Raw genomic sequence first — 57,671 nt, 5'->3', positions numbered from 1 at the left:
TGGAGCCGGTGCCGTCCAGCTCGCGCACGTGCAGGTGCAGCACGGTGGCGCCAGCATCAAAGCAGTCGACCGCCTTCTGGACTTGCTCCTCCATGGTCACCGGGATGTCTTCCGGGAAGTCGCCAGGGGCCCACTCAGGGCCATAGGGGGCCACCGTGATGACCACCTTTTCCATGTTTTCCGGGTGCAGGGAATCGTCAAAAAATTGCATCTGTTCATTCCTTAAATTGGCTGGCCTTCCATGAAGCGCCTGGGGTGGTGACATCCTCCGGGCCCGGGGCCCGGGGCTTGATCAGAAGGGGGTATCCCCCATGATCCCGGCCCGCTCCATCTTGCGATGGCTGGGGGGGTAGTCCATGGCGGCGTAGTGCTGGGTGCTGCGGTTGTCCCAGATGGCGATGCTGCCCGGCTGCCAGCGCCAGCGCACCTGATACTCGGGGATATAGGCCTGGCTGATGAGGTAGCGCAGCAGATCGCTGCCCCCCATGCTGTAGTCCTGGCCGACGCGCACATGGGCCTGGGTGTGGTAGTTGGTGAAGTGGGTCGCAAAGGCGTTGACGAACAGGATCTTCTCGTCCGTCTCCGGGTGGGTGCGCACCACGGGGTGCTCGGCGTCCGGGAACTGGGCCTTGAGGGCGAGCCGCTTCTCTATTGGCATGGCCGCCCCGAAGCTCGCCTCTATGCTGTGACGGGCGCGCAGGCCGGCGATCTTCCCCTTGATCTCCTCCGGCAGCTGCTCGTAGGCCACCACCATGTTGGCCCAGAGGGTGTCCCCCCCCACGGGCGGACACTCCACGCAGCGCAGCACGCACCCCATGGGCGGTTGGGCGCGCCAGGTGGCGTCGGTGTGCCAGGCGTTCTCGTAGCGATCATTGGGTAGCTCCGGGGACTTGTAGATGCGCACCAGACCGGGGTTGTCCGGATCGCTGCCCGCCACCGGGTGATCCTCCAGCTCGCCGAAGCGGCGGGCGAAGGCCACGTGATCGGCGCGGCTTATCTCCTGCCGGCGCAAGAACAGCACCCTGTGCCTGAGCAGGAGGGCACGGATCTCGGCGAACAGCCCCTCATCGTGAACGGCGTCCGCCAGGTTGACGCCGCTCAGTTCGGCGCCGATGTGGCAGGTCAGTTGTTCTACACGCATGTCTCTCTCCCTGAATGACAAGTCAGTGCTGCAGGCACCGCCCTTGAGTGCGGGCTGGCCTGGGATCCTTGGCCTAGATGATGAAGACGGAGGAGCCCGTGGTCTGGCGCGCCTCCAGATCCCGGTGGGCCGCCGCCGCATCCTGCAGCTCGTAACGCTGGTTGATCTCTATCTTGATCCGGCCGCTGGCCACGTGATCGAACAGCTCCCCGGCCAGGGCCTCCTTCTCGGCGGGATCGGCGATGTAGTCGGCGAGCGCCGGCCGGGTCAGATAGAGGGAGCCCTTCATGGCCAGCAGCTGGGGGTTGAAACCGTCGATGGGGCCGGAGGCGGTGCCGACGCAGACCATGAGGCCGCGGCGTTTAAGAGAATCGAGCGAGCCCATGAAGGTGCTCTTGCCGACGCTGTCAAACACCACGTCGACCCCGGCGCCCCCGGTCAGGGCGCGCACCCGGGTGGCCACGTCTTCACGGCTGTAGTCGATGGTGAAGTCGCAGCCGTGGGCACGGGCCAGCTCGGCCTTGGCGCCGCTGGAGACGGTGCCTATCACCGTCAGCCCCAGCAGCTTGGCCCACTGGGCGACGATGAGGCCGACGCCCCCCGCGGCCGCGTGCAGCAAGATGCTGTCACCTGGCTTGAAGTCGTGGATGCGGCGCATCAGGTAGGCGGAGGTCAGGCCCCGCATTGTCATGGCGGCGGCGGTCTCGCAGCTGATGCTGTCCGGCAGCCTGATGAGGGGGGCGGCCGGGATCAGCCGCATCGTCGAGTAAGCGCCGAGGGTGTTGATAAAGCCGGTGTAGGTGACGCGATCGCCGACGTCGACATTGGTCACCCCCTCGCCCACCGCCTCCACCACCCCGGCCGCCTCGACACCCAGGCCATTGGGCATGGGGATGGGGTAGGTACCGTTGCGAAAATAGGTGTCGGCATAGTTGAGGCCGACCGCTTCATGGCGCAGGCGCACCTGGCCAGGCCCGGGCTCGCCCACCGCCACGTGTTCGTAGCGCAGGACCTCGGGGCCCCCGGTTTCATAAAAGCGAATGGCGTTGGCCATGGCTGTTCTCCAGATTCATTCATGGGTGAAAACATCGTCCAGAGTGAATCTAGGGATTTACATGAACGCCCGCTTTGCATCGGGCGACAGCCACTTTTCATCTCATGACACCCCCCTTCGAATCCGTTGCCCCCCCTCGTGGAAGACGACAGAATCGGCCCTGATCCACCACGGCGGCGCCATGGCACTGGCCAGGCGCACCTGGGAAAGGAAGCGCTATCTGATTGAATAAAAAGTGGTTATCAGAAGAGAAGCCGCTGGTGCCCGCCCATCGACGGGCCTTGGACCTTAGCATAATTGACGTTGACGTAAACGTAGTGTGAGATGAGGGTATTCACAGCCAGCATCCACAGCAGACAAGCACCCCATGAAAGGAGTCACTATGTCCAACCTATCCTCGGCCGGGACGCGTTTTCGCACTGCCCTGGCCAACGAGAAGCCCCTGCAGATCGTCGGCACCATCAACGCCTACATGGCGCTGATGGCCGAACGCAGCGGCTTCAAGGCCCTCTACCTCTCCGGCGCCGGGGTGGCGAACGCCTCCTTCGGCCTGCCGGATCTCGGCATGACCTCCATGAATGACGTGCTGATCGACGCAGAGCGCATCACCGCCGCGACTCAGGTGCCGCTCCTGGTGGACATCGACACCGGCTGGGGCGGCGCCTTCAACATCGCCCGCACCATTCGCGCCTTCGAGCGCGGCGGGGTGGCCGCCGTCCATATGGAAGATCAGGTGGCCCAGAAACGCTGCGGCCACAGGCCGAACAAGGCCGTGGTCTCCATCGCCGAGATGGTGGACAGGATCAAGGCGGCGGTGGATGCCCGCCAGGACGAGAGCTTCGTCATCATGGCCCGCACCGACGCCCTGGCGGTGGAGGGGCTGGGCTCGGCCCTGGAGCGCGCCGCCGCCTATGTGGAGGCAGGCGCCGACATGATCTTCGCCGAGGCGGTCACCGAGCTGGAACAATACGATCGCTTCAAGCAGGCGGCCGGGGTGCCGATCCTCGCCAACATGACCGAATTCGGCAAGACCGAGCTGTTTGACAAGGAGGCCCTCGCTGCCCACGGCGTCGACATGGTGCTCTACCCCCTGAGCGCCGCCCGCGCCGCCAACCAGGCCGCCCTCAACGTCTATCAGCAGCTTCGCCGCGATGGCCACCAGCGCGCCGTGGTCGACACCATGCAGACCCGGGAGTCCCTCTACGACTTCCTCGGCTACCACCACTACGAGCAGACCCTGGACAGGCTGTTCACCAAGGACCTGTCTACCAAGGAATAACACGCCGACCGGCCGTCTCATGCTGGCGGCCGGCGCTTCAACGGACTGAATGAGGAAACATGTGATGAGCGCCCTGCCCGAAACCACCGGCTTCAAGCCGAAGAAATCCGTCGCCCTCTCCGGCACCGCCGCCGGCAACACCGCCCTGTGCACCGTGGGCCTCTCCGGCAACGATCTGCACTACCGTGGCTACGACATCCTGGACGTGGCCACCAGCTGCGAGTTTGAAGAGATTGCCCACCTGCTGGTGCACGGCCATCTGCCCAATGTGGCCGAGCTCGCCGCCTACAAGGCCAAGCTCAAGGCCCTGCGCGGCCTGCCCACCGGGGTCAGGACCGCCCTGGAGCAGCTGCCCCCCTCCGCCCACCCCATGGACGTGATGCGCACCGCAGTCTCGGTGCTGGGGTGTCTGTCGCCTGAGAAGGACGATCACAATCACCCGGGTGCCCGGGACATCGCCGACAAGCTGATGGCCTGCTTAGGCTCAGTGCTGCTCTACTGGTACCACTTCAGCCACAACGGCAAGCGCATCCATGTGGAGACCGATGACGACTCCATCGGCGGCCACTTCCTGCACCTGCTGCACGGGGAGAAGCCCCGTGACTCCTGGGTGCGCGCCATGCACACCTCCCTCATCCTCTATGCCGAGCACGAGTTCAACGCCTCCACCTTCACCGGCCGCGTCATCGCCGGCACCGGCTCCGACATGTTCTCCTGCATCACAGGCGCCATCGGTGCCCTGCGCGGGCCCAAGCACGGCGGTGCCAACGAGGTGGCCTTCGAGATCCAGAAGCGTTACGACAATCCGGACGAGGCGGAGGCCGACATCCGTGCCCGCATCGAGAAGAAAGAGGTGGTCATCGGCTTCGGTCACCCTGTCTACACCGTCTCGGACCCCCGCAACAAGGTGATTAAAGAGGTGGCACGTTCACTCAGCGAAGAGCAGCACAACACCAAGATGTTCGACATCGCCGAGCGGCTGGAGTCCACCATGTGGGAGGCCAAGAAGATGTTCCCGAACCTCGACTGGTTCAGCGCCGTCAGCTACCACATGATGGGGGTGCCCACCGCCATGTTCACCCCGCTGTTCGTCATCGCCCGCACCTCAGGCTGGTCGGCCCATGTCATCGAGCAGCGCATCGACGGCAAGATCATCCGCCCGAGCGCCAACTACGTCGGCCCGGAGGATCTGACCTTCGTGCCGCTCAAGGAGCGCAAGTGATGGTCAACACTCAATATCGCAAGCCCCTGCCCGGCACACAGCTTGACTACTTCGACGCCCGGGAGGCGGTGAACGCCATCGCCCCCGGCGCCTGGGACAGGCTCTCCTACACCGCCCGCGTGCATGCCGAGAACCTGGTGCGCAGGTGCGATCCGACCATCCTCGGCGAGTGCCTCGGCCAGATCGTCCACAACAAGCGCGATCGCGACTTCCCCTGGTTCCCGGCCCGGGTGGTGTGCCACGACATCCTGGGCCAGACCGCCCTGGTGGATCTCGCCGGCCTGCGCGATGCCATCGCCGATCAGGGGGGGGATCCCGCCCAGGTGAACCCCGTGGTGCCGGTGCAGCTTATCGTCGACCACTCCCTGGCCGTCGAATGCGGCGGCTTCGACCCGGACGCCTTTGCCAAGAACCGCGCCATCGAGGATCGCCGCAACGAGGATCGCTTCCACTTCATCAACTGGACCAGGCAGGCGTTCAAGAACATAGAGGTGATCCCGCCGGGCAACGGCATCATGCACCAGATCAACCTGGAGAAGATGTCCCCCGTCATCCACGCCGATCGCGGCCTGGCCTACCCGGATACCTGCGTGGGCACCGACAGCCACACCCCCCACGTGGATGCCCTCGGCGTCATAGCCGTCGGGGTGGGCGGGTTGGAAGCGGAGAACGTGATGCTGGGGCGCGCCTCCTGGATGCGGCTGCCTTCGATCGTCGGCGTCGAGCTCTCCGGCAAGCCCCAACCCGGCATCACCGCCACGGATCTGGTGCTGTCGCTCACCGAGTTCCTGCGCCAGCAGAAGGTGGTCGGCGCCTACCTGGAGTTTCGTGGCGAGGGGGCCGCCGCCCTCACCCTCGGCGATCGGGCCACCATCTCCAACATGGCGCCGGAGTATGGCGCCACCGCGGCCATGTTCTTCATCGACCAGCAGACCCTCGACTACCTGCGGCTCACCGGCCGTGATGACGACCAGGTCAGGCTGGTGGAGACCTACGCCAAGGAGGCGGGTCTCTGGGCCGACGCCCTGGCAGGCGCCCAGTACGAGCGCGTGCTGCACTTCGACTTGTCGACCGTGGTGCGCACCCTGGCGGGCCCCTCCAACCCCCATCGCCGCCTGCCGGTGGCCGAGCTCGCCACGCGGGGCATAGCCGTGGACCTGGACAAGGCCCGCACCCAGGAGGCGGACGGCCTGCTGCCGGATGGCGCCGTGATCATCGCCGCCATCACCAGTTGCACCAACACCAGCAACCCGCGCAACGTGATTGCGGCAGGCCTCTTGGCCCGCAACGCCAACAAGCTCGGGCTTGTCCGCAAGCCCTGGGTGAAATCGTCGCTGGCGCCCGGCTCCAAGACTGTCGCCTTGTATCTCAAAGAGGCGGGTCTCGATAAAGAGCTGGAGCAGCTTGGCTTTGGCGTGGTGGCCTTCGCCTGCACCACCTGCAACGGCATGTCCGGCGCCCTGGATCCCGCCATCCAGCAGGAGATCATCGACCGGGATCTCTACGCCACTGCGGTGCTCTCGGGCAACCGCAACTTCGACGGCCGCATCCACCCCTATGCCAAGCAGGCCTTCCTCGCCTCCCCGCCCCTGGTGGTGGCCTACGCCATCGCCGGCACCATCCGCTTCGACATCGAGAAAGACGTGCTGGGGGTGGTGAACGGCCGCGACATTCGCCTCAAGGATATCTGGCCGAGCGACGAGGAGATCGATGCCGTGGTCAAGGCCTCGGTGAAACCGTCCCAGTTCCGCCAGGTCTACATTCCCATGTTCACCATTGAAGAGGATCGTGGCCCCAAGGTTGCGCCTCTGTACGACTGGCGTCCGCAGAGCACCTATATCCGTCGTCCCCCTTACTGGGAGGGGGCCCTGGCGGGCGAGCGCACCCTCAAGGGGATGCGGCCGCTGGCACTGTTGCCGGACAACATCACCACAGACCACCTCTCCCCCTCCAACGCCATACTGCGCAGCAGCGCGGCCGGGGAATACCTGGCGAAGATGGGCCTGCCGGAGGAGGACTTCAACTCCTACGCCACCCATCGCGGCGATCACCTGACCGCCCAGCGCGCCACCTTCGCCAACCCCCAGCTGGTCAACGAGATGGCGGTGGTGAACGGCGCGGTGAAGAAGGGATCCCTCGCCCGGGTCGAGCCGGAGGGCCGGGTGATGCGGATGTGGGAAGCCATCGAGACCTACATGGCGCGCAAGCAGCCCCTCATCATAGTGGCGGGTGCCGACTACGGTCAGGGCTCGTCCCGTGACTGGGCGGCCAAGGGGGTGCGGCTCGCCGGGGTGGAGGTGATAGCGGCGGAAGGCTTCGAGCGCATTCACCGCACCAACCTCATCGGCATGGGGGTGCTGCCGCTGGAGTTCAAGCCGGGCACCAGCCGCCTCACCCTGGGGCTGGACGGCACCGAGACCTACGATGTGGTGGGGGAGCGCCAGCCGCGCGCCGATCTCACCCTCGTTGTCCGCCGCCAGAGCGGCGAGGTGGTCGAGGTGCCCATGACCTGCCGTCTCGACACCGCCGAGGAGGTCTCGGTCTTTGAGGCGGGCGGCGTGCTGCAACGCTTCGCCCAGGACTTCCTGGCGTCGACGGCGCAACAGGCGGCAAGCTAAGTCCCTGCCCCTCCCCTTTGACAAGGGAGGGGCTGATACGCCTCCCCCTTTTTCAAGGGGGAGGCCGGGAGGGGGTCTCGCGCCCACTCCCGCAAGCCATCAATCCAAATCAGGACGATTTCTATGGCCTACGAACCTCAAGTGAAAATCCCGGCCACCTATATGCGCGGCGGCACCAGCAAGGGGGTCTTCTTTCGCTTATCTGATCTGCCCGAACGCTGCCAGCAACCCGGCCCGGCCCGGGATGCACTCTTCCTGCGCGTCATCGGCAGCCCCGACCCCTACTCGGCCCACATGGACGGCATGGGGGGCGCCACCTCCTCCACCGCCAAGTGCGTGATCCTCGCCAAGAGCCAGCAGCCCGATCACGACGTGGACTACCTCTATGGCCAGGTCGCCATCGACAAGGCGCTCATAGACTGGAGCGGCAACTGCGGCAACCTCTCCACCGCCGCCGGTGCCTTCGCCATTCACGCCAGACTGGTGGACCCGTCCCGCATCCCGGACAACGGCACCTGCGTGGTGCGGATCTGGCAGGCCAATATCCGCAAGACCATCATGGCCCATGTGCCGGTGACAAACGGCCAGGTGCAGGAGACCGGCGCGTTCGAACTGGACGGGATCACCTTCCCCGCCGCCGAGATCGTGCTGGAATTTCTCAACCCCTCCGAGGATGGCGAGGAGGGCGGCGCCCTCTTCCCCACCGGCAACCGGGTGGACGAGCTGGAGGTGCCGGGCATCGGCACCTTGAAAGCCACCCTGATCAGCGCCGGTATCCCGACGGTGTTCGTCAACGCCGAAGAGATTGGCTATGAAGGCACTGAGCTACGCGAGCAGATCAACGGCGACCCCGAGGCCCTGGCCCGCTTCGAGGCGATCCGGGTTGCCGGGGCCCTGCGCATGGGGCTCATCAAGACGCCCGCCGAGGCGGCGACCCGCCAGCACACCCCCAAGGTCGCCTTCGTGGCGCCGGCGAAGGAGTACAGCACCGCCAGCGGCAAACGGGTGAAGGCCGATGAGGTCGATCTGCTGGTGCGGGCCCTCTCCATGGGCAAGCTGCATCACGCCATGATGGGCACCTGCGCCGTGGCCATCGGCACGGCGGCGGCCATTCCCGGCACGCTCGTCAACCTGGCCGCCGGTGGCGGCGAGCGCGAGGCGGTGCGCTTCGGCCACCCCTCCGGCACCCTGCGGGTAGGGGCAGAGGCGCGACAGGTGGATGGCGAGTGGACGGTGACCAAGGCGGTGATGTCCCGCTCAGCCCGCATCCTGATGGAAGGCTGGGTGCGGGTGCCGGGGGATGCCTTCTAGCCCCTTCGCCACCGGCATGAAAAAGGCCCAAGCGATTGCTTGGGCCTCTTTGTGATGATGTTCACCTCAAGGAGTGATCTCCACCTGGCCGCTGGCGGGGCTGCTCCACCACTGATCCGCCTGTTGTTGCGGGCGCGCCACGCACTCCACAAGGCGCGGTATGTTCTTCTTCCCATCGCCACCGATCAGCCGCTTCACCTGATCAGCCGGGCATTGGCCGTCGTCCACATAGGCAACCTTCCCATAAGGGAGCTTGCCCGGCGCGGGATCCTGGCTCAGATAGGTGATGGGAGCCGGCGCGAAATGGGCGCACCCCGACACCAGGCCCAGCAACCCCCCTGACAACAGCACGCTCTTCCATCTGACAGCCATAGGTCATTCCCTCTGTGTGCTCCTGCTACTGCGCGAATCCGCGCAAATGCCCTCCGTCCTTTCGACCCAGCCAGTGTAGTCACCGATCACCACCGACCAATAGGCTCCCCGGGCGGCGCACCGACGGATCCAGACACAACAAAAAAGCCCAAGTGACAGAGTCACTCGGGCCTTTTACTTCATTGCGCCATTTGGGACGACAAGCATCAGTTCATTGGCAACATGCACGCCCATGCTTGCCTTCTTGCCCTCAGGCTGCCGCCTGATGATCTGGCATCAAGGCTGCAGCCTTATACAGGCACCGTAGCTTTGTACCGTCGTGGACCAGCCCGATTCTGCGCCAGTGGCCAGGTTCTTGGTCGTCGCCCCCCCACCATTGCCCCAATACTGGTAGCTGATAGGCCAGCCGTGAGCCGTCATATCACCCAAAGTGCCGTAGAGCTCCCTCAACTCATCCATTGTGGCCAACGTCAAGTTCCACCCCGTCTGGACGTTACAGAACGAACCTGCTTCCACATACCAGTAGGTGATATGGCTCAGACCGGTAGAAGCATCTATGGAGCCACTGCGATACCACATACCTAGCGAGCTTCCTTCGGTTGTGCTCAGTGGCGGGACGAAAATCTTGTTACCTATGGTGATCAGGTCCCCGCGCACCGTCAACGAGGCAGTGGCACTGAAGGATTGCCCATACCGATTCAGGGTGGCCTCCATTGTGGTCTGCCCGTTTGATACTCCCATGGCGATACTTGGAGCTACATCCGGTGACGAGGTCACCAGGCCGGGGCCGGGTGACCAGATGAGTTGCGGATCCTGGCTCACATCCTGCTTGCTGCCATCCGACATCAGGGCATTGGCGCGAAAACGCATCTCGGCACCAGCCGGCATGCTGAAGGTGGTGCCGCTACGCGGATTGCCATCGGGCTTCGCGGGCAACACTTCCAGCCCCACGACAGTCACGCTATTCGGAGCCAGCTTAACACAGGCCACATACTGGGCGTTGGCGTCACTGTAGGCCCCCTCATCCGCACCATTAATCAGATTGATGGCATGGTGAGTGCCCGCGTACTGCCCCATGGTGGCCGACCAGTAACGGGTCTCGGTCGGCCAGCCCGCGTAAGTTTCCAGGTCACCGAACTCGCTGTGCAGCCCCTGCAATTCATCCCGGCTCGGCAGGTAATAGCCACCGCCCAGACTGGCGCAATAGGCATCGGCCTGCGGCCAATCCAGCAGGGCATAGGTAATGCCGTTTTCGGTGCGTGTGGCGGTATAAGGGATGCTATCGGCATCGGCCTTGGACTGGGTCAGTGGACAGGTCCAGGTCTTGCCCGCCCCATCAATCAAACCATCCGTGGTGCAACCGGCCCCCGTCACCGTCAGCTCGGCCGTGTCGCCAAGTCCGGAGCCATCTTGCGTCATCGCCGTGATGGTGCTGCTGCCCACCGCCACCCCGGTCGCCAGGCCGGTGTTGCTGCCGATGGAGGCGATGGCAAGGTCACCGCTGCTCCAGCTGACCGAGGTGGTCATGTCCTGAGTGCTGCCATCGGACAGGGTCGCCGTGGCGTCGAACTGCTGGTCTTGCCCCACCGAGACAGTCGCTGTCTTGGGAGTCACGGCCAGCTCTGTCATGACGGCGTTGGTCACCGTCAGGGCCGCGCTGCCGGACTGACCGCTGACCATGTCGGTGGCCGTGATACTGGCGTCCCCCACGCTCACCCCGGTCGCCAGCCCGCCGATGACGGTGGCCACCCCGGTGGCATCGCTGCCCCAGCTGGCAGTATCTGTGATGTCCTGGGTGCTGTTGTCGGACAGCTGGGCTGTCGCGGTGAACTGCACACTCAGCCCGGCCGGCACAGTGGCCGGATCCGGCGTGACCACCACTCCCGTCACGGCGGCATCGCCCACCGCCAGTGAGGCGCTGTCGCTCAGGAAGCGGCCGTTGACACTGCCTGCGGCGCTGATATAGGCCGAGCCCAGCGCCACCCCGGTGGCCAATCCGCTGGTGCCGTCGACGGTGGCCACGCCGCTGTCGCTGCTGCTCCAGCTGATATTGTCGTTGCCTGTCATCTCCTGACTGCTGCCATCCGACAGCCAGGCGCGTACCGTGAACGGCTTGCTCAGGCCCATAGATACCGCCTCTATGCCTGGGCTCACTTCCAGGCTGGTCACCTCGGCACCGCTCACCGTCAGGGACGCGCTGTTGCTGACGGTGACGCCATTGACGACGGCGGTGGCACTGATGTCCGTCGTGCCCACCCCCACCCCGGTGGCCGTGCTTGCATGGAGACTGGCAACAAGGGGATCGCTCACCCAGCTGGCGCTGCTGCTCATCGGCAAACTGGTGCCGTCCGACATCAGTGCCGTGGCTTCATAGCGCTGGGTAGTGCCAATCGCTACCGAGCCCCTGGCCGGAGTTACCTGCAAGGCGGTGACGGTGGCGTCGGTGACAGTCAGTTGCGCGTGACCGCTCAAGGGCTGGCCGTTGACCCTGGTGCTGGCGCTGAGGGTGGCGCTACCGACCTGGGCCCCCGTGGCCAGGCCGGCGGCACTGATGGTAGCCATACCGGGATCGCTGCTGCTCCAGCTGGCATCCAGCACAGGCTGACTGCTGCCATCGGACAGCATGGCGGTCGCGCTGTACTGCTGGGGCAAACCTATCGGCGCCCTCAGGCTAGGGGGCGTCAGCTGCAGTGCTGTCACGGTGGCATCGCTCACCTTCAACTGCGCCGAGCCAACGATAGGCTGACCATTGAAGGTGCCCGCAGCCGTGATGGTCGTGGTGCCGGCACTCACCCCCTTCCCCTGCCCCCAGAGATCCTGCTCATTACTGACGGTGGCGATGGCGCTGTCACCACTGCTCCAGCTTACGATGTCCGTCACCACCTGACTGGTGCCATCAGAGAGCACGGCGGTGGCGACCAAGGGCTGTGCCAGGCCAACCGCCGTCGTACTCGCTGCCGGAGTTACCTGCAAGGCGGAGACGGTGGCGTCGCTCACAGTGAGCTGCGCCGCACTACTGACCGCCTTGCCCTGGAAGAGGCCGCTCGCACTCAGGCTGGCCACGCCCGACCCTATCCCGGTCGCCAACCCTTGCGCGACTGTGGCGGTGCCTGCATCATCGCTGACCCAGCTCACCTCAGGGGTCACATCCAGGGTGGTGCCGTCGGAGAGCTGCAGGGTGGCTGTAAAGCGCTTGCTCAAGCCCGCCGCCACCTGAGTAACAGGGGGAGCCACCTGCAGCCCTATAGCCTGGGCATTGCTGACCTCCAGCTGTGCCCTTGCCTCGACAGGGGTGCCATTGACCCCCACTCCTGACGCCGTGATGGTGACCTTGCCAGGCGCAACTCCGGTCGCCAGCCCTGTGCTCGTGATGGTCGCGATGGCGCTGTCGCTGCTGCGCCACTGAAGGTCGCCAAGCGCCGTCACATCCTGCACCTTGCCATCGCTCATCACCGCCTGCGCCACATATTGCAGCCCCAGTGCCACCGGTATGCGTCCCTGGGGCGGGGTTACCTGCAGCGAGACCATGGACGTCGCGCCGCTCCCGGACTCCGGCTGTGATGACGAGTCGTCATCTCCCCCGCCACAGGCGGCCAGCAACAAGGCCACCATGGACGCGCATATCCACATGAATAGTTGTTTCATCGTAAGTCCTAATAAGCTGTTCAACTTGTATGCCTGGCCCCCTGTCCTGTCGTCTGGGCAAGCGCCCTATTGCGACGCAGCAGAGACCAGCCTGAATCATCGGGACCAGGCCATCACAAGGGCACATGAAAACGAGAGAACCGGATTCACCGGGCTATCGAGCAGGGTGAGCTGTGGCTGCCAACGCGGGCATGGGGTCAGACAGAGATCATCAGAGGGCACGCCATGGCCTGGATCCTCTGGCCGGGTCCAGACAGCCACTGGGGTTATGGATATTCCACATTCAAGACGGCCTGGGCGCTGAACACCCCGGGTTGTGGCAGGGCGCCTGTACCAACAGGGGCCGCATAGAAGAGCACAGTCCCCTCCCCGTTGAGCAGAGGCACCGACAGTTTTCCCGTATTGGGCACTATCCAATCGCCGCTGTCGGCCACGTCACTCTGGGTCGAGAGAGCCACCCCCAGCCCCGCCTTGCCGGTCTCTATCAGCGCAGGGTTTTCCGCAGAGGCCGCCGCCTTCACACTCAGCGTCACCCCTGTCCCCATGTCCACACAGCTGATGGGCATAGAGACCGTCTGGATCAAGCCAGGTTGAGAGGGAGGTGCCCCCAGTCTGATGCTGCTGGACGGGAAGGTGCCGAAGTCCACGATTTCTGCCGCGTTGTTGTTGATGATGCAACCCGGCTGGATCAGGGTGGCACGCACCTCAATTGTCACATCTGCCGCCCCGGCAAAAAAAGTGGCTCCGCACAAGGCAAGGCTGATGCTCACGGCTATCTTGCTGTTCATTACGCCCGCCTCATTGATAGGATAAAGTGACACCCACGAGGGCCGTCGCCGTACCGGCCGTCATCTCCCCGGTCCGGATATAGCGAAAACCGAGGGGGAAGTTGAATGTGCCACCCTGGGGACCACTCAGCCCCAACCAGACTTGATTTATGCCGTGGTTGCTGGCGTCATCGGGACCCAGCGAATAGGACTTTCCGGCCCCTGGATTGACCACTTGTACCCCCAGCCCTCGGGCGGTACTGTCGGCAGTCAACCCTACTATGTCGGTTCTATTGCTCGGGTTGGTCTGATCCGAGAGTGTGAAGTGGAGCTCGACATTGGGATCGCACTGCAAGGTGATCATGGTGGGGATAGTGCTGGTAGTGCTGCCAACGACGGAGAAATCACGGGCACTCAACTCACCGAAGTCGATGTAGGTATTAGCCGGAGAGGTCACATCGCACCCCCGGGCGGCAACATTGACAGTAAAGGCACGCTGCCCGACACGATCCTGATATACGCGTCCCGTGGTATCCCGACACTCCACTCCAATAAACGCTTCCATCTGCGGGATGATATAGGTCCCTGCGGGTAACTCGCCGGGCATGGCATACAAGACATAGCGAAATCGTGCATCAATCGCCTCAGTGCCAGGTGCCCGCGTTGAATTGGGCGTCGGATACCAGGTGGTCCTGTCCCAGGCAAGGGGCACCGCATCGCTCTCTGGGGCAGAGGTGTCCCGGGTCGGGACAATGACCCCAAAATAGGGGTTGCCAGACTGCATAAGGGTATGGACTTTGCCATTGAACAGAACGGTATAAGGTGTCGCCGCTGTGTAACTGAATATGTTCCCTTCTATATCCTTGATAATTCCATCTGAGGGGTGGCAGGTATTCGATGTGGTGACACCTGCATTCGCCACCTGATAAGCCTCGGTATTATTCTCTGGCACTGTGATGGTTATTTGACCGCTGGGTGGCCCCAGATATGTTTTGGCCGAGACGGTGGATGCATGAAATACACTCACCATCATGCTTCCCCATATTCCGGCAACTATGGCCAAAGGTATCAACCTGGTGACGGCACTCTTGCCGCCCATATAGGCACCCTGGTCATCTGAAAAATAATGACACACCCTCATTACTCACACCTTTATTTAAATAACAGGAATATCTATCAAGCATTCAGGATAAATACCGACGATGCGTCTATTTATTCTGATGACACGCTATGGCTAACCGGGTGATGGGCGCCTGCTTCGCCGGTTCCGGCAGCAGATAATCAGCCCCGCAGCGCTGCTCCTGCCCGGTCCCCCATCGGATATCCAGGGATCCCGTGGGAGCCAGGCCAGCCAGGTATACCACCCCCTCCTCACTCACAATGCCCGATACGCCCTCCTGCTCGCTGACAACACGCGCGCCAAAGGGAACGGGTTTGCCATCTAAAGCAAGCGCAAACAGCGCTCTGCTCCCTTTCTTGGTTTCAAGCGTTGCGCGCACCAGGGCGCCATCGGTTGGCACCACCATAGTGACGGCTTCATCCACCTCCACGTCGTCCTGCAACGAATTCACATCCAGCGCGACGCGGTTCAGGCGATAGCTGGAGGCATATGGGATGACGGCATAGCCATCAGTGTCGGTGACAGTACCTATAGTGTTCTCAATCTCGACACCCTCTGCCCCCGGGGCCGCCACCAGAATATTGGTGTTGCCAAGTGGCTGGCTGAAGGTCACGCCGTCCGCATGCACCACAACGCCCCCAGTTCCGCCATAGGTCACCTGCTGCTTGTCCTCGCTGTAGTTATATCCGAGCTCAATATCGCCTCTGGCTCCCTGATACTGGAGCTGTGCATTGCCACTGGAACCCACGCCCTGGTTGGTATATCCCTGCTGAACGCTGTAATTCAGATTCTTATTTTCCAAAGCGGTTCCGCTCAATCCGATTCGGTTTGTCGTCCGCCCATCCGCATCGTAGCTGACACCATAATCAGCGTAGGCAGAGGCGTAATCATCCGAGGTTGTCAGCCATCGTCCAACCGGGAGGGAGATATTCAGAGAGATGACCTTGTCTTCCTCAGGTTCAAAAGCGCTCTGGTTATAGCTGTAAGCGAGAGAGTAAGTGATGTCTTTCCACACACCGGAATAACCGAGTTGCAGATATCGGTCCTCTTCATCGGTCTCCCAATAGTTTTGCACTCGCGCACTCAAATAGACTGACTCGGCATCCCCTATCTGCTGGGATATGCTGCCCTCCAACCTGCCGCGCTTGGCATAATTGAGGTCATAGCGGCTGATCGGCTCATCATCATGGCCGGAATCGTCCGAATCATTGTTACCGTCATCCAAATCACCAGACATGGACTTATAGGTGCTATCGGCGAAGGTGTAATATCCCTGCGTAGAATAATGCGCCCCCAATAGCTGCACATCAGTGCCAAGATCCACCAATGATTTGGCATAAAGCAGGCTGAAGGATTGTCCTTGTGTCTCGCTTTCATCCGGCAGTACTGTATTTGCATAAGATAACTCGGCAGAGATGGCACCGAGATCCCCCATGTTTTTTCCAATCCCAATCGCAAAGGAGTAATAATCCGACGACAGTTGTGTTCCGCCAAAGAGCGTCACCGTTTCCTGAACCCCCATGGCGAGGGATCCCTGAATAAACTCAGGCTCTTCCTGCATATCGCTGCCAGAACGATACCTCCCTACCGTCACATCATATTTCACCCGGCCTTCACGGAGTAAGGTTGGAATAGATGCAAAAGGCACAACATAATGGTTGATACTGCCATCATTTTCCTTCACTTCCACATCAAGGTCGCCGTTGGCTGACGTCGCAAACAGATCCTCAATCAGAAATGGGCCCGGAGGAACATGGGTCTGGTAAATCACATAGCCATTTTGCTTGACGGTGACGCTGGCATTGCTCTTCGCAATGCCATGTACCGTGGGTGCATATCCCTGCAGACTGCTGGGGTACATCTGTTCATCTGATGCCAGCTGCACACCACGAAAACCCACGCTGTCAAATATGTCGGACAGGGTGCTGCTATCACCGATGACAAGCTCACTCTTCAATGGAATGATGGCCCGCGTAATATGATTGCTCACACTCTGCAATTCGCTCGATTCATCGCCCTTGTTCCAGGTCGAATAATTTCTGAAGCGCCACGCCCCCATATTGATACCGGTGTTGAGTGCAACAAAGCTGTCATCACCTATATCCTCCTTGCCGACGCTGTGGCTGCCACTGAACATATAGTTCAGCATCAATGCGTTGATACCTTCATCCCACAGATCTTCCGAGACTTCGCCCAGCACGCGCCGACTCATGGCGGCCTGCGGAATACTCACATCGAGCCGCAAACGCTCAAAGTAAAAGACATAATCGGCCCCGGGGATCAGCTCCCGAATATCGACAGACCCGGCCATCTCCTCCCCCATGGCGGGCTGCCCCTCTGACAGCGCTTGCTTATCTACACCGAAGTCAACCAGATCATCGACGGAGAGGACAGGCCGCAAACCATCGCCATCTTTTCTGGATGTGCTGACGGCGAACACCACATCTCTGGTATCCACAAACTGACCGTTCAGAAATATATCGACCCGGTAGGTTCCCGGTAGCTGTTCATTTTGTTCAAATGCTGCCAGATCCGCCACCGAGGACGGATCACCCGACAAGAATGCAGGATTAAACTGGACATCGGCCTGAGCATCAGAGATCAGGCCCCATCCCACCAATAATAAGGACAGTGGCTTCGAATACGACATGGCTTGCATCCATTACGATTTAGGGCAAATGGACGGCTTGGTTTGAGAACCGTAATCATTGATTGATTGAAATGTCACATTCCCCACCAAGTTGTCGACGTCGACACGCTCAGTCGCCAATGGTGGGACCATCATGTTGGCGATTCTTGTCTTTCCTACCTGCAGATTGACCATGGTGACAAAATAGGGCGACGGGTTGCGAACCGTCAGCATGCGGCCCTCCAGATTACAACGCAGCATGGCGGGCGCCTCTATCGGCGGCACGGCGAGCCCTTGGGGTCGATAAAACAACTTGATGACACTCTGGGTGGCAATTTGCAGGGTATTGCTATTCTGAGCCGCCTCTGAAACAGCGGGGATGGCTTTGGCATTGAGATAATAAAGACTTTCACGATCGGTGGGCAGCGGATTTGCACCCACATAAATAATTCTTAAGGTGTTCTCTTTTTTCGGCATCAATTTAAAAAGGGGTGGCGTGACCACAAAGTCATTGCTTTTCTTCCCCTCACTCTCCGTGAACCAGGACTGAATCAAAAAAAGTGCCTTCTCATCGGTGTTGGTCACGGCCAACGACACCTGCTTATTGCCTTGAGGATATATAACGCGAGTGGCACCCAACACCACACCACCCGCATGAATGGCAGTACTGATGAAATAGAGGGCAACCCCTATAATAAGTGAATGCATGTTTTTGTGCGCTATCATAAATACCTCTCAAGGATAGGCGACTAAAAAATAAACTGGAACGCTGACTGGTGACTCACTGGACATGGGCACCAAAAATTTGAATTTGGAGTGGAACCGGAATACAGGACCATTTACGAAACGCAAGAGTGTTGGATCATGGGCAACCTGAATGACCACCCGACCATCGGACCAATTCCAGGCCCCCTCAACCTCATTCGATATCCCGACATCATCTGTGCCCTCATCCTCGACACCACTAAAACGAACACTCACATTCTGACTGACCGCAGAGGAGCATTCGCTCAACCGAATATCAAACAACTTGGCATCGGTCCACTCTGTGGATGTGATACGCCCCTCTTGCCACGATATCAGCTGCGCTGTTTCGGGTGCGCCAATGGCACAGGTTGAATAAACGACGCGCCCCTCAAGGTTCACATCGCCGGCAGTTAGTACTCGCTGGCCCCCCTCTGCCGCGACACCCAATGGCGTCATGGCGACCAAAATGGACAGCGACATCCCTTGCAATGCTCTTAGCACCGACGGCCCCTTCGAAACGATCGATAACAAGGAGATGGCCCAATAGATTGCTGAGCCCAACTCACCAAAAAGGTGCCTCGCCTTCTGCACCCGGATCCTCTGCTACCTGCTCTCACGACCCCAGACCGTCAAACGACCATGAGCATTCATCAGTCAAGAAGGCTGCCGGTGATACCAGTACCCCATTGCCTTCTCGGACGACGGAAGTACCACGGGTGAACGAAGAGAGGAGTGTCATTGCGTGACAGCAAGTGCCTCTACGACTGACCCTCAACACAGAGACAATCTGCAACCTGAATCTGGGACATGACGGAATGGGTGGCTCCGACAAGGAGCCACCCAGCCAATTCCCTTACTCGTAATGCACGTTGAAATTGGCCACGCTGCTGACAGGGCCCGGTGTGACCACAGTGCTGGTGGAGACATAGTCGACCGACAACGGTATGACGGTGGTCCCGTTGACCAGGGTCACCTTGCTTGAGGGCACACCGGTATTGATCTCCAGCACGGCACTGTCCGGCCCCATCAGCACGAGACCCACCCCCTGTGCAGCACCAGAACCCGCCGAGTTGGCCAGTACAGAGGTCTTGCCGGCGACTGTGGTGCCCGTGAATGACACTGCGGCCGTGGCCTGTACACTCGTATCGCAGTCAACCAGTTTGATTTCGAAATTTTCCGGTTGATTCGCAGGCGCATCCGCCGCGCCGTTAAAGGCGGCAGTACGTACCTGATCCAGATAAACTGTTTGATCCAGGGAGTCGGAGCTCACCGCACAGGCCGCATTGACAACCTCACCGTTGAAATAGACTGTGCCACCGGTAACTGTTGTCGGTGGTTCAACAGCGAACGCATTCAGACTCATACCGGAGGAGAGCACAACGGCCATGGCCAACAGGGACTTTTTCATAAAAACCTCAAATGAATGTGTAAATTAATAAGCGCCAAAGTCTATCCCTCAGAAAAATACATTCTGAGCATTTAAATAAATCTGGCAAACGCCTAGCAGTAAATAAACGCCTATGTCACTGACAAAAGTCACCCTGAAAAATATATCTCCCTGATATATCTTGTTTTATTAACTTGTAATCATACTGCTCCACGACGCCGTTAATAGGTGCCACGGCAGTCAGCTAATCAATACCCGCAAGAAGCACGCCTCTCAGAGGAAGGATGAACATGGCATAAAAACAGAGGCATCATCAATGCATCCGTATATTGGATGCTGTCATATATGGATCATGCTCGTGTTGCTAGAGTGGCATCCTCTATATCAGGCCATTTGGCCTTGCACAATCTAGGATACCAGCGCAGGGAGTTATTCACGTTTTGATATGAACAATAAATCTTTCCCTCATCTGCTAGTGCCAGCAAGTAGAGCCGCGCCGAATAGATGGTCTCATTGCACGCATCTGCTATTTCCCGCGTCTTGGGCCAATCATCATAATGTGGTATATTTCCTTCCACCGCAGGGCATAACGTCAGCAACGCATCATAAATATTCTGTTTTTTGACGTCACTCTTTTTCACAATATTCTCGATTACCATATTCTTGTGGCTGATGTTATGAATATTCAATAAAAACTACGTATTATCAGTTATATGAATTCATTTCGCAGGGTCAGCAGAGGCTCGCCTCGACAAATGCATAAAACAGTGCCGAACGTGTCACCCCATTTTTTTCCTCCAACAACTGCCTTATCTGCCTGCGTTGTGACTCCGTCAAGGTTGGTATTTTTTTAGCCTGGGGCTCAGGTCTCACGAGCTGCTTTATCGACTCGCCTGCCTCCACATTTACCGTCAACACCAATTTCAGGACCTCATCGACCACGGCCTCGTGCAGAGGATTTATCGCCCCGCCATATCGCACAAGGTGGCTCAAGCCACGGCAAGCCGACACTTTCGACGTGTGATGTGTCTCAGGATCGAAGTGAATGAAGAGATAACCTGGAAATAATGGCTCCCAAACGGACCTTATTTGACCAGGGCGATCCTGCCTTGGCTGACGTATGCATATCTGGGGTATCAGCACCTCAATATCCAGATTCGCCAGAAATGCTTTCACCTTGGCTGCATTATGTTTCCCTGTCTTGTGACAGGCCAGATACCATCGTTCCACAGTGATTCGTTCCCATACCCATTATCGATGGATGCGCACCGAAAACCGGCAACAAGGGGGCAAGCTCCGCCAAAACCGTGCCCGGGAGCACAATCTAGATGACATGAATTTGGTGACAATATGAGAGTGCCAATTAATGCCCTCACCTCGATTGAAATAATTCCAATCGAGACTCGCAAACAGAATTAAACTCTGACATCCACATAATATCCATCAAAAAGATGAATTAAAAGACAAAAATCAGATCAAAAAACCATAAATACACCAAAAACAGCAGTAAAATCTAAATGCGAAGCCTAAAACGACAGATAGCCCGCTCATGGGAACGATTCCTCGATATATTCGATCGAGATTAGCCGATAAAAAAACGTTTACGATCAGAAAAACGCTGCTTTTTATAAGCAATAACTGAACTCTGACTTAATGAAATTTAAATTAAGATATTCAGAAGCTGGCTCATGGATATAATGATTAGTTTGTGATTGATTAACATTAAAATAACAATCCGCCAATAAAATATATCACCTCAGAATAAGGAAACATTTGAGGCCTTAATTCGACAGACTCAACAACCTGCACCGTCGCTCATTTTCCTTTCTCCATCGCTTGCAGCTATTCTTGTCCTCCATCTCCGGGGCTGGCTGGCGAGTTTCTTCCCTTCATGACGCCAGACATGAGAGTAAGCAGCGGCTCGCACTAAAATGGCTTCAGGCGACATCTAGTAGGGGGTTGTCGGGGAGGCGAGATTGAGCGACCGAGACGATGGCGTGAGATAGCAGGCCCCTCATCGCTTTGCATATACACGTCGGTTGTACCAGGGTGATGGGCACCGACGACAAAAAGGCCCCTTTGCGGGCCTGTTTGAGCAGCAGGCCAAGCGGCCTATGCGGGGAGCGGCGGACACAGCAAAGCCCGGGCAATCTCGGCCGGGTCTATGAGTGAAGCGGCGCCTGTCCTGGCGCCGTCCGACAAGACAATAAGGCAGGATCCCGCGCCCGGTTTGGGTACCGACGGCAACCCGGGAGTGGCCGGGCCCCTGCCCCAGGGGGCGTCACTGCCCGCCCTTCATGACCCCCGTCTCCCAACTCATTGCCCGTAATAGCGTTCCAGCAGCGCATCGACCTCGGCCACGGAGATCTGCATCTGGGGCCAGCGCTCGCCCTTCTCCCTGATAGCCTGCAGGCTCTCCCTTTGGGGGCGAAGCTGGCTGCCAAGCCGCCGGTTCAGGGCCTCGTAGCGGGCGATGACAGCCTGCCGGCTGAAGAGGCCCGGGGTCAGATCCAGCTGGTAACCCCGAAACAGCTGCTGCAACCCCTGATAGACCGCCAGGTGATAGACGGAGTGGTGATCTTCCTCCTCGAAGTAGCGGCTGGTGACGTGCAGGTTGTGGCCGGGGTGCGCCACCAGGCTGCGTGCAAACTGCCGCAACTGATCCCGATGAAACTCGGAGCGGCCAAACCCCGGCGTGAAGGGGTTGTTGGCCACGGCGACAAACAGCGAGGCGGGATGCTTGAGCGGACCAAGCAAGGCTCGCTCGATGCGCTGGTAGTTGGCCGGATAATCGAACCACAGGCTGGCATCGATGGCGATGTAGCCCTGGAACTGGCCGCTGTCTCTGGCCACCACGTCCAGGGTCAGCAGGCCCCCGAGGGAGTGACCCACCAGCAGGGCCGGCGAGGCGGTGCGATAGCGGTGCTCGATGAGGGGGCGCAGCTCCCGGGTCAGGTATTCCATGAACGCCGGACCGCCGCCGGTCTTGGCATAACCGGCGCCGGCCGGCGCCCCATTGGGCAGCACCAGGGTGTGGCTCGGGGTGTAGTCGCGCATCCGGTCGGTATTGTGCACCGCGACGATGATGAGAGGCGGGATCGCCGGGTTGAGTCCGGCCCGCAGGGCCTGGGTGATGCCCGCGACCTCCAGCAGGAATTTCTCCCCATCGAGCAGATAGAGCACGGGAAAAGCCTGCTGCGGCTGTTTTTCATAGCCCTCTGGCAGATAGACGCTGTATTGCCGCGCCTCCCCCAGCAGGGTCGAGTGGTGGGTGAAGCGCTCGGCGTAATGGCGCATGTCGGCCTGGGCAGACGAGAGAGTGATCATGGTGAGCAGTATCGCGATGAGTCTTGTCATAGGGTGAATCGGACGAAGTGGGTTCGGATAGAGGACAACAGGGCCACCGGGCCCTGTTGTCACCTGGGTTACAGCTTGTAGCTGAAGCCCGCCATCAGGTTGGCCGGTTCGCCATACATGTTGAAGGTGGTGGTGGAGCCGACACGGTAGAAGTACTCGCGATCCAAGATGTTGTAGAGGTTCAGGGTCGCCTGCATCCTGTCGTTGATCTCGTAGCGCACGGCCGCATCAAACAGGGCATAGCCCCCCTGATGGGTCGAGATCCCCTTCTGGTTGAAGGAGTAGTCGCTGACCGCCGTCATCCCGCCCCCCAGATGCAGCCCCTGTACCCAGTCCGCCAGGTGGTAGTCGGTCCAGAGGGAGAGGGTGTGGCGCGGAATAGCATCGAATTTCGGATTGTGATCGCCGGATTTCTCCTCGATGTCGGTGAAGGTATAGCCGGTCATGACCATCCAGTGCTGGCTCAGGTAGCCGGTCGCCTCCAGCTCCACCCCCTGGGTCTCCACCTTGCCGGTGGCCCAGTAGGTGTTGGTGATGGCGATGCCCTGATCGTCATAGGCCTGGGCCGCGATGTTGGCGTCCTTCATCAGGAAGGCGGTCGCCCGGGTATTGAGCAGGCCGTCCAGCAGGGAGGACTTGATGCCGGTTTCCCACTGGCTGCCCTCCCGCGGCGTGAGCATCTCCCCCTTTTCATCCTGACTGGTCTGCGGCTTGAACACCTTGGAGTAGCTGGCATAGAGCGCATGCTCCCCGGTCAGGTCATAGACGGCCCCGGTATAGGGGGTGAATTTCCCCTTGAAGTCACCGGACTGGCTGCTCTGCGCCCCCGAGCTCAGGGTGGTGTTGACGACCTCGGTGTCATACCAGGAGACCCGGGCCCCGGTGATCACCGCCAGCGGCTCCAGCAGCCGCCAGGTCACCTTGCCATAGAGGCCCAGCTCGGACTGCTCTTCGTGGTCGTTCTTGGTGTACTGGTAGTTCGGCTTGGCGACCCCGGTCGGATCGAAGTCGAACACGTTGATCTTGCCGATGTTGCGGTTGGTGTAGGTCTGGATGTCGGACTCGTAGCGCTTGTAGTCAGAGCCCAGCACGAATTCGCTCTTGTGCCCAAGCAGGCCGAACAGCTGGCTGTAGTTGGCATCGAACGCCATGTTTTTCTGCTGGTTCGCCTGGGCATTGAACATCAGCCCCGTGTTCCCTGCGCCATCCACAGGGCCATTGGTGTAGGTCTGCTCCAGGCGCATGTCGTGGTCCATGTAGCGGGCCGAGAACTGCGCCACGCCTCCGTTGGCGAAGGCATGCTGGAGGGCGGCCCCCACATCCGTGGTGCTTGCATCGAAGAAATCTTCATCCGAGCCCAGATAGGTGCTACGGCCGATGTCGAGCATGGTGCCATCGCGGTAGGCCGGCAGGCCATTGGTGGGCAGTATGTCCTTGGTCTGGTGCAGGGCATAGACAGAGAGCAGGGTGCGATCCGACAGGTCGAACTCCAGGGTGCCGTAATAGGTGCCGTTGTCGTTGTTGTTGTAGTCGACCTGGTTCTTGATGTCGGCGCTGGTCACCACCAGGCGACCGAGCACCGAGCCCTCCTCGTTGAGTGCCCCGCCCAGGTCCGCCTCCAGATAGTGCCTGTCCCAGCTGCCATAGCGCGCCGTGACCGAGCCCTTGAACTCGTCGGTCGGACGCTTGAGCACCATGTTGATGACGCCCCCCAGCTCGCTGGTGCTGTTGAACAGGCCGGAGGGGCCGCGCATGATCTCTACCCTGTCCACGGCCGCCAGAGACGGCAGGGTGCCGAACTTGCTCTGCATCGGCGATGGCAGGCCGTTGAGGTTCACCTCATCGTATTCGTAGCCGCGGGAGAAGATGGAGGAGCGGCCGCTGTCGTTGACCATGGTGCGCAGGCCCGGCGTGTACTTGGCCAAGTCGTCCACCGCGACGAAGTTGCGCTCCTCTATGTAGTCGTTGGTCAGCACAGTGATCGACTGGGGAATGTCTTTCAGGGCCGCCGGGGTCTTGGTCCCGACGGTGGCCGAGTCGACGCCGTAGCCCCCCGTCTCCTCCGACGGCGCCATCCCGTAGAGCGGGTTGCCATAGACAACCAGGGTTTCATCCGGCTCGATGTTCGCCGTTTGTGCCCGGACCGGGGAAACGACAGTGACAGCCAGGGCGGCAGAGACGGCCAGAGCCAGCGGGCTCGGCACTTTATCCTTGAAGACAACCATAGAAAGAGTGACCCCCAAATAGAGATGATAATCATTTTCATTTGATTTTGCGGGGGCTAATATAGCATTCGAGTATCCGCAGTAGTTTTGCGGGTTGGTCATTTAATACTTCGAAATGGTCAAAGTGAGCATGGCTGACACTGTGGTAAGAGATACCCGCGTTCGCAAACGGGGTTTGTTCACAGGAAGAGTAGAGAACCTGATGATTCAGGACGGCATCCTCTTTCACAACAAGGACATAGTCCACAAGGCCGACTTTGCCACCGAGCGGGAGCTGCCGCCGCAGCTCATCATCGCCATCCCCCTCGAGAGCAAGGCGCTGATGACCTATGGGGCCACCCATCAGCTGCGGGGCTGCCGTTTTCACACGTCCGATCCCATCGTCGCCACCGCCATCTTCTATGCCAGACCCGACATGGTGCAGGGCGCCGCCAAGGCCCAGGTGCGCAGTCGCAGCATAGTCCTGTCGCTCAGTCCCGCCTGGCTTGAGCGCAAGATGACGGGCCCCCAGCGCGAGCGGTTCGAGCGGGTATTCAGCCATCACCTGAGCCGCGTCGACTGGTCGCTGCCCCCGCATCTGGGGCAGATTGCGGAGGCGCTGAACCTCACCAGCAGCCAGAATGCCCCCGAGATGCTGATGCGGGAGGCCTTCGCCCTCACCCTGTGGGAGAGCCTGATGAGCAACCTCCAGCAGATCTCCCAGGTGTGTGGTCAGCGGCACAGCGAGCAACCGACTCGCCTGAAGATGTTGCTTCGGGATGAAAAGGTGGACCACATGACCCTGGCCGACATCGCCGATACCCTGGGCATGAGCCTCTCCACCTTGCAGCGCACGGCCAGGAAAGAGCTGGGCATGAGCCTGCAGCGCTATCTGCGCGAGCGAACCTTGCAGCAGGCGAAGGCGAAGCTCGAAGAGCGCAGCCTCTCCCTGCAGGAAGCCGCCGAGCACGCGGGTTACAGCCATGTCGCGAACTTCATCACGGCGTTTCGCAAGCTGTTTGGCTATTCGCCCAGACAGGCCAGCCGGCACGTGCGGGCGCACACTCAGTAGGCGCGACGGCCAGCCTGCACATGCAGATGCCCGCCCTGTCGCTCGCGCGGCTTCATCCTCTTGTTCATGCGCAATACATCTTTGCTCTGGAATAGTAGAGGCCGACACAGTGGGGGGGCGCTTGAAATCAGCGCTCGTCATCCACACATTCAGTGCATACAATGCGTTAACGAGGCGTAATTGGTCGCCTCACCCCGGAAATCAAGAGGACATCAAGATGGATACCCGTTCTATCTACACTGGCACCCAGGGTGCCGTGCGCGACACCAACAAGGTGCTGCGCAATACCTATATGCTGCTCTCCCTTACTCTTGGCTTCTCTGCCGTGGTTGCCGGGGTTGCCACCGTCATGAACATGCCGCCCCTGCACTGGGCCATCTTCCTGGTCGGTGTCTACGGTCTGATGTTCCTGACCGAGAAGAACCGTGACAACAGCATGGGGCTGGTGTTCACCTTCGCCCTGACCGGCCTGATGGGCTACAGCCTGGGCCCCATCATCAACATGTACATGAACAATGGCGGCGGCGAGATAGTGATGACGGCCCTTGGCGGCACGGCGCTCACCTTCTTCGGTCTGTCGGCCTATGCCCTGACCACCAAGCGTGACCTCTCCTTCATCGGCGGCATGCTGTTCGTCGGTTTCTGGGTGCTGCTGGTGGCCATGGTCGCCAACATCTTCCTGCAGATGAGCGCCCTGAGCCTGGCCCTGTCCGCCATGTTCATGCTGTTCTCCTCCGGCGCCATCCTGCTGACCACCCAGCAGATAGTGCGCGGCGGCGAGACCAACTACATCTCCGCCACCGTGACCCTGTATGTCTCCATCTACAACATCTTCCTGAGTCTGCTGAGCCTGCTTGGCGGCAACCGCAACTGATGAAAAACCCCGCTTCGGCGGGGTTTTTATTGGCACCTGTTTCTGTCAGGATAAGTTGTAAATCAAGGATATGAAGCAAAGTGGCCCTGATCCAAATCAGGGCCACTTCGTTGCCGACGAGTTATGCTGTCGCTTTCGTTTCGCTCAAGGGTTGCGTCTATCCCATGCCCATGGATTTCTCAGGTTTATTGCGCCGTCTGCTGACCGACAGCCATATCTACTTCGCCCTCAAGGTACTGCTGGCCATCCTGGGGCTGCTCGCCTTCGCCCTGGCCACTGGCGACATCCAGCTCACCGTGCTGCTCTCCCTCGGGGTGGTGGCGGGGGCCATCGCCGAGACCGATGACAGCCTGTGGGGCCGGGTCAAGAACCTCGCCATGACGCTGGTCTGCTTCCTGTTTGCCTCCCTGTGCGTGCAGTACCTCTTCCCCACCCCCTGGCTGTTTGCCCTCGGGCTCGCGGGATCCACCTTCATCTTCGTGATGGTGGGGGCGCTCGGGCAACGTTACGCCACCATCAGCTTCGGCTCCCTGCTCATCGCCATCTACACCATGCTGGGGGCCGCCAAGGCGCCGGATCTCTTCTACCAGCCGCTGGCGCTCGGTGCCGGCGCCCTCTGGTACGGCCTGGTGTCGCTGGTCTGGCTCTGGCTGCTGCCCTACAAGACACTGCACGAGCAGCTCGCCCAGAGCTATTTCGCCCTCGGCCGCTACCTGCTGGAAAAATCCCGCTTCTTCCCGGCTGACGAGCACGGCGCCCAGGCCATTCGCCACAACCTGGCCCAGCTCAACATCAACCTGGTCAATGCCCTGAACCTCACCAAGACGGCGCTCAATGCCCGCCTCAGTACCCACCATCAGGCGGCGCCCGAGCTCGCCGGCCTGCTGCGGCTCTACCTGCTGGCGCTGGAGATCCAGGAGCGGGCCACCTCCAGCCACTACCCCTACAGCAAGCTGGAAGCCGAGCTCAAGCAGGGCATAGTGCTGGACGGCTTCCAGGAGGTGTTCCTGCAGCTCTCGGAGGCGTGCCAGCGACTCGGTTACGCCATCCTGGTGCACAAGCCCTATGCCCATCACAAGCGCATCCACTGGACCCTGGAGGCCCTCGGCGACCAGCTGGAGTTCACCCATCTCAAGCAGCACTATCCCAAGACCCTGCTGACGCCGATGAAGTTCCTGCGCCGCAACCTCTCCAGCATCAACGAGCTGCTGGCCAGCGCCGAGGAGCTGCAAAACCCCGCCGCCCCGCCCGCCAGCCTGCCGCCCCTGGCGAGGCCTGCCCCCTTGCCGCTGCTGACCCTGCTCAAGCAGCACCTGACCCCGGACTCCATGGTGTTTCGTCACGCCCTGCGACTGTCGCTGGGGCTGGTGGTGGGCTACGGCATCTTGCAGGCCTTCAGCCTGGACAAGGGCTACTGGATACTGCTGACGGTGCTGTTCGTCTGCCAGCCGAGCTACAGCGCCACCCGGCGCCGTCTGGTGCAGCGGATGCTCGGCACCTTCGCCGGCATCCTGATAGGCGTGCCCGTGCTCTGGCTCTTCCCCGAGCTGCACCTGCAACTGGGGATCATGGGGCTGGCCGCCTTCCTGTTCTTCACCCAGGTGCGCAGCAACTACAGCGCCGCCGTCTGCTTCATCACCCTCTACGTGCTGATGGCGTTCAACCTGCTGGACGGCATCGGCTTCGCCATCCTGGGGCCGCGCCTGCTCGATACCCTGCTCGGCTGCCTGCTCTCCTACGCCCTGGTGGCCTGGCTCTGGCCGGACTGGCAATACAAGCGGCTGCCGACCCTGATTGCCAACTCCCTCTCCGCCAACGCCCGCTACCTGTCGGCGGTGCTCGCCAGCCTGCACCGCCAGCGCGACGAGTCCCTCGACTACCGGGTGGCCCGCAAGTGTGCCCACCTCGCCGACAGCGAGCTGGCCATGGCCTGGCAGAGCATGCTGGTGGAGCCGAGCAAGCGTCGCCGCTTCCTCGATCTCTGCTTCACCCTCACCTGGCGCAACCACGCCCTGCTCTCCTACATCTCGGCCCTCGGGGCCCATCGGGACAGGCTGGAGCCCATCGAGGGCCTTGACGAGATCAGCCGCCACATCAGCCATACCCTGGAGCGGGCCGCCGGCCACCTGGCGGGGGAGATGCCGGCCCGGCTCGAGGGGGTATGCCCGGCCATAACCCCGGACAGCAGCGAGGAGCAGCTGATGCTGACCCAGCAGCTCACCCTCATCAGCCAGCTGGCGGATGAACTGCTGATGCTGGCCAACGACGGCCAGCTGCTCACCCGGCAAGGCAACGCCTGACGGGCGAAGAAAGGGACCAGTCCAGCGAGTGCTCACCGGGCGCGGCGACGGCCCTGCCCGGTGAATTGTGCCCCCTGGCGCGTCTACGCCGGTTGCTCGCCGAAGATCAAGGCGCTACCATGCCCGCCCAATCCCGACAGCCCGAGGAGCCTCCATGTCCGAGCACCCGTCCGAACACCATCAGCTGCATTTCAACGGCCAACTCATCGAGACCGATGCCAAGGGCTATCTGCGCCACAGCGAAGAGTGGAGCGAGGCGCTGGCGCTGGTATTGGCCGAGCAGGAGGGCATAGTGCTGGAGGAGCCGCATTGGGAAGTGGTGCGCTTCGTGCGGGCCTTCTATCTGGAGTTCAACACCTCCCCCGCCATCCGCGCCCTGGTCAAGGCGATGGAGAGGCAGTACGGCCCCGAGAAGGGCAACAGCCGCTACCTCTACAAGCTGTTCCCCGAGGGGCCCGCCAAGCAGGCCACCAAGATCGCCGGCCTGCCCAAGCCGGTGAAGTGCATCTAAAAACCAGCCCGGCCTCTCCCTGAGAGACCATGAACAGGTTCCAAAAAAATACCGCGCCCATCTGTCAAATGAGGCGCGGTATTTTTGTGTTCGGCGTTCGTCAAACCCCCATCAGGGGTTGTAGGCCACCACGGAGCCGCTCAGCCCCGTCATCTGGCTTATCCTGCTCTGCATGCCCTGCAGCTTGGCCTTGGAGACATCCGGCCCGATAAAGACCCGGTTGATCTGCCCCTGCACCGGGGTCCTCGGCGAGGTCTGGGCCGAGTAGCCGGCCGCCCTCAGCTTGCCCACCAGGGCATTGACGCTGTCGGCATTCTTGAAGGCGCCGAGCTGCAGTATCCAGCTGCCCTGGGCCGGGGCTGCCGCCGCGGGTGCCGGGGTGGCAGCCTGGGTCGTCATCTTGCTCGCGATAAGATCGTCCATGGACTTGATCTGGCCCGCCTGCGGCTTGCTCTCCACCGGCTTCTTCACCTCCACCGGCTTGGGGGGCACCGGCTTGGGCTTGGGCTGCTCCACCGGTTTCTTGGCCACCACCTCGGGCTTGGGCACGGGTTTGGGCTCAGGCTTGGGCACGGGTTTGGGCTCAGGCTTGGCCGCAACTTGGGCCGCTGGCTGTGCCTGGGCGGCAGCAGAGGCCTGATTGGCGGCCAGGGTCACCGTATCCCCGATCTCTTCTACCTGCCACTGGGTGGCGGCAGAGGCCTGCTGCTGGCTCGCCAGATGATCGGCCGGCAGGGTGCTGGCGGCAGAGACCTGCAAGGCCGGCTTGGCGGGCTCGAGCTCTGGGCGCAGCGGGATCTTGGCAAACGCCTCCTCCTTCTGCTCCAGCTTGTTGCCGTCCATCAGATCCGGCAGAAAGATGACAACCAGGGCGACCAGGATGACAGTCCCCACCAATCTATTTTGAAACTTCGAAGCCAAGGTAATTTCCACCCATGTTACTTAGACTCAACTGCAATCTTGCGGACATCCACGATGAACGGTCCCCGGCAGCCATGCTGTGTTGCAACCTCGCAGCCAAGTTAATTTCCAGCCATGTTACTTAGACTCAACGGCCTGCAATCTTGCGGACATCGGCGATGCGAAGGGCCGCTCAGGCGCTCGCCGCCAGCACGTCGGCGACAGTGTAAAACGAACCAAAGACGATGACCATATCATCAGGACTCGATGCGGCCAGGGCAGCACGATAAGCCGCGCTCACGCCGTCAAAGGTCGCCGCCGGTCCCTGCCCGTCCCCGAGGGCGGCGGCAAGCTGCTCTGCGGTGGCGGCGCGCGGGCCTGTGAGGCTTGCCAGGAACCACTGGTCGATGAGGCCATCGAGCTCGGCCAGCGACCCTGCCATGTCCTTGTCTTTCAGCATGCCGACCACGGCGCGGCGCTGGCCCTTGCAGGGGATCTGGCGCAGCTGGCTCGCGAGATAAGCCGCCGAATGGGGATTGTGGGCCACATCGACGATGACCAGGGGCTCGTTTTGCAGCCGCTGCATCCGCCCCGCCAGCCGGGCATTGGCCAGCCCGTCACGGATCGCGGACTCAGAGAGCGGCAAGCCGAGGGATTCCAGCGCCGCCAGCACGGTGACCGCGTTCATCAGCGGCAGGGCGGGTTTGGGCAGCCCCAGCCAGTGGTTCAGGCCATGGTAATCCCAGTCTGCATCGTGCTCATCGCCGTGGAAGTCGCGGCCGACCTGGCGCAGGCAGGCGCCAAGACGCGCCGCTTCGCTGGCGATGGTCGCTGGCGGGTTGGGCTCGCCGCTGATGGCGGGTTTGCCAGCGCGATACACCCCGGCCTTCTCCACCGCCACCGCTTCGCGGGTATCCCCGAGCCAGTCGCAGTGATCCAGCGCAATGGAGGTGATCAGGGCCACGTCGGACTCCACCACATTGGTGGCGTCGAGCCGGCCGCCCAGCCCCACTTCCAGCAGCAGCACGTCGGGGGCGGCGCGGCAGAAGAGCCACAGGCCCGCCAGGGTGGCGAATTCGAAGAAGGTGAGGGCAATCTCGCCGCGGGCGGCTTCCACCTCGGCAAAGGCGGCGCAGTGCTCGCTGTCAGAGAGCTCGGCCCCGTCGATGCGCACCCGCTCGGTAAAGCGCAGCAGGTGCGGCGAGGAGTAGACACCCACCTGGTAACCGGCGGCCATCAGTATGCTGGCGGCCATGGCGCAGGAGGAGCCCTTGCCGTTGGTGCCCGCCACCGTGATCACCTTAAACGGCAACTGGGTAAGGCCCATGCGCCGGGCAACGGCGCCGACCCGCTCCAGACCCATGTCGATGTTGACCGGATGGATCCGTTCCAAATAAGAAAGCCAGTCGACCAGCGACCGGCTTTGAGATTGTTGCATGTGCGAACTCATGTTCAGTCTTCGATGACCTGAGTGTTCATCAGCTTGGCCAGCAGGCCAGCCAGACGGTTGCGCATTTCGCGGCGGTCGATGATGAGATCGATGGCGCCCTTCTCCAGCAGGAACTCGGAGCGCTGGAAGCCTTCCGGCAGCTTCTCGCGCACTGTCTGCTCGATGACGCGGGGACCGGCGAAGCCGATCAGCGCCTTGGGCTCGCCCACGTTGATGTCACCCAGCATGGCCAGACTGGCGGAGACGCCCCCCATGGTGGGGTCGGTCAGCACGGAGATGAACGGCAGGCCCGCCTTGGTGAGGCGATCGAGCGCCGCACTGGTCTTGGCCATCTGCATCAGGGAGAAGAGCGCTTCCTGCATCCGCGCCCCACCCGAGGTGGAGAAGCAGACCAGGCCGCGGCCTTCCTTGATGCTCTCCTCGACGGCACGCACGAAGCGGGCACCGACCACGGAGGACATGGAGCCACCGATGAAGGAGAACTCGAATGAACAGGCGACGACCGGCACCCCCTTGAGGGTCCCCTTCATCACCACCAGCGCATCTTTTTCTCCCGTCTCTTTCTGAGCGGCAGACAAACGATCCTTGTAGCGCTTGGAATCCTTGAATTTCAAGATGTCCTGCGGCTCCAGCTCGGCACCGACCTCGGTGCGGCCCTGCTCGTCGAGGAAGCTCTCGAGGCGGGCGCGGGCGCTGATCCGCATATGATGATCACACTTGGGGCACACTTCGAGATTGCGCTCCAGTTCTGCCCGGTAGAGCACCTGTTCGCAAGCGGTACACTTGGTCCACACCCCTTCCGGAATGTTGTGACGACGCGGTGTAGTGATCTTGCTCTTGGGAAGGATCTTCTCAAGCCAGCTCATGGAATTCCTTAATGCTTTTGTGCCTGACAAAACGCATCGGGCCTTGATTGTTCAATGACTTACGGCTCGATGGCAATAAATGACGGATCATTAAACCACAAATTTTCGGGCCCAGTTACTAAAAACTGGTCGTACCCGGTGCCGAGTCCGGCAGCCAGAGCGGGCCGAGCGGCAACTGCGGCAGGGCAAACTCTGCCGGGTAGTCCACGTCCACCAGATAAAGCCCCCCCGCCTTGGCGGTCGGCCCCGCCAGGTTGCGATCCCTGGCCGCCAGCACCTCGGCTATCCACTCCACGGGTTTGAGTCCCTGCCCCACCAGCAGCAGGGAGCCGGTGATGTTGCGCACCATGTGGTGCAGGAAGGCGTTGGCCTTGATGTCGAGCACTATGTAAGGGCCGGAGCGGCTGACGCACAGGTGGGTCACATTGCGCCAGGGGGTGTTGGACTGGCAGGCGATGGCGCGGAAGGTGCTGAAGTCGTGCTCCCCGAGCAGGCTCTGGCCCGCCTGGTGCATCAGGTCGGCATCTATGGTCTCGTGGTAGTGGCTGACGCCGCTGCCGAGGATGGCCGGGCGGAAGTTATGGTTGTAGATGACATAACGGTAGCGACGGGCGGTGGCGCTGAAGCGGGCGTGGAAGTTCTCGTCCACCTCCTTGACCCAGCGCACTGCGATGTCCGGCGGCAGGTTGGAGTTGAGCCCCAGGGTCCAGGCCCCCTCGGCGCGGTTCGCCTCGGTATCGAAGTGGATCACCTGGCCGGTGGCGTGCACCCCGGCATCGGTACGACCGGCGCACTGGATGGAGACGGGGTGGTTGGCGATGCGGCTGAGGGCTTTTTCCAGTTCGGCCTGCACGCTGATCACTTCGCGCTGACGCTGCCAGCCGAAATACCGGCTGCCGTCGTATTCAATACCTAGGGCAATTCGCATGGATGAATCTTGTCTTGTGGGGAAAGGATGAAAGAAACGGGCCGGATTATACGCCCTTGGGCCCAAAAGTCCCAGTTCGGGCCGGCATCCCTTGCCGGCGACCGACATGAAAGAGGGCAGCCCGCGGGCTGCCCTCTGTGTTCATCACCGGCAAAGGGGATCACCCCAGGCGCCTGAGCAGCTTCTCGGCTTCGCTGCGCTGGTGCTCGCTGCCCTGGGCCGCCGCCTCTTGCAGCAGCTCGCGGGCGCTCTCCTTGTCGTCGATCTCGAGGTAGGCCCGGGCCAGATCCAGCTTGGCCCCCACGCCGCCGTCATCGGCATCCACATCGAACCCGGTGGACTCCGGCAACACCTCGGGGAAGCCATCCAGCCCCACGTCCAGGGAGAAGCCCTGGTAGGGCTCCTGCTCCGTGCTGCTGGCATTGGCCTCGGCCAGGAGCTTGTCTATCTCCACGTAGTCGTTCGCCTGCGCCTGCTCACGGGGCTTCAGATCGCCCTGATGGGGCTCCACCTCGGTGAAGGCATCCTCGAAGTCCGCCAGGGCCAGCTCGTTGGGATCCCAGGCCGGCGCCGCCGGCTTGGTGGGCTCCAGCCCGAGCTCGGCCAGCATGTCATCGATATCATCCTTGCCATAGGCGTCGTCGCCTCGGGCAGCGGTGTCGGTGGCAGGCTCGTGGAAGTCGGTCTCGAGATCGCTGAGATCGAAGTTGGCAAGCGCCCCATCGCGCTGGCTTCTGCTCTGCTCCTGCGCCTGGCTGAGATCGGCCTCGAGATCGGCATCCAGCTCGGCAAACAGGGCCGCTTGCAGCTCCTCCTCGCTCATGAGCTCGTCGTCGGCCCGGGCCTTGGCCTCGGACTCGCCGGAGAGATCCAGCTCGGGGGCCAGGGGCAGACTGAAGTCACCCTCGTGGGCCAGATCGAGTTCGGGCACCAGATCCGGATCCCGGTTGGCCGTCGTCACCGCAGGCTCCACATCGAAGGCGGACAGGGCCATCTCATCATCGCTGAAGACGACGTCAGTCGGGGCCTTGGTCCCCTCCTGACTGCCATTGTCACCCAGCCCAAGATCCGGCATGGCGTGCATGGGCTCGTCATCGGCGATGCCGACCGTCATCAGCTGGTCAAATTCGCTGCTCTCCTCCCCCATCACCATGGAGGTGGACTCCGACAGGCTCTTCTCCTGCTCTTCCAGCTCGCGGCGAGCGCGGGCCCGCAGCCAGAGCGTCACCAAGGCCAGCACCAGCAGCACGGGCAGCAGGATGATCATGGCGAGGTTGAGCGGCGAGGCGAGCAGCTCCATCACCCAGTTCTGTTTGGGTGCGGGGGCCACCACGGGCGGCACCGGCTTGGCCTTGAGCTCCGCCACCTCTTTTTGCAACGCGGTCTGATCCTGCAGCTGTGCCTTGAGGGTCTCCACCTCTTCGGTCAGGGACTGCAGGCGCAGCTTGAGCCTGTGGTTCATCTCGGTGACCTGACCGAGCTGGGCGTTGGCATCTTCCAGCGCCAGCGCCATCTCGGTGGAGGGCTTGCCCACCACGGCGGCGGCACTGACTGGCAAGGGGGCCGGGGCTGCGGTTGGCGCGGCGGCACTCGCCGCCGGAGCGGCAGCCTTGGGGATCGCCGTCATCTCGGTCGCCGCCTGGGGCGCGCTCACCTTGGGGGCGGTCGGGAGGGGGGCCGCCTTGGCCACGGTCTTGACCGGCGCGCTGGTCGCCGGTTTGGTCGCCACCGGATGGGTCTGTTTCTCGGCCAGGTATTTGGGGCTCAGCCCCTTCCAGCTGGCATTGTCGCTGTTGAAGCGACGACGGGCCTCGGCGTCCGTGATGCGGCCCGCCTCGGCGGCGCTTGGCAGCAGAATGCGGGATCCCACCAGGATGTGGTTGATGTTGCCGTCGGCAAAACTCTTGGGATTCTTGTCATAGATCGCCACCATGGTCTGGTAGACGGTCACCCGGTTGGAGGGGCGATGCTTGCTCGCCAGGCTCCAGAGGGTATCGGTGGAACGGACAGGGCCATAGCTGCCGGCGGCGGCGCTGGGCGCCTGACGCACTATGGGCTGGGCCCTGGGAGCCGGCTGGGCCGGTGCCACGGGCTGGGCCTGAGGCTGAACGACAGGAGGCGCGGCACCATCCGGGCCCTTGAGCTCGACAAAGAAAGGCTCTCGCCCCGCCTCATCGGCCTGAGCCGTGCCCAGAAGACCCAATGCGAGTAGCGTTGCCAGCGTTATGCGGGAATGTCCCATATTCGTTCCTTCGTATGATGGCCCTATCACATTGAAAAATCTGGATAGTTACCCCAAAACAATCGGCTCAATATAAATCAGCCGCCGGTCTCAAGCCAGCGATCCGACATATTTCGCGTCCCCATGCCGCCAGAGAGCGGCCCCAGACGCGAACCCGAGTGTAGAAAAAAACCTAGCTCACTGATATCACGCGACATTCTTAAAACCGGAGAGTGCGCCCCCGGTCACATCCCGGGACCCTGGCTCATCTCCTCGGGCGGGGCTCCCTCCCCGCCAGTGTCCGCAAAACGGCCTCAGAGGTAGTCGCGCACCAGCAGCTCGGCAATCTGCACGCTGTTGGTCGCCGCGCCCTTACGAACGTTATCGGCCACGATCCACATATTGATACCGCTCGGGTGAGAAATATCCTGGCGCACCCGGCCAACCAGCACCTCGTCCTTGCCGGTGGCGTCGCGCACCGGGGTCGGGTAGTCCGCATCGTCGTCAAACAGGGTGACGCCGGGGGCATTGCGCAGCAGCTCCTTGACCTGCTCGGCGTCCAGCGGCTGGTGCAGCTCGACATGGACCGCCTCGGCGTGACCGTAGAACACCGGCACCCGCACGCAGGTGGGGTTCACGGCTATGCTGGCATCCCCCAGGATCTTCTGGGTCTCCCACACCATCTTCATCTCTTCACGGGTGTAACCGTTGTCGGTGAAGCTGTCGATCTGCGGGATCAGGTTGAAGGCGATCTGCTGCGGATAGATGGTCGGCTCCACCGGACGGCCGTTGAGCAGATGGGCGGTCTGGCCCGCCAGCTCGCTCACCCCTTCCTTGCCGGAGCCGGAGACGGACTGGTAGGTCGCTACGTTGATGCGGGCTATGCCCACCTCGTCCTGCAGGGGCTTGAGGGCAACCAGCATCTGTATGGTGGAGCAGTTGGGGTTGGCGATGATGTTGCGGTTGCGAAAATCCGCCAGGGCATCCGGGTTCACTTCCGGGATCACCAGGGGGATGTCTTCGTCGTAACGGAAGCAGGAGGTGTTGTCGATGACGATGCAGCCCTGCTCGGCCGCGATGGGCGCCCACTTGGCAGAGACCTCGGCGCCGGCGGAGAAGAGGGCGATCTGCACCTGGCTCCAGTCAAACTCCTCGACATCCTTGATCTCGATGTTCTTGCCGCCAAAGCGCACTGTGTCGCCGGCGCTGCGGCTGGAGGCCAGAGGATAGAGGGTGGCGACCGGGAAGGCGCGCTCCTCCAGGATCTCGATCATGGCCTGACCCACGGCGCCGCTCGCGCCCAGTACCGCTACGTTGAATTGTTGACTCACTGATGTTCTCTCCTGTGATATTGCCCGCCGATGAGGCCGATCGGGTCGGCATCAGGGGCGGCAGGCGTGATCTGTCTGATGGTCGGCCGGCAGGGTGCGGGCCGAGACGGAGGGCCCCGATCCGGTGATCGGAGCCCCCGCATGAATTCCGGTTTATTGTTGCGAGATGGCAAAGCCCAGCCGGGCCAGCCTGTCGCAGGCGAAGGGGCCGCTGACCTGCAAGGAGGAGAGCTCGCGCCGCTCCGGGTAGTCCTTGCGCTGCCCATCGAAGCTGCCGGGCAACCCGATCCGGTTGCGAAAGCGGGCATCGTCCCGGCGCACGTCATAGATGAGGTGGACCAGTTGCTTGATCAACCCCTGATCGGCGGGCTGACCCGGCGTCAGCTCGCGCACCTCGGGGGCGGGCAGCAGGGATTGCAGATCCTGGCGCGCCGTACGCCCCAGCTGCTGGCAGAGCGCCTGATAGAGCATCCAGGTGCCGCGGGCCTTGCCCTCCAGGCTGTAGCCGGCGATGTGCGGAGTGGCTATCTCGGTGTAAGGCACCAGGGCCTCTAGAGGCTCAGGCTCCCCTTCCCACACGTCCATCACCAGCTTGAGCGGCGCCTGACTCTGCTGGCGCGCCAGCAAGGCCTGGTTGTCCCACACCTCCCCCCGGGAGGCATTGATAAGGAACTGGCCCCCGGGCAGCGCGGCTATCTCGCGCGCCCCCAGCAGGTGGAAGGTCGGCTCCGGCCCCTTGCGGGTCAGGGGCACATGGAAGCTGACGATATCGGCCCCAAGGGCCGTCTGATAATCGACAAAACCCGCACCGCCCTCAGTGCGTGCCCGCGGCGGATCGCAGCGCAGCACCTTCATGCCGAGCGCCTCTGCCTTGCCCGCCACGCACTCCCCCGTGTTGCCGGCGCCGATGACGGCGAGGCTCATCCGATCGAGGCTGAGCTCATGGCGCTCCGCCAGCACCAGCAGGGCCGAGAGCACATAGTCGCCCACCGAATACTTGTTGCAGCCGGGGGCGCTGAAGAAGGGGATGCCCCGCTCGGCCAGGAGAGCAGTGTCGATGTGATCCGTGCCTATGGTGGCGGTGCCGACGAAAGCCAGCCGCGGGCAGCTGGCGAGCAGCCCGGCATCGACCCGGGTCACCGAACGCACCAGCAGCACGTCGGCATCCTGCAGATCCGCCGCCCCTATCTGCCGTCCGGGCAGGGGGACGACCTCGCCAAACTCGGCAAACAGCTCGCAGGCATGGGGCATATTTTCATCAACGACGATCTTCATCGGCTCTCTTCTCATCCACAACCGGCCACAGGCGCGCCATTCTAGCCCAAGCGGGCCGAATTTTCAGAGACTTGTTCTCGGGCTGTCGTGGGCAAAGAGTGCACCGCTCTCTTAAGGCGACAGAGCGCCAGGGTGTCGAAGCGGGTTCCCGGGCATCCACAGATGGAGCGTCGCACTCATATGTAACAACATGTTGCCCTCGTCCCCCCTGGCTTGACCAGGGGGGACGGGCTGGCACAATGACGCCTCTTTATCATCCGCCCTGTCATGTGCACCTGTTACGAGCCCTCTCATGCCGACTCATGCCTCTTCGTTGCCACGCCGCCGGGTGCTTGGTTTCAACGCCATACTGCTGCTGCCGCTGCTGCTGCTCGTCTGCCTGCCCTGGCAGCCCTTCATGACGGGTGCCCTGCAATCGGACTGGCTCTGGTGGCCCTATGCCCTTACCCGCATGGTGGACCTGCCCGGCCTTGCCATCACCATCGCCGCCTTGCTGCTGCTGACCCGACACAAGCTGACGCTCGGCCACACCGCCCTACTGGCCCTCGCGGGCGCCCTCTTTGCCGCGCTCGCGAGCGACTGGATCATCAAGAGCCTCATCAAGCAGCTGACCGAGGAGCCAAGGCCCTATCTGCTCTGGCTGGAGAGCCAGGAGCTTATCCCCGCCATCCGCCAGTTCTATGCCGGCAGCAGTGCGCTTCGCAGCGAACAGGTCCACGCCGCGACCCAGTTGCTGGCGCTGCCCGCCTGGCTCGGCCACCACTGGCAGACGGAGGTGAACTACGCCTTCCCCTCCGGCCACAGCATCGCCGCCATGAGCCTGGCCCAGTTCTTCGGCCTGATCTGGCTGGCCCGTGCCCCCGCCGGGGTCTGGCTGCTGCCGCTCTGGGCCATCGGCATCGGCCTGTCGCGCACCCTGATCGGCATGCACTGGCCCCTGGACGTGCTGGCGAGCGCCCTGCTTGGCAGCCTCACCGCCCTCGTCGCCGCCCGCTGGTGGCTGCACCGCTACTGATCTCCCAGATGAAAAAACGGGCACCCTGGTGCCCGTTTTTCGTTGCAGGTGCTGCTCTCAGCCCTGGCTCTGCTCTCAGCCCTGGCTCTGCCAGCCCTGGGGGTACTTGTAGCCGACGAAACGCTTTGCGGCATAGGCCTTGAACTCGGGGGAGTTGTAGGCCGCCGCCACATCCTTGGCGAACGGCTTGTCCGCATCGGCTCCTTTGACCACCACCCAGTTGATGAAGTCATAGCTGCGCTCGAGGAAGAGACCCGTGCTGAAGGGGATCCCGCTCGAGGCTGCGAAGTTGCCGTTGATGACGGAGAAGTCCACGTCTTCACGGGAGCGGGGCAGTTGCGCCGCCTCCAGCAACACCAGCTTGATGTCGTGGGGGTTCTTCACCACATCGAATTCGCTCGCCTTGAGGGGGTTGATCCCCTCCTTGAGGGTCAGCCAGCCCAGGTCCTGCAGCATCAGCAGGGCCCGCGCCTGGTTGGTGGGGTCGTTGGGAATGGCGACAGTGCTGCCCTCTTTCAGGGCCTTGAGGTCCCCCAGCTTGCCGGCGTAGAGCCCCATGGGACCGGTCGGTACCTGGGTGATGGGTGCCAGGGAGAGGCCCCGGTCTTTGGAGAAGCTCTCCAGATAGGGTTTGTGCTGGAAGCAGTTGACGTCCAGGGACCCGTCCGCCAGGGCGATGTTGGGGGTCACGTAGTCGGTGAACTCCACCAGTTTGACCTTGTAGCCCTTGGCTTCGAGCTGCGGCTTGATGGAGTCGGTCACCATGTCGGCGAAGTCCCCGACCGTGGTGCCGATCACGATCTCCTGCTTGGCGGGATCGGCGGCAAGGGCGGTGAAAGAGACGCTGCTGGCGAGCAGGGCCAGGGCAGAGATCTTGAAGAGGGAACGGCGCTGCATGGGGACTCCTTGTCGTACTGATCATCGAAACGGTGGGGCCGCGGGTGTCATCATGAAGGCCGACACCACAACCATCTAGCCATCCAAACGGCTAATTAAGGACACCATAACAGAGCTTTTCCCCTTCGCCAAGCAACAAAACCGGGCAAGCTTGGCCAAAGAGAGGCAAAGCCCATCCGCCCCCTGGATGAGAAATCTTTGACGGAGCACGCAGTTATGCGGCTTGCCCTCTCCCCGCTTGACGCAAAACCGGCTTATTGTAGTCATTCGATACCCATCTTCACGGGATCCCATAAGGGTGCCGAGAGCCTGCTCAGCCCCCAGACAGCACAAGGAGTAGCCGTGTTCGATCATGTTGAAATCAAGGTGGTGCGCGTCGACGACTGCCGACGCTTCTATGAAACCGTGCTGGCCCCCCTCTTGATAGCACTCAAATGGGCAGACAAAGACGCCGCAGGTTTTGGCCGGGTTGGTCACGACAAGGTGGGCTTCCTGATAGAGCGGGGCCAACAGGGTGCCCCCTGCCATCTCGCCTTCGCGGCAAGCAGCGCGGCCCAGGTGGATGAGTTTCACCAGGCTGGCGTCAGGGCCGGCTTTGCCTGCAACGGGCAGCCGGGGCTGCGCCCCCACTATGCCCCCAATTACTACGCCGCCTTCCTGCTCGATCCGGACGGCAACAACATAGAGGCCCTGGCCTACCTTGACCCCCCTGGCACGGCGAGCGCGTGAAGGGGCGCCGTGCAGCTTGTCAGCAGGAGCCCGGCGTCGTTGAGCTCGGGACCGGGAAGCTCGCCACATACAAAGGAGAAAATCATGCTTGAAAGCCGCAACACCGGCCTGCTGGTGGTCGATATCCAGGGCAAGCTGGCCCGTCTGGTCGAGGGGAGCGAAGCCCTGATTGCCAATACGAGCAGGCTGGCAGAGGGCGCCCGGGTGCTGGGGCTGCCGGTTGTCTGGCTGGAGCAGAACCCGGACAAGCTCGGCGCCACGGTGCCCGAGTTGCAGCCGCTGCAGGCAGGCACCCTTGTGCTGCCCAAGTACAGTTTCGGCGCCCTGGGGGAGCCGACGGTCGCCGATGCCCTCGCCGGAACCGGGGTCGGCCACTGGCTGGTATGCGGCATCGAGGCCCATATCTGCGTCTACCAGAGCGTGCTGGGGCTTCTGGCGAGCGGTACCCGGGTCTCTCTGGTGGTGGATGCGGTGTCGTCCCGCACCGCCGCCAACCGGGAGCTCGCCATCGGCCAGCTGGCGGCCAGGGGCGCATCCCTCACCTCGGTGGAGATGTGCCTCTACCAGCTGATGGGAGATTGCCGCCATCCGGCGTTTCGAGAGGTCCTCTCTCTGGTGAAGTGACCGCCACGCGGCACTTATTAATCTTCGAATAAAAAGTTTGATGGCCCCCACAAATCCTGATGATGCTGCTTTTATGAACAACACATCACCATCTATCTTCATTCGGCGCCCACCAACTGGGCGCCAAATGGCAGCGATGGTGACATATACCTGACCGGTTCCCGTCGTGTACGGAAGCGGATCCGGTATCTGGACTCTCCCTGTCGCGTTAACCCAACACAGCACAGGGATCAGCATGAAGACAGTGAAAGGACTCCTCCTGCTCGCCGCCGTGGGGCTGGCTGCCGAGGCACAGGCCGCCCGCATCGAAGCCACGGATCATCGTCTCAATTACGAGGGGCGCATCGTGCGCGACTGGGTCAAGCAGGACGTGCAATTCAACTGGCCGGCCACCCGGCTCTCATTCCTCTTTCAGGGGAGCGAGCTGGCGATCGCCATAGATGGACAGCAAAGCCAGTTCGATCTGCTGATCGATGGCCAGCTACACGGTGTCATCAAGACCGATCAGGGCATGAACACCTATCCCCTCCTGCAACTGCCCCAATCCCGCGCGGTAAGGGTCGAGCTGGTCAAACGCACCGAGACCTATGACGCCATGCTGACCCTGGACGCCCTGATCACTGACGGGGTGGTGAGCGGCATCTGGCAGCAGAAACCCCATCTGTTGTTTGTCGGTGACTCCATCAGCGCTGGCATGGGCAGCGAGTCGAACAAGCGGGAATGCAGCTGGGAGGAGAACCTCAACAGCTCCAACGCCCGGCTCGCCTTCCCGGCCAAGACGGCAGCTCTGCTCGGAGCCACACACAGCCAGGTCTCTTACTCCGGGCTCGGGCTCTTGCGCAACTGGGACGGCAATCAACCCCATCATGCCCTGCCCCACTACCTGAACAAGGCTGGCGCCGTCTATCAGGGCGGCACCGACTTCGAGAGCCAGCACCCTGCGCTGATCGTCGTCGAGCTCGGCACCAATGACTTCAGCTCTGAACTGCAACCCCATGAGCCCTGGCAGGATCAGGAGGCATTCCAGCAGGCCTGGGTAGATGGTTATGTCGAGCTGCTGCGCGATCTGCGCCAACGCTATGACAACCCGCCCATCATTCTCATGGGCCAATATCTCTGGCCCCATGACCGGCTCAACCAGGCACTGGCCCGCCTGCAGCAACAGCTAGCCCTGTTGGGTGATCCCCCGGTACTGGTCGAGCAAATGCGCTCAGACAACTCAGGCTGCCTCTGGCATCCGACTGCCGCCGAGCACGACGGCATAGCGGCGAGCCTGGCCGGGCTTATCCGTCAGCAAGGGCTATTGCCTGAATAGGGGCAGCTTGCGGCATCCAGTTAAGAAGGCATAAAACGGCGCCCTATGGCGCCGTTTAGCTCACTCCGCATGGAGGAATAGCCGCCTAACCGGTATCACCCCTCATCCAGCTTCTCCTGCAGATAGCGATAACCCCCGGCGCCGTCTGGCACGAAGCTCAGCCGGTGGCTGAGGCCGGGGGGCGCATCCTCGGGGTGGTGGGAGACGAACAGCAACTGGGTGCCTTCCCCTATGAGGCGCACCACCATCTCCCGCACCAGGTGGCGGTTCAAGGGATCCAGCCCCTGCAGGGGCTCGTCCAGAATGAGCAGCGGCGGATGCTTGACCAGGGCCCGGGCGATGAGCACCAGGCGCTGCTGGCCGAAGGAGAGGGAGTGAAAGGGCTGCGCCCCCTGCTCCTTTAGCCCCAGCAGGAGCAGCCACTGGTTGGCGAGCGCCAACTGGCGATCCCCCGGGTGGGTATAGAGGCCGATGGAGTCATAAAAGCCGGAGAGGACCACCGCCAGCACCGAGCAATTGACGCGATAGTCCAGGTGCAGGGCCGGGCTCACCAGGCCGATGTGGCGCTTGATCTCCCAGATGCTCTCGCCACTGCCCCGGCGCACTCCGAACAGGCGCAGATCATTGCTGTACCCCTGCGGATGATCCCCTGTGATGAGGGCGAGCAGGGTCGACTTGCCGGCACCGTTGGGCCCCACCAGTTGCCAGTGCTCTCCCTCCTCTATGGTCCAGTCGAGCCCGTCGATGATGACATGCTCCCCGTAGGCGACGCGCAAGGCGCGCATCTGTACCCGGGGGCCTGGGGGCAAGGGCACGTGAGCCGTCAGCGGAGGCGGTAAGCGGGGTGAGGCGATTTCGGCCCGTGCCAGCTGGGCCACTTCCCGGCTGCCGAGCACGGCGTCACGCTCCCCCGCCAGCAGCAGGCTGAGCTCCCCGAGCAGGCCGAGGTGAGTGGCAAAGGGGGGGATCTCGTCGAAGCGGTTGACGATCACCACCAACCGCTGTCCCTCCCCGACCAGTTCTGCCAGCAGCCCCATCAGCTCCTGGCGAGAGCCCTGATCCAGCCCATCGAAGGGCTCGTCCAGCACCAGCAGTTCGGGCCGCCCCAGCAGGGTACGGGCCAGCAGCAGTTTGCGCCCCTCCCCGCTCGAGAGATGGCGGTAGGGGCGATCCCACAGGGACTCGATGCCGAAGCGGGCCAGCAGCGAGCGGGCCTGGGCCTCCCCGCCCCCCTCCTCCAGCATCAGGGTCGACACCCGATAGCCTGCCTCCTCCTCTTCCCCCAGCATGTCGGTGTTGCGCCGCTGCCAGTCCAGCTCCCCCAGCCGCTGCTGCGACTCGAAGGAGAGGCACTCGGCCCTCACCCGGCCAGTCACCTCCCCTGCACGGACGGCCAGCTCGCCGCACAGGGCAGAGGCCAGCGCCGTCTTGCCGCTGCCGTTGCTGCCGACGAAGGCCCAGCACGCCTGAGGCGCCAGCTTGAGGTCGGGGATGAAGAGGGTCTGGTCGCCGTGAAGAGCCAAGCTGGCCGATTGCCACTGCAAAAGAGTCATGGATCCGTCCTGAGTGCTGTTTTGCCCTTACCTTAACAGGGATAGCGACCAGCGGCAGCCATGACAGGGGTGAGGGCGCTTCACAACAGGCCCTTCTATCAACAAAAAGATCATTAGTGCTGAATGCGAATAACTCTCAATGAAACACGTAATCTGCCCCATTGATACCCCCATATGGGCTCAAATGAGATTTCTTTGAGCCCCCTCTCAACTCCGAAATGAGAGCCTTTTGAATCGTCTTTTCTCATGTATAGATGCCCGTCGCACCTCGGACGGTGCGCCCTTAAGATGGAGTTTATCAATGAGAAAAACATCGTTAGCATTGGCAATCACGGCCCTGCTCTCGGCCCTGCCTGTGGTCTCGGCGCAGGCTGCAGAGAGTTGTGCCCCCCTCACCGGCAGAGAAGTCGACATGGATACCGGCCGCACCAGCGCACAGCGCTGCCTGCCCGGCATCAACCCCTTGCAGGACCAGCAGTGGTACCTGCTCAACAGTGGCCAACATGCCTTCAGTGCCCGTGGCGGCGTGGCGGGCAATGACCTCAATCTCTGGTGGGCCCACCGCACAGAGGTACTCGGCCAGGGGATCAATGTGGCCGTCGTGGACGACGGCCTGGCCATCGCCCACCCGGATCTCGCCGACAACGTCCGCCCAGGTTCGAAGAACGTGGTGACCGGCAGCGACGACCCGACGCCGACCGATCCGGACAGTGCCCACGGCACCTCTGTCTCCGGCATCATAGCGGCAGTCGACAACGCCATCGGCACCCGGGGCGTGGCTCCCCGTGCCCAGCTGCAAGGCTTCAACCTGCTCGACGACAATAGCCAGCAGTTGCAGCAAGACTGGCTCTATGCCCTCGGCAACAGCCAGGCCAGCCGCGACAACCGTGTCTTCAACCAGAGTTACGGCATGAGCCTGGTCGATCCCCAGGGGGCCGGCGGGCTCAACCAGGTGCAACTGGATCGCCTGTTCGAGCAGATGACCCTGAAGGCGCAAGGGGCCGCTTACATCAAGGCCGCAGGCAACGGCTTCAGTCGCATTGCCGCCGGCAACTATGTGCTCAACCGCACCGGCGGCGAGCTCAGACTGCCGTTTGAAAACAGCAACATAGATCCTTCCAACAGCAACTTCTGGAACCTGGTGGTCAGTGCCAGCAACGCGGACGGCGTGCGCTCCTCCTACTCCAGCGTCGGCAGCAACGTCTTCCTGACGGCCCCGGGCGGCGAGTACGGCACCGCCTCACCGGCCATGGTGACCACGGATCTGCCCGGGTGTGACCTGGGCTACAACCGGGTAGACGATCCCAGCACCAACCGACTGCACGGCAACCCGGCGCTGGATGCAAGCTGCGACTACAACGGCACCATGAATGGCACCTCTTCGGCCACCCCGAACACAGCTGGCGCCATGGCACTGCTGATGTCGGCCTACCCGGACTTGTCGGTACGGGATCTGCGGGATCTGCTGGCGCGCAATGCCACCCGCATCGATGCCAACCAGGCAGCGGTCACACTGAGCTACACAGCCGCCAATGGTCAGCAACGCCGGGTGACCGGGCTGGAAGGCTGGGAGCGCAACGCCGCCGGGGTCTGGTTCAACCCGACCTACGGCTTTGGCCTCATCGATGTGAACAAGGCCCTGGCGAGCGCCGCCACTCACAATCCCTTGCCGCCGCTGGTACAGCTGCCCTGGCAGAAGGTGACTGTGCAGGGCGCCCAGGGCGCCATCCCGGATCTGGGCAGCAGCCCGACCACCTCCAGCACCCGGGTCAGTCAGCCGCTGACCGTGGAAGCGGTGCAGGTGCAGGTCAGTCTGGATCACCAGCGGCTGCCCGATCTGCTGATCGAGCTGGTCTCCCCCTCCGGCACCCGCAGCGTGCTGCTCAACCCCAACAACAGCCTGGTGGGTCAATCCCTCGACCGGCAGCAGCTGGGTTATGTGCGTACCAAGGGGCTGCGCGACATGCGCATGCTCTCCCACAAGTTCTACGGGGAATCCGCCGAGGGCGAGTGGCAACTGGCGGTGACCGACGTCGCCAGCGGCACCCGTCAGGTCTCGCTGCTCAATCGCAGCACCAATGTCCGTACGACCCTGACCGAGCGCAATAACAGCCAGCCGGGTCAACTGCTCAACTGGTCCCTGCGGGTGATCGGCCATGACGCAACCTCCCTCTAATCCCACAGGAGTCACAACATGAAACACAGCTTACTCAGCCTTGCCCTGGCAAGCCTGCTGGCCTCGGTTTCCGCTCAAGCCACGGCCCAAGAGTCGGTGGTCATCGAGGGCAAGCAGTACAGCACCATAGAGGTGAACGGTCAGACCTACCTCACCCCGGACAACGGCAGCAAGAAGCGCGTCGCCCGCAGCCTGGATGGCAAGACGGCACAACCTGGCCTGCGCAGCGGTGACGTCTTGCTGCAGGGGGTCGCCAGCCCCGAGCTCACCGTCAGCGGTACCCTGCTGATCGAGGCCGACGAGCCTCAAGCCAGGGCACTGGCCACGCGCCACGGTCTGAGCTTCAAGCAGAGCAGTGGCGGCATCGCCCTGCTGGAGGCCAAGCCCGGCACCGATCTGAACGCCATCAGCGCCCGGCTCCAGCAGGAGGGAGTTAAGGTGCAGATCGAGCTGGCCGGCGCCGAACAGCAGCCCAGGTGACGCGCCCTTCGCTCTGAAGGAGTCATCTCATCGAGGGGGCCATGGGCCCCCTCGTCTTTAGCCACGACGCCGCAGCAACCTCATCCTCCAATCCCCACCCGGCAATGACACCCCCATAGAGAGTGCGAGAGACGAGGCCCAATGCACCTTGCATATACGAGTCATAGACACAGCACCCTGTTGGTAATAAAAAACGGCACCGAGAAGGTGCCGTCATGGATTATGGGGGGAGCTGCCTGTGCTGGCTCAGCTTGCCTTATTCTGCTCGGCCAGATAGAGCCAGGTGTCGACCACGGTATCCGGGTTCAGCGACACGGAGTCTATGCCCTGCTCGACCAGCCAGGCGGCGAAGTCCGGGTGATCCGACGGCCCCTGGCCGCAGATGCCGACGTACTTGCCCGCCTTGCGCGCGGCCGCGATGGCCATGGCGAGCAGCGCCTTGACCGCCTCGTTGCGCTCATCGAACAGATGGGCGATGAGGCCCGAGTCCCGATCCAGCCCCAGGGTCAACTGGGTCATGTCATTGGAGCCGATGGAGAAGCCGTCGAAGTGCTCGAGGAACTTGTCCGCCAGCAGGGCGTTGGAGGGGAGCTCGCACATCATGATGACTTTCAGCCCCCGCTCGCCACGGCGCAGGCCGTTCTCCGCCAGGATCTCCACCACCTGCTCCGCCTCGCCCACGGTACGCACGAAGGGGATCATCACCTCGACGTTGGTCAGGCCCATGACATCGCGCACCCGCTTCATCGCCTCGCACTCCAGCGCGAAGCAGGGGCGGAAGCTGTCGGCGATGTAGCGGGAGGCGCCACGGAAGCCGATCATGGGGTTCTCTTCATGAGGCTCGTAACCACGGCCCCCCACCAGGTTGGCGTATTCGTTGGACTTGAAGTCCGACATCCGCACTATGACCCGCTCCGGCCAGAAGGCGGCGGCCAGGGTGGCGATGCCTTCCGTCAGCTTGGCGACGTAGAACTCGCGGGGGCTCTCGTAGCCCGCGATCATCTTGTTGATGGTGGCTTGCAGCTCGGGACTCTGCTGGTCGAACTCCAGCAGCGCCTTGGGGTGCACCCCTATCATGCGGTTGATGATGAACTCGAGGCGCGCCAGGCCCACGCCAGCGTTCGGCAGCTGGGCGAAGTCGAAGGCCCTGTCCGGGTTGCCGACGTTCATCATCACCTTGATGGGCAGGCGTGGCATGTTGCCCACCTCGGTCACCGCCACGTCGAAGTCGAGCTCGCCGTCGTAGATGAAGCCGGTGTCCCCTTCCGCGCAGGAGACGGTGATGAGCTGACCCGCCTCGATGCGGTCGGTGGCATCGCCACAGCCGACCACGGCCGGGATGCCGAGCTCACGGGCTATGATGGCGGCGTGGCAGGTGCGGCCACCCCGGTTGGTGACGATGGCGGAGGCCCGCTTCATGATGGGCTCCCAGTCCGGATCCGTCATGTCGGTGACCAGCACGTCGCCTGGCTGCACCTCGTCCATCTGGCTGATGGTGCTGATGACCCGCGCCGGGCCAGCCCCTATCTTGTGGCCGATGGCGCGCCCCTCGATCAGCACCTTGCCGGCTTGCTTGAGGGCAAAGCGCTCCAGGGTGTTCGCCTCCTGGCGGCTGCGTACGGTTTCCGGTCGCGCCTGGACTATGTAGAGCTTGCCATCCTGACCATCCTTGGCCCACTCGATGTCCATCGGGCGGCCGTAGTGTTGCTCGATGATGAGGGCCTGCTTGGCCAGCGCCATCACTTCCTCGTCCGTGATGCAGAAGCGGTTGCGCTCGGCATCCACGGTGTCGACGATCTTCACCTGACGACCGTGACCGGCGTCCTCGGAGTAGGTCATCTTGATAAGTTTCGAACCGAGCGTCTTGCGCACCACGGCGGGGCGACCGGATTTCAGGGTCGGCTTGTGCACATAGAACTCGTCCGGGTTGACGGCCCCCTGCACCACCATCTCCCCCAGGCCCTGGGCGCCGGTGATGAAGACCACGTCGTTGAAGCCGGATTCGGTATCCAGGGTGAACATGACGCCTGAGGCGGCGAGATCCGAGCGCACCATGCGCTGCACCCCGGCGGAGAGGGCCACGCCCTTGTGATCGTACCCCTGATGTACCCGGTAGGAGATGGCGCGATCGTTGAAGAGGGAGGCAAACACATGCTTGATGGCGGTCATGACAGAGTCTATGCCGCGCACGTTGAGGAAAGTCTCCTGCTGACCGGCGAAGGAGGCATCTGGCATGTCTTCGGCGGTGGCGGAGGATCGCACCGCGAAGGAGGCCTCGAGCCCGGCGCTCAGCTTGTCGTAGGCGGCACGCACCGCCTGCTCCAGCGCGGGCTGGAAGGGGGCATCCACCACCCAGTCACGGATCTGCTGACCGGCCCGGTTGAGGGCGGCAATGTCGTCCACATCCAGGCTGTCGAGCAGGTCGTGGATCTTGCCGTTGAGGCCGCTTAACTCCAGAAACTCGTTAAACGCAAAGGCGGTGGTCGCAAAGCCGCCCGGCACGGACACGCCGGCACCTGAGAGGTTGCTGATCATCTCGCCAAGGGATGCATTCTTGCCGCCAACGCGCTCAACGTCCTGCATTCCGAGCTGTTCGTACCAGAGTACGTACTGTTGCATTTGCATGTCTCCAGGTTGGTGGGCCAGGGTGCCGAGCACCTGCTGTGCCAAATCATGTGTTTTTGTATGTGTGTGTTGCCAACGACCATGAAAACGTTTTCTACTGATTATCAAAAAAATCCCCGAGCAAGATTTGGGGATGGCCGTCTGACACAGACATTCTACAATGGCGACACAAAAAGGTAACGACTCAGGTTTGCAAGCGAGTTCACAACTTGGGAATGGCAGACCTGTTGACAAAAGAGATATGGTTTCGAGAGATACTGAATGCTCGCAACCCCCCAGGAGCACACCACAGGAGTCCGCTGTGCACACCGTATTCTATGTATCCGACGGCACCGCCATCACCGCCGAGGTGTTCGGTCACGCCGTGCTGAGCCAGTTTCCGCTGATCTTCGAACAGGTCACCATCCCCTTTGTGGAGACCCAGGAAAAGGCGCGCCAGGTGCGGGCCCGCATCGATGAGCAGTTTCGCCAGACCGGGGTGCGCCCCATACTGTTTCACACCATAGTCGACCCCCTGGTACGGGAAGAGGTGCTCAAGGCCCAGGCCAGCAGCCACGATTTTCTCAACACCTTCGTGAGCCCCCTCGAGCAGGAGCTCGGGATCAAGGCCGAGCCCAGGCTCCACCGCACCCACGGCATGGAGAACCGCAAGCTGTACGACGATCGCATCGAGGCGGTCAACTTCGCCCTCAGCAATGACGACGGCATCACCACCAAGGAGTATGACGAGGCGGACATCATCCTCATCGGGGTCTCCCGCTGCGGCAAGACGCCGACCAGCCTCTATCTGGCGCTGCAATTTGGCATCCGTGCCGCCAACTACCCCTTCATCGAGCAGGACATGGGCTCGCTGGAGCTGCCCGCCCCGCTCAAGGCCAACCGCCACAAGCTGTTCGGTCTCACCATAGCCCCCCAACGGCTGCACGAGATCCGCAACCAGCGCCGCGCCAACAGTCGCTACTCCTCTCTCGAACAGTGCGAACAGGAGCTGGCGAGCGTGGAGCGGCTGTTCCGCCAGGAGGCGATCCGCTTCCTCGACACCAGCTCCCACTCGGTGGAAGAGATCAGCGCCAAGATCCTGGAGGCAACCGGCCTGCGCCGCCAACTCTGCTAGCCGGCATGAAAATAGCCATATCAAGCACTATCAGATTGGCGAGTGGCAAGATAATGAGACAGAAAGAGTGGGAGAAATAACGCCGGCGGATCCGCCGGCGTCATGAGGTTCAGGGGCGAGGGCGAGAGCCCGGCTTGTTGAGCTCCCTATTGTTCATCAAGATGCCATGAAAACGCAGCAAGCCGTGGCGTTTGCGCACCCGCTCGCTCAACCAGCAGGCGGGGAGCAGGCCAAGTCCGGCGGCGAGCGTCAGCACCATGGCGATGTTGTTCACCAGATAATCCGCCCCCTGCCATCCCCAGACCATCAAGCAGGCCGCTGCCATGGTCAGCAACATGGGGGAGAGCCAGACTCCCAGCCAGAGCGCGGCGAGCAGCAAGCCACCGACAATACTTTCGATCATATGAGTCCTTCCTTGAAAAAAGGCTACTAGCACATCAAACCGCCGCCAGGTCAATAGAGCCGAAATCAACCGCACACAAAACCATCAATCACTTCCAAAAACCCTTTCCAGATCATGAAAAACCTGAACATTGGCCACAAAGCAAACCAATGATGAGGAAAACAGGTGCACAAGCGGTCGATTATCACTATTCTGCTCGGGTTGGTAGCCGCCATAAAAAACAGTGCGCGGCAAACCGTAACGATATTAATACGGATTTCGTCACGTTTTCGGCACAAGATGCCGCGCCTGGCACAGGAGGTGCCATGGCAGACGAGGCGCGAGACGAGTGAATTCAGCGACGTAAGGAAGGAAGAATGGATCTTCAACAAGACGGCGAAGAGCTCAAGCGCGGCCTGAAAAACCGCCACATCCAGCTCATCGCACTGGGCGGTGCCATAGGTACCGGCCTGTTCCTCGGCATTGCCGACACCATCAAGATGGCAGGCCCCTCGGTGCTGCTTGGCTACGCCATCGGCGGCTTCATCGCCTTCCTCATCATGCGCCAGCTCGGCGAGATGGTGGTGGAAGAGCCGGTAGCCGGCTCGTTCAGTCACTTTGCCTACAAGTACTGGGGTGACTTCGCCGGTTTCGCCTCCGGCTGGAACTACTGGGTACTCTATGTGCTGGTGAGCATGGCGGAGCTGACGGCAGTCGGCATCTACGTGCAGTACTGGTGGCCCGAGATCCCGACCTGGATGTCGGCAGCCTTCTTCTTCGTGCTGATCAACGCCATCAACCTCTCCAACGTCAAGGCGTTCGGCGAGATGGAGTTCTGGTTCGCCATCATCAAGGTCGTGGCCATCCTCGGCATGATTGGCTTCGGCGGTTACCTGCTGTTCTCCGGCACCGGCGGCCCCGATGCCTCCGTCAGCAACCTCTGGGCCCAGGGCGGCTTCTTCCCCAACGGGGTGGGCGGCCTGGTGATGGCCATGGCCTTCATCATGTTCTCCTTCGGCGGTCTGGAGCTGGTCGGCATCACGGCGGCGGAAGCCGACAACCCCGAGAAGAGCATCCCCAAGGCCACCAACCAGGTGATCTACCGCATCCTCATCTTCTATATCGGCGCCCTGGCCGTGCTGCTCTCCCTCTATCCCTGGGGCAAGGTGGTGGAAGGCGGCAGTCCGTTCGTGATGATCTTCCATGCTCTCGACAGCAACCTGGTGGCCAACGTGCTCAACCTGGTGGTGCTGACGGCGGCCCTCTCCGTCTATAACAGCTGCGTCTACTGCAACAGCCGCATGCTGTTCGGCCTGGCCAAACAGGGCAACGGCCCCAAGGCCCTGCTCAAGACCAACAAGAGCGGTGTGCCCCTGATGGCCATCTCCATCTCGGCGGCCGCCACCCTGCTGTGCGTGCTGATCAACTACCTGATCCCGGGCAAGGCCTTCGGCCTCTTGATGTCCCTGGTGGTCTCCGCCCTGGTCATCAACTGGGCCATGATCAGCCTGGCGCACCTCAAGTTCCGCAAGGTCAAGGCTGCCGAAGGGGTTGAAACCAAGTTCAAGGCACTCTGGAGCCCCTTTGGCAACTACCTCTGCCTCGCCTTCATGGCCGCCATCCTGGTGATCATGTACATGAACGACGGCACCCGCATCTCGGTCGAGCTGATCCCGGCCTGGGTACTGGTGCTGGGTCTGGGCTATCTGTTCAAGCAGAAGCGCCAGGGTCGAGTGGCCACCAATCTGGGCTAAGCCTCCCCGCTCCTCTTACGACAATGCCGGTCAGTGACCGGCATTTTTTTATGCGCCAGCTCCCCTGGCATGGACGAAGCCGTCCATCACTCCCCTGGCCTGCCCAGATAAGAGGCGCCCCTTGTGCACCTTCACTCAGCGCCCATGCACAGACCCTATAACGACAAACCCGAGGCAGAAGCCTCGGGTTTGGAGAGATCAGGGCCGGTTGAACGGTCCATCATTCCAGCAGGAAGACGGCTTCCACGTTGTCCGTGATGCTGATCTGCTGCTGTTGGTAGCTGTTCTCCACCATATCGGCGGCAGGCGCGGCAGCCGCCTTCATGGCACGGCTATACACAGGAATGGGGGAGCTGTTGCGATACTCGACGCTGTACACCTTGCCAAGCTTCATGCCAAAGGCCTTGGCCAGGGATTCCGCCTTGCTGGTGGCATCTGCCACAGCGCCAAGACGGGCCTGATCCTTGATGATCTGTGGTGACTTGAGGCCGTACTCAATCTGGGAGACGGACTCCAGACCCGCCTTGAGGGCGGTATCCATCAGCTGGCTCAGCTTGTCGAGCTGGTAGAGTTTGACCGCTAGCTGGCGCTGGGCACGGTAACCCACCATCTCGGGCTGCTTGTTCTGCGGATACTGGTACTCGGGGGAGATCACCAGATTGCCGGCCTCCACATCGCTGCGCTTGATGCCGAGGCTCTCCAGTTGACCAAAGAAGGCGGCAACCTTGGTATCCACCTGCTGCTTGGCCTTGAGGCCCTGTTTCTCCAGGGCGGTCACGGCGACGTTGAGCGTCAGCATGTCGGGCTCGGCCTTCTGCTCCGCGTAGCCGCTGACCACCAGATGAGGAGCCTGGGGCACCTCGATGGCAAGCAGCGGAGCACTGACAACGAGCGCAGACAGGGTAAGAAGGGGACGCCACATAGAAAAAAACCTCCATCGATTAGATGGAGGCCATTATGCACGTCGTCGATTGGGATTCATATATCGTGCAATGGGGGGATCTGCTCCAGCACCTGATTGGTCATGTCGATGTTGATGCTGATCTCTGCGCCAAGCGGATTGCCATGGCTCGCGATCACGGACGACGGAACCTCGGCTCCGAGCAGAGACTCATCCTCGAAATGGAATGAATCCCACGACAGAACGTGACCTTGCGATGGCACGCTCGGCTCGGAAGCCGTCACCACCGCCAGACTACTCCAGTCAAGCTCTTCACCATGGCTGAGCAGCCCCTGCAAGGAGCTGTCGCTCAGGCTCTGCAACGAATACTCCTGCTGCCCCCACTCATGGCCAACCAGCACCACCATGTGAGGCAAGGGCGCATCCTCTGCCGGCGTGAAGCTGATGCTGGAGGCGGCAAAGTCCACATTGAGCAACCCCGCCACATCGCCATCTTCACTCTCCAGCTCCAGACCATTGAGCTTGTCACCCGTCATCGCGGCCTGATAGCCAAAGCGGCCGGAGCAGACGATGCTGTCCTGCCCATCCCAGCTATAGCGAATGCCATCGACGTCGATCCAGTTGAATGGCCCCATATCTTCCTCACTACATCAATAGTTGCCTATCTTAACGTCCTTCCCGTGTCAGCAACAGAGGGCAGGCAAGCCCGCCCTCTGTACATGCTGTCTACGGATGTGGATCCACCTTGAGGTTACCATCATCGAGCAGTTGCTTGATGATGTCCTGGTTGGAACCAGATGAGAAGCTAGGTGCATTCTGGAAGAGCACAGTCAACTGATCCCCGCCAGCAGTACCACCATTGGTGTCTATGGTCAGCGTGTTATTGACCGTATCAAAGGTCAGATAACTGTTGAGCGTACCGGCCAAGACACTGTTGTTGGCGCTGGCAGGCACATCGACCAGCAACTGGGACAAGTCCAGCACATCACTGTTGGCATTGCTGCCACTCAACCCCAGAGTGAAGTCGGCTATCTTGTCGATGCTGCCATCGGCCTCGCCAGCCAGCCACTTGAAGGTATCGTGCCCGGCGCCACCGGTCAGGGTATCTGGACCCAGGCCACCGATCAGCGTATCGTTGCCGATGCCGCCATCCAGGATATCGGTACCCACCCCTCCCAACAGGGCATCATTGCCTGCATCGCCATACAGGGTATCGTTCCCAGCGCCCCCTTCTATGTGGTCATGACCCCCATTGCCATGAATGGTGTCATTACCGCCATAACCCAACAGCACATCATCGCCTGCCGTTCCGTTAAGGTTGTTATCAGCACCGGTGCCTTCTATCGGAGTCGGCACAGCGGCAGCTGTGGCTCCAATATTGATGGTCAGCTGGGCGGTGTCCTGATCACCATCGTTTTGCATGACCTGATAGGTGAAGACATCAGATTGGCCGACATTACTCAGGTTCGAGATCGGAGTGTAGGTATAGGCACCATCACTGTGGATCTCGAGGGAACCATAGAGCCCGGCAACCGTCTGACTGGTGGTAACAGAGGTATAACTGCTGCCATTCCAGATCTTGAGCACAGCGTTCTCGCTGCCCAGAGCATCTACCGCCCCCCAGGGATCGCTGCTGTACGGGTTGTGATTGGGGTCGGTCAGCACATTGCCCTGAGCAGCCATGATGGCAATGGCGGCGGTGGCAGCGCCTGTGATGTTGAGTCTGATATTGTCCAGTTGCAAGGTTGAATCACTGTTTCCAGAGCCATCATTGACCGAGAAATAGACCCGATAACGAGTGTTTGCATCCAGTGTTGCTGTTGTGACCGTTGTCATTGAAGCGGGGTTGCTAGACAGATTGCCACTCAAACCTGCACCGGAAAGCTGAATCCAGTTAGCACCATCATACTTGTAGAGGTTCCAAGTCACTGTATCGCTATTATTCACATTGTCTCTGTCGTACTGGAAGCTTAGCGTTGTCGCCAGTGTCGAACTCGTGACAAACTCCGGGGTCAAAAGCTGCGCTGCCCCTGCGCCATCATCATTCGAGTCGACTAGTAGCAATACACCACCGTTTACGCTGCCATCTAACGTTGAGCTGTTTAAGGTACTGACGACCCACTTGTCTCCATTACCTGCAACCGCCGTAGCGATAGTGCTTGACCCCAAATCGATCACGCTGGTACCGGTGCCAGACGTGTCATATATCCAAGGGTTATATCCTGTACCGCTCCCATTGGTCGTCGTCTGGAAATCCGCCAAGGTTGTAGGGGTCGTCACCCCAGGTACCATGATCTGATACACCAGCGCCTCATTGCTGTTGTCATAGACGGTGACCTCACTGGAATCCGTGGTGATCATATTCAACACCCCTGTCTTCACATCCCCATCGGCATCGCTGATGGTGTAGTGGAAGGTTTCGGTGTAGTCATTGGCCACATCCAGCGACAGGCTGTAGCTGTAAGCCCCGGTTAACAAATTGACCGAGAGAGTGCCCCCCCCATGAGTCGGAATAGTCAGCACATGGGTAGTAGCGTTATAGCCGGAATAAGCCATGGTGTAGATAACGTCCGGTGTCGCCGGGTTACCATCCGCATCGTGGGAAATACTGGTAATGGGCAAGGCGGCAGGACCGTCCGCACCAAAGGCCACACCAGCATCGATCAGCAGGTTGCCCGTGGTTGGCACCTGCACAGTCCCCGAGAGGGTGCTGGCCAACTGACTCAGGTCCGTCACTATGATGGCAGGCTGATCTGTTCCCGTAGCGCCGTTGTAGGAGATAGGCTCCAATGCTGGCGCCGTCGCCCCGCCCCCCATCCCCAAGGCATAGGCCTGGACATCATTGTTGGTAAGGAAATTCTGCCAAGCAGTCTGTTCAGCCGCATTGATACCGTTGTTTCCCGTCCCGACCACACCGGGCCAGCTGGTGCTTTCGGTAGGTTCGCCATCGGAGAGGAAATAGAGCACACTCTGTCCGCCGATGATCTTACCTGCCGAATCATATGCCGCCATCGCCTTGATCAAAGCATCGTCATAATCAGTGCCGCCGTTACCCAAGGTATCGGTAATGTCATCGATAACATCCAGTGCCTGAGCTGCAGTCAACCAGATATCCCCCGAGCCGAGGAAGTTGGTGGTCGCCGTGCTGGCAAACCCAACCAGACGCACCATCACATTGCCCAGATCGTCATAATCGTTGATCAACTGCAGGATGGAGGCCCTGGCAACGGCCATCCGGGTAGCAAATCCAGGTGCCTCTGCATCGAAGTCCATACTGCCCGAGGTATCCAATATGATCATCAGATTGGTACCAGGGTTAGAAAACTCTTCTACCCGGGTATTCAGCTCTACCGGTTGAACCGGCACATCATCCACGATGCGCACGATGAGCTGGTCGCTGCCACTGGTGCCACTCACCCCGTTCACCGTGATGGTCACGCTGTCATCAAATTCCGTCAGCGTGGCACCCGACTTGCTGTCGTTGTCGATGGTCGCGCTCAGGGTGTAGCTGTAGTTCACCGTCCC

General features: G+C 61.5%; 45 protein-coding genes (1 of these 45 running past the window's edge). 16 read left to right on the top strand and 29 right to left on the bottom strand.

Annotated features, from left to right (window positions below; genetic code table 11):
* From AC1IN8_RS14160 to AC1IN8_RS14150, 3 genes are all read right to left on the bottom strand, one after another.
* Positions 1–211, bottom strand: the start of a protein-coding gene (locus AC1IN8_RS14160) for a beta-keto acid cleavage family enzyme (protein ID WP_319916039.1). 842 nt of this gene lie to the left of the window's left edge; only the first 211 of its 1,053 coding nucleotides appear in the window; its start codon is at positions 209–211; its stop codon lies off the left edge, out of view.
* 81 nt (positions 212–292) lie between these two features.
* Positions 293–1,141: a TauD/TfdA dioxygenase family protein gene (locus AC1IN8_RS14155; protein WP_479759276.1), complete on the bottom strand. Its 849-nt coding sequence runs from the start codon at positions 1,139–1,141 to the stop codon at positions 293–295.
* Between the two features lie 73 nt (positions 1,142–1,214).
* Positions 1,215–2,195, bottom strand: coding sequence for a quinone oxidoreductase family protein (locus AC1IN8_RS14150; protein WP_265436789.1), 981 nt, complete (start codon positions 2,193–2,195; stop codon positions 1,215–1,217).
* A gap of 382 nt (positions 2,196–2,577) precedes the next feature.
* Between AC1IN8_RS14150 and prpB the strand changes: the two genes are divergently transcribed.
* The 4 genes from prpB (at position 2,578) to prpF (ending at position 8,625) form a co-directional block, all read left to right on the top strand.
* Positions 2,578–3,474, top strand: a complete 897-nt coding sequence (gene prpB / locus AC1IN8_RS14145) for a methylisocitrate lyase (RefSeq protein WP_265436790.1) — start codon at positions 2,578–2,580, stop codon at positions 3,472–3,474.
* 64 nt (positions 3,475–3,538) lie between these two features.
* Positions 3,539–4,696: a bifunctional 2-methylcitrate synthase/citrate synthase gene (gene prpC / locus AC1IN8_RS14140; protein ID WP_139439516.1), complete on the top strand. Its 1,158-nt coding sequence runs from the start codon at positions 3,539–3,541 to the stop codon at positions 4,694–4,696.
* Positions 4,696–7,314: a Fe/S-dependent 2-methylisocitrate dehydratase AcnD gene (acnD, locus tag AC1IN8_RS14135; protein ID WP_479759274.1), complete on the top strand. Its 2,619-nt coding sequence runs from the start codon at positions 4,696–4,698 to the stop codon at positions 7,312–7,314. Before prpC ends, acnD begins: the two co-directional genes overlap by 1 nt.
* 123 nt (positions 7,315–7,437) lie before the next feature.
* Positions 7,438–8,625 (top strand): 2-methylaconitate cis-trans isomerase PrpF, encoded by a 1,188-nt coding sequence (prpF, locus tag AC1IN8_RS14130; RefSeq protein WP_479759272.1) that lies wholly within the window; start codon positions 7,438–7,440, stop codon positions 8,623–8,625.
* Between the two features lie 66 nt (positions 8,626–8,691).
* Here the strand turns inward: prpF and AC1IN8_RS14125 are convergent, their stop codons facing one another.
* The 12 genes from AC1IN8_RS14125 to AC1IN8_RS14070 all read right to left on the bottom strand — a co-directional run bounded on the left by AC1IN8_RS14125 (position 8,692) and on the right by AC1IN8_RS14070 (position 24,874).
* Positions 8,692–8,997 carry a DUF6719 family protein gene (locus tag AC1IN8_RS14125; RefSeq protein ID WP_479759270.1) on the bottom strand — a complete coding sequence of 102 codons (306 nt, stop codon included), beginning with the start codon at positions 8,995–8,997 and terminating at the stop codon, positions 8,692–8,694.
* Between the two features lie 276 nt (positions 8,998–9,273).
* Complete coding sequence (locus tag AC1IN8_RS14120; protein WP_479759268.1) at positions 9,274–12,642, bottom strand: Ig-like domain-containing protein; 3,369 nt, start codon at positions 12,640–12,642, stop codon at positions 9,274–9,276.
* 266 nt (positions 12,643–12,908) lie between these two features.
* A complete protein-coding gene (locus tag AC1IN8_RS14115) occupies positions 12,909–13,430 on the bottom strand; it encodes a fimbrial protein (RefSeq protein WP_319916032.1) in 522 nt (173 codons plus the stop codon).
* 10 nt (positions 13,431–13,440) lie between these two features.
* Positions 13,441–14,550: a fimbrial protein gene (locus AC1IN8_RS14110; protein WP_479759266.1), complete on the bottom strand. Its 1,110-nt coding sequence runs from the start codon at positions 14,548–14,550 to the stop codon at positions 13,441–13,443.
* Positions 14,551–14,617: 67 nt separating this feature from the next.
* Positions 14,618–17,179, bottom strand: coding sequence for a fimbrial biogenesis usher protein (locus tag AC1IN8_RS14105; protein ID WP_479759265.1), 2,562 nt, complete (start codon positions 17,177–17,179; stop codon positions 14,618–14,620).
* 12 nt (positions 17,180–17,191) lie between these two features.
* Positions 17,192–17,884 carry a fimbrial biogenesis chaperone gene (locus AC1IN8_RS14100; protein WP_479759263.1) on the bottom strand — a complete coding sequence of 231 codons (693 nt, stop codon included), beginning with the start codon at positions 17,882–17,884 and terminating at the stop codon, positions 17,192–17,194.
* Between the two features lie 9 nt (positions 17,885–17,893).
* Positions 17,894–18,385, bottom strand: coding sequence for a fimbrial protein (locus tag AC1IN8_RS14095; protein WP_479759261.1), 492 nt, complete (start codon positions 18,383–18,385; stop codon positions 17,894–17,896).
* Positions 18,386–18,758: 373 nt separating this feature from the next.
* Positions 18,759–19,313 (bottom strand): fimbrial protein, encoded by a 555-nt coding sequence (locus AC1IN8_RS14090; protein WP_265436801.1) that lies wholly within the window; start codon positions 19,311–19,313, stop codon positions 18,759–18,761.
* Between the two features lie 329 nt (positions 19,314–19,642).
* Positions 19,643–19,933, bottom strand: a complete 291-nt coding sequence (locus AC1IN8_RS14085) for a FaeA/PapI family transcriptional regulator (protein WP_479759260.1) — start codon at positions 19,931–19,933, stop codon at positions 19,643–19,645.
* A 91-nt stretch (positions 19,934–20,024) separates the two neighbouring features.
* On the bottom strand, positions 20,025–20,522 hold the full coding sequence (locus AC1IN8_RS14080) for a transcription termination/antitermination NusG family protein (protein ID WP_479759259.1): 498 nt from the start codon (positions 20,520–20,522) through the stop codon (positions 20,025–20,027).
* Between the two features lie 1,086 nt (positions 20,523–21,608).
* Positions 21,609–22,649: an alpha/beta hydrolase gene (locus tag AC1IN8_RS14075; RefSeq protein WP_319912500.1), complete on the bottom strand. Its 1,041-nt coding sequence runs from the start codon at positions 22,647–22,649 to the stop codon at positions 21,609–21,611.
* A gap of 68 nt (positions 22,650–22,717) precedes the next feature.
* Positions 22,718–24,874, bottom strand: a complete 2,157-nt coding sequence (locus tag AC1IN8_RS14070) for a TonB-dependent siderophore receptor (protein ID WP_479759257.1) — start codon at positions 24,872–24,874, stop codon at positions 22,718–22,720.
* Positions 24,875–25,076: 202 nt separating this feature from the next.
* On the opposite strand from AC1IN8_RS14070, the gene AC1IN8_RS14065 reads away from it, so the two are divergent.
* From AC1IN8_RS14065 to AC1IN8_RS14050, 4 genes are all read left to right on the top strand, one after another.
* Complete coding sequence (locus tag AC1IN8_RS14065; protein ID WP_241672842.1) at positions 25,077–25,925, top strand: helix-turn-helix transcriptional regulator; 849 nt, start codon at positions 25,077–25,079, stop codon at positions 25,923–25,925.
* A gap of 217 nt (positions 25,926–26,142) precedes the next feature.
* Positions 26,143–26,799 carry a Bax inhibitor-1/YccA family protein gene (locus tag AC1IN8_RS14060; RefSeq protein WP_479759255.1) on the top strand — a complete coding sequence of 219 codons (657 nt, stop codon included), beginning with the start codon at positions 26,143–26,145 and terminating at the stop codon, positions 26,797–26,799.
* 164 nt (positions 26,800–26,963) lie between these two features.
* Complete coding sequence (yccS, locus tag AC1IN8_RS14055; protein ID WP_479759253.1) at positions 26,964–29,099, top strand: YccS family putative transporter; 2,136 nt, start codon at positions 26,964–26,966, stop codon at positions 29,097–29,099.
* 154 nt (positions 29,100–29,253) lie between these two features.
* Complete coding sequence (locus tag AC1IN8_RS14050; RefSeq protein WP_479759251.1) at positions 29,254–29,610, top strand: TusE/DsrC/DsvC family sulfur relay protein; 357 nt, start codon at positions 29,254–29,256, stop codon at positions 29,608–29,610.
* Positions 29,611–29,721: 111 nt separating this feature from the next.
* Here AC1IN8_RS14050 and AC1IN8_RS14045 read toward each other — a convergent pair whose 3' ends face one another.
* From AC1IN8_RS14045 to AC1IN8_RS14015, 7 genes are all read right to left on the bottom strand, one after another.
* Positions 29,722–30,531: an SPOR domain-containing protein gene (locus tag AC1IN8_RS14045; protein ID WP_479759249.1), complete on the bottom strand. Its 810-nt coding sequence runs from the start codon at positions 30,529–30,531 to the stop codon at positions 29,722–29,724.
* Positions 30,532–30,703: 172 nt separating this feature from the next.
* Positions 30,704–31,960 carry a bifunctional tetrahydrofolate synthase/dihydrofolate synthase gene (gene folC / locus AC1IN8_RS14040; RefSeq protein WP_479759247.1) on the bottom strand — a complete coding sequence of 419 codons (1,257 nt, stop codon included), beginning with the start codon at positions 31,958–31,960 and terminating at the stop codon, positions 30,704–30,706.
* Positions 31,961–31,962: 2 nt separating this feature from the next.
* Positions 31,963–32,826, bottom strand: a complete 864-nt coding sequence (gene accD, locus AC1IN8_RS14035; RefSeq protein WP_265436107.1) for an acetyl-CoA carboxylase, carboxyltransferase subunit beta — start codon at positions 32,824–32,826, stop codon at positions 31,963–31,965.
* A 118-nt stretch (positions 32,827–32,944) separates the two neighbouring features.
* Positions 32,945–33,754 (bottom strand): tRNA pseudouridine(38-40) synthase TruA, encoded by an 810-nt coding sequence (gene truA, locus AC1IN8_RS14030; protein ID WP_283941005.1) that lies wholly within the window; start codon positions 33,752–33,754, stop codon positions 32,945–32,947.
* 160 nt (positions 33,755–33,914) lie between these two features.
* The gene (locus AC1IN8_RS14025) at positions 33,915–35,996 is read right to left on the bottom strand and encodes a FimV/HubP family polar landmark protein (RefSeq protein WP_479759244.1); all 2,082 of its coding nucleotides are present in this window, start codon (positions 35,994–35,996) and stop codon (positions 33,915–33,917) included.
* Between the two features lie 293 nt (positions 35,997–36,289).
* On the bottom strand, positions 36,290–37,306 hold the full coding sequence (locus tag AC1IN8_RS14020; RefSeq protein ID WP_139439503.1) for an aspartate-semialdehyde dehydrogenase: 1,017 nt from the start codon (positions 37,304–37,306) through the stop codon (positions 36,290–36,292).
* 153 nt (positions 37,307–37,459) lie between these two features.
* A complete protein-coding gene (locus tag AC1IN8_RS14015; RefSeq protein WP_479759243.1) occupies positions 37,460–38,581 on the bottom strand; it encodes a 4-phosphoerythronate dehydrogenase in 1,122 nt (373 codons plus the stop codon).
* A 292-nt stretch (positions 38,582–38,873) separates the two neighbouring features.
* On the opposite strand from AC1IN8_RS14015, the gene AC1IN8_RS14010 reads away from it, so the two are divergent.
* Entirely contained in the window at positions 38,874–39,596 is a 723-nt protein-coding gene (locus AC1IN8_RS14010; RefSeq protein WP_139439501.1) for a phosphatase PAP2 family protein, read from the top strand.
* 75 nt (positions 39,597–39,671) lie between these two features.
* On the opposite strand, the gene AC1IN8_RS14005 is transcribed toward AC1IN8_RS14010, so the two are convergent.
* Entirely contained in the window at positions 39,672–40,493 is an 822-nt protein-coding gene (locus tag AC1IN8_RS14005) for a MetQ/NlpA family ABC transporter substrate-binding protein (RefSeq protein ID WP_202046035.1), read from the bottom strand.
* Positions 40,494–40,835: 342 nt separating this feature from the next.
* Between AC1IN8_RS14005 and AC1IN8_RS14000 the strand changes: the two genes are divergently transcribed.
* The 3 genes from AC1IN8_RS14000 (at position 40,836) to AC1IN8_RS13990 (ending at position 43,161) form a co-directional block, all read left to right on the top strand.
* A complete protein-coding gene (locus AC1IN8_RS14000; protein ID WP_404836669.1) occupies positions 40,836–41,222 on the top strand; it encodes a VOC family protein in 387 nt (128 codons plus the stop codon).
* 84 nt (positions 41,223–41,306) lie between these two features.
* Positions 41,307–41,846, top strand: a complete 540-nt coding sequence (locus AC1IN8_RS13995; RefSeq protein WP_479759240.1) for a hydrolase — start codon at positions 41,307–41,309, stop codon at positions 41,844–41,846.
* Positions 41,847–42,081: 235 nt separating this feature from the next.
* The gene (locus tag AC1IN8_RS13990) at positions 42,082–43,161 is read left to right on the top strand and encodes an SGNH/GDSL hydrolase family protein (protein ID WP_479759239.1); all 1,080 of its coding nucleotides are present in this window, start codon (positions 42,082–42,084) and stop codon (positions 43,159–43,161) included.
* A 95-nt stretch (positions 43,162–43,256) separates the two neighbouring features.
* Here the strand turns inward: AC1IN8_RS13990 and modF are convergent, their stop codons facing one another.
* Positions 43,257–44,714, bottom strand: coding sequence for a molybdate ABC transporter ATP-binding protein ModF (gene modF, locus AC1IN8_RS13985; protein WP_479759237.1), 1,458 nt, complete (start codon positions 44,712–44,714; stop codon positions 43,257–43,259).
* A 301-nt stretch (positions 44,715–45,015) separates the two neighbouring features.
* Between modF and asp the strand changes: the two genes are divergently transcribed.
* Both asp and AC1IN8_RS13975 read left to right on the top strand, forming a co-directional pair.
* Positions 45,016–46,890 carry a serine protease Asp gene (gene asp / locus AC1IN8_RS13980; protein WP_479759235.1) on the top strand — a complete coding sequence of 625 codons (1,875 nt, stop codon included), beginning with the start codon at positions 45,016–45,018 and terminating at the stop codon, positions 46,888–46,890.
* An 18-nt stretch (positions 46,891–46,908) separates the two neighbouring features.
* The gene (locus tag AC1IN8_RS13975) at positions 46,909–47,370 is read left to right on the top strand and encodes a serine protease chaperone (RefSeq protein WP_479759233.1); all 462 of its coding nucleotides are present in this window, start codon (positions 46,909–46,911) and stop codon (positions 47,368–47,370) included.
* A 246-nt stretch (positions 47,371–47,616) separates the two neighbouring features.
* Here AC1IN8_RS13975 and ppsA read toward each other — a convergent pair whose 3' ends face one another.
* On the bottom strand, positions 47,617–49,989 hold the full coding sequence (ppsA, locus tag AC1IN8_RS13970; protein WP_479759232.1) for a phosphoenolpyruvate synthase: 2,373 nt from the start codon (positions 49,987–49,989) through the stop codon (positions 47,617–47,619).
* A 307-nt stretch (positions 49,990–50,296) separates the two neighbouring features.
* On the opposite strand from ppsA, the gene ppsR reads away from it, so the two are divergent.
* The gene (gene ppsR / locus AC1IN8_RS13965) at positions 50,297–51,109 is read left to right on the top strand and encodes a posphoenolpyruvate synthetase regulatory kinase/phosphorylase PpsR (protein WP_139439492.1); all 813 of its coding nucleotides are present in this window, start codon (positions 50,297–50,299) and stop codon (positions 51,107–51,109) included.
* Positions 51,110–51,218: 109 nt separating this feature from the next.
* Here ppsR and AC1IN8_RS13960 read toward each other — a convergent pair whose 3' ends face one another.
* Complete coding sequence (locus AC1IN8_RS13960; protein WP_406569422.1) at positions 51,219–51,509, bottom strand: hypothetical protein; 291 nt, start codon at positions 51,507–51,509, stop codon at positions 51,219–51,221.
* Between the two features lie 359 nt (positions 51,510–51,868).
* Here AC1IN8_RS13960 and AC1IN8_RS13955 point away from each other — a divergent pair, with 359 nt between their 5' ends.
* A complete protein-coding gene (locus AC1IN8_RS13955; RefSeq protein ID WP_139439490.1) occupies positions 51,869–53,245 on the top strand; it encodes an amino acid permease in 1,377 nt (458 codons plus the stop codon).
* Positions 53,246–53,465: 220 nt separating this feature from the next.
* Here AC1IN8_RS13955 and AC1IN8_RS13950 read toward each other — a convergent pair whose 3' ends face one another.
* From AC1IN8_RS13950 to AC1IN8_RS13940, 3 genes are all read right to left on the bottom strand, one after another.
* Entirely contained in the window at positions 53,466–54,167 is a 702-nt protein-coding gene (locus AC1IN8_RS13950; protein ID WP_139439489.1) for an SIMPL domain-containing protein, read from the bottom strand.
* Positions 54,168–54,223: 56 nt separating this feature from the next.
* Positions 54,224–54,781 (bottom strand): hypothetical protein, encoded by a 558-nt coding sequence (locus tag AC1IN8_RS13945; RefSeq protein WP_479759230.1) that lies wholly within the window; start codon positions 54,779–54,781, stop codon positions 54,224–54,226.
* Positions 54,782–54,872: 91 nt separating this feature from the next.
* The coding region (locus AC1IN8_RS13940) for a VWA domain-containing protein (RefSeq protein ID WP_479759228.1) at positions 54,873–57,671 on the bottom strand (2,799 nt) is incomplete at its 5' end.

Source organism: Aeromonas sp. 130281 (assembly GCF_056642115.1).
The sequence above is the reverse complement of the archived record's forward strand: the minus strand, read 5'-3'. Positions and strand labels throughout refer to the sequence as shown.

What these genes read in the sequence shown, in the direction of transcription:
- AC1IN8_RS14005 (WP_202046035.1), bottom strand. Translation starts at nt 40,493, where the DNA reads ATGCAGCGCCGTTCCCTCTTCAAGATCTCTGCCCTGGCCCTGCTCGCC.
- AC1IN8_RS14105 (WP_479759265.1), bottom strand. Translation starts at nt 17,179, where the DNA reads ATGTCGTATTCGAAGCCACTGTCCTTATTATTGGTGGGATGGGGCCTG.
- prpF (WP_479759272.1), top strand. Translation starts at nt 7,438, where the DNA reads ATGGCCTACGAACCTCAAGTGAAAATCCCGGCCACCTATATGCGCGGC.
- AC1IN8_RS14110 (WP_479759266.1), bottom strand. Translation starts at nt 14,550, where the DNA reads ATGAGGGTGTGTCATTATTTTTCAGATGACCAGGGTGCCTATATGGGC.
- asp (WP_479759235.1), top strand. Translation starts at nt 45,016, where the DNA reads ATGAGAAAAACATCGTTAGCATTGGCAATCACGGCCCTGCTCTCGGCC.
- AC1IN8_RS13945 (WP_479759230.1), bottom strand. Translation starts at nt 54,781, where the DNA reads ATGGGGCCATTCAACTGGATCGACGTCGATGGCATTCGCTATAGCTGG.
- folC (WP_479759247.1), bottom strand. Translation starts at nt 31,960, where the DNA reads ATGAGTTCGCACATGCAACAATCTCAAAGCCGGTCGCTGGTCGACTGG.
- AC1IN8_RS14050 (WP_479759251.1), top strand. Translation starts at nt 29,254, where the DNA reads ATGTCCGAGCACCCGTCCGAACACCATCAGCTGCATTTCAACGGCCAA.
- AC1IN8_RS14015 (WP_479759243.1), bottom strand. Translation starts at nt 38,581, where the DNA reads ATGAAGATCGTCGTTGATGAAAATATGCCCCATGCCTGCGAGCTGTTT.
- prpC (WP_139439516.1), top strand. Translation starts at nt 3,539, where the DNA reads ATGAGCGCCCTGCCCGAAACCACCGGCTTCAAGCCGAAGAAATCCGTC.
- AC1IN8_RS14155 (WP_479759276.1), bottom strand. Translation starts at nt 1,141, where the DNA reads ATGCGTGTAGAACAACTGACCTGCCACATCGGCGCCGAACTGAGCGGC.
- AC1IN8_RS13990 (WP_479759239.1), top strand. Translation starts at nt 42,082, where the DNA reads ATGAAGACAGTGAAAGGACTCCTCCTGCTCGCCGCCGTGGGGCTGGCT.
- ppsA (WP_479759232.1), bottom strand. Translation starts at nt 49,989, where the DNA reads ATGCAACAGTACGTACTCTGGTACGAACAGCTCGGAATGCAGGACGTT.
- AC1IN8_RS14150 (WP_265436789.1), bottom strand. Translation starts at nt 2,195, where the DNA reads ATGGCCAACGCCATTCGCTTTTATGAAACCGGGGGCCCCGAGGTCCTG.
- AC1IN8_RS13955 (WP_139439490.1), top strand. Translation starts at nt 51,869, where the DNA reads ATGGATCTTCAACAAGACGGCGAAGAGCTCAAGCGCGGCCTGAAAAAC.
- AC1IN8_RS14025 (WP_479759244.1), bottom strand. Translation starts at nt 35,996, where the DNA reads ATGGGACATTCCCGCATAACGCTGGCAACGCTACTCGCATTGGGTCTT.
- accD (WP_265436107.1), bottom strand. Translation starts at nt 32,826, where the DNA reads ATGAGCTGGCTTGAGAAGATCCTTCCCAAGAGCAAGATCACTACACCG.
- truA (WP_283941005.1), bottom strand. Translation starts at nt 33,754, where the DNA reads ATGCGAATTGCCCTAGGTATTGAATACGACGGCAGCCGGTATTTCGGC.
- AC1IN8_RS13975 (WP_479759233.1), top strand. Translation starts at nt 46,909, where the DNA reads ATGAAACACAGCTTACTCAGCCTTGCCCTGGCAAGCCTGCTGGCCTCG.
- modF (WP_479759237.1), bottom strand. Translation starts at nt 44,714, where the DNA reads ATGACTCTTTTGCAGTGGCAATCGGCCAGCTTGGCTCTTCACGGCGAC.
- AC1IN8_RS13950 (WP_139439489.1), bottom strand. Translation starts at nt 54,167, where the DNA reads ATGTGGCGTCCCCTTCTTACCCTGTCTGCGCTCGTTGTCAGTGCTCCG.
- AC1IN8_RS14060 (WP_479759255.1), top strand. Translation starts at nt 26,143, where the DNA reads ATGGATACCCGTTCTATCTACACTGGCACCCAGGGTGCCGTGCGCGAC.
- yccS (WP_479759253.1), top strand. Translation starts at nt 26,964, where the DNA reads ATGCCCATGGATTTCTCAGGTTTATTGCGCCGTCTGCTGACCGACAGC.
- AC1IN8_RS14095 (WP_479759261.1), bottom strand. Translation starts at nt 18,385, where the DNA reads ATGTCGCTGTCCATTTTGGTCGCCATGACGCCATTGGGTGTCGCGGCA.
- AC1IN8_RS14065 (WP_241672842.1), top strand. Translation starts at nt 25,077, where the DNA reads ATGATTCAGGACGGCATCCTCTTTCACAACAAGGACATAGTCCACAAG.
- AC1IN8_RS14120 (WP_479759268.1), bottom strand. Translation starts at nt 12,642, where the DNA reads ATGAAACAACTATTCATGTGGATATGCGCGTCCATGGTGGCCTTGTTG.
- AC1IN8_RS14100 (WP_479759263.1), bottom strand. Translation starts at nt 17,884, where the DNA reads ATGATAGCGCACAAAAACATGCATTCACTTATTATAGGGGTTGCCCTC.
- acnD (WP_479759274.1), top strand. Translation starts at nt 4,696, where the DNA reads ATGGTCAACACTCAATATCGCAAGCCCCTGCCCGGCACACAGCTTGAC.
- AC1IN8_RS14090 (WP_265436801.1), bottom strand. Translation starts at nt 19,313, where the DNA reads ATGAAAAAGTCCCTGTTGGCCATGGCCGTTGTGCTCTCCTCCGGTATG.
- AC1IN8_RS14070 (WP_479759257.1), bottom strand. Translation starts at nt 24,874, where the DNA reads ATGGTTGTCTTCAAGGATAAAGTGCCGAGCCCGCTGGCTCTGGCCGTC.
- AC1IN8_RS14125 (WP_479759270.1), bottom strand. Translation starts at nt 8,997, where the DNA reads ATGGCTGTCAGATGGAAGAGCGTGCTGTTGTCAGGGGGGTTGCTGGGC.
- AC1IN8_RS14115 (WP_319916032.1), bottom strand. Translation starts at nt 13,430, where the DNA reads ATGAACAGCAAGATAGCCGTGAGCATCAGCCTTGCCTTGTGCGGAGCC.
- AC1IN8_RS14075 (WP_319912500.1), bottom strand. Translation starts at nt 22,649, where the DNA reads ATGACAAGACTCATCGCGATACTGCTCACCATGATCACTCTCTCGTCT.
- AC1IN8_RS14010 (WP_139439501.1), top strand. Translation starts at nt 38,874, where the DNA reads ATGCCGACTCATGCCTCTTCGTTGCCACGCCGCCGGGTGCTTGGTTTC.
- AC1IN8_RS13995 (WP_479759240.1), top strand. Translation starts at nt 41,307, where the DNA reads ATGCTTGAAAGCCGCAACACCGGCCTGCTGGTGGTCGATATCCAGGGC.
- prpB (WP_265436790.1), top strand. Translation starts at nt 2,578, where the DNA reads ATGTCCAACCTATCCTCGGCCGGGACGCGTTTTCGCACTGCCCTGGCC.